This window comes from Uliginosibacterium silvisoli, assembly GCF_036017035.1.
Lineage (GTDB): Bacteria > Pseudomonadota > Gammaproteobacteria > Burkholderiales > Rhodocyclaceae > Viridibacterium > Viridibacterium silvisoli.
In genome coordinates this window covers 1686103-1743773 of sequence record NZ_JAYXHS010000001.1, presented here as the reverse complement: position 1 = coordinate 1743773, position 57671 = coordinate 1686103, and the positions used below count along the sequence as shown (strand labels likewise).

General features: G+C 59.2%; 49 protein-coding genes and 1 tRNA gene (1 of these 50 running past the window's edge). 24 read left to right on the top strand and 26 right to left on the bottom strand.

Annotated features, from left to right (window positions below):
• Nucleotides 1–533, top strand: the 3' portion of a protein-coding gene (locus VVD49_RS07900; protein WP_327598593.1) for an aminoglycoside phosphotransferase family protein. The gene continues 484 nt to the left of window position 1, outside the view; only the last 533 of its 1017 coding nucleotides appear in the window; the start codon falls outside the window, past its left edge; the stop codon is at nucleotides 531–533.
• Between the two features lie 170 nt (nucleotides 534–703).
• Complete coding sequence (locus tag VVD49_RS07895; protein WP_327598592.1) at nucleotides 704–1906, top strand: ammonium transporter; 1203 nt, start codon at nucleotides 704–706, stop codon at nucleotides 1904–1906.
• Between the two features lie 58 nt (nucleotides 1907–1964).
• Here VVD49_RS07895 and VVD49_RS07890 read toward each other — a convergent pair whose 3' ends face one another.
• The gene (locus VVD49_RS07890) at nucleotides 1965–2762 is read right to left on the bottom strand and encodes a DsbC family protein (RefSeq protein ID WP_327598591.1); all 798 of its coding nucleotides are present in this window, start codon (nucleotides 2760–2762) and stop codon (nucleotides 1965–1967) included.
• Nucleotides 2763–2823: 61 nt separating this feature from the next.
• Nucleotides 2824–3993, bottom strand: a complete 1170-nt coding sequence (locus VVD49_RS07885) for a UbiH/UbiF family hydroxylase (protein WP_327598590.1) — start codon at nucleotides 3991–3993, stop codon at nucleotides 2824–2826.
• 246 nt (nucleotides 3994–4239) lie between these two features.
• Between VVD49_RS07885 and VVD49_RS07880 the strand changes: the two genes are divergently transcribed.
• A complete protein-coding gene (locus VVD49_RS07880; RefSeq protein ID WP_327598589.1) occupies nucleotides 4240–5241 on the top strand; it encodes a collagen-binding domain-containing protein in 1002 nt (333 codons plus the stop codon).
• Nucleotides 5242–5302: 61 nt separating this feature from the next.
• Here the strand turns inward: VVD49_RS07880 and VVD49_RS07875 are convergent.
• A tRNA-Met gene (locus VVD49_RS07875) sits at nucleotides 5303–5379 on the bottom strand.
• Nucleotides 5380–5571: 192 nt separating this feature from the next.
• Between VVD49_RS07875 and VVD49_RS07870 the strand changes: the two genes are divergently transcribed.
• The 9 genes from VVD49_RS07870 to dacB all read left to right on the top strand — a co-directional run bounded on the left by VVD49_RS07870 (nucleotide 5572) and on the right by dacB (nucleotide 16999).
• Nucleotides 5572–5889 (top strand): hypothetical protein, encoded by a 318-nt coding sequence (locus tag VVD49_RS07870; RefSeq protein WP_327598588.1) that lies wholly within the window; start codon nucleotides 5572–5574, stop codon nucleotides 5887–5889.
• Between the two features lie 67 nt (nucleotides 5890–5956).
• On the top strand, nucleotides 5957–7327 hold the full coding sequence (gene miaB, locus VVD49_RS07865) for a tRNA (N6-isopentenyl adenosine(37)-C2)-methylthiotransferase MiaB (RefSeq protein WP_327598587.1): 1371 nt from the start codon (nucleotides 5957–5959) through the stop codon (nucleotides 7325–7327).
• Complete coding sequence (locus tag VVD49_RS07860) at nucleotides 7317–10127, top strand: zinc-dependent metalloprotease (RefSeq protein WP_327598586.1); 2811 nt, start codon at nucleotides 7317–7319, stop codon at nucleotides 10125–10127. The genes miaB and VVD49_RS07860 overlap by 11 nt, the downstream gene beginning before the upstream one ends.
• A 169-nt stretch (nucleotides 10128–10296) precedes the next feature.
• Nucleotides 10297–11247, top strand: coding sequence for a PhoH family protein (locus tag VVD49_RS07855; protein WP_327598585.1), 951 nt, complete (start codon nucleotides 10297–10299; stop codon nucleotides 11245–11247).
• A gap of 59 nt (nucleotides 11248–11306) precedes the next feature.
• Nucleotides 11307–12023, top strand: a complete 717-nt coding sequence (murU, locus tag VVD49_RS07850) for an N-acetylmuramate alpha-1-phosphate uridylyltransferase MurU (protein WP_327598955.1) — start codon at nucleotides 11307–11309, stop codon at nucleotides 12021–12023.
• A gap of 26 nt (nucleotides 12024–12049) precedes the next feature.
• Complete coding sequence (locus VVD49_RS07845; protein WP_327598584.1) at nucleotides 12050–13390, top strand: aminopeptidase P N-terminal domain-containing protein; 1341 nt, start codon at nucleotides 12050–12052, stop codon at nucleotides 13388–13390.
• Nucleotides 13387–14550, top strand: coding sequence for an FAD-dependent monooxygenase (locus VVD49_RS07840; RefSeq protein WP_327598583.1), 1164 nt, complete (start codon nucleotides 13387–13389; stop codon nucleotides 14548–14550). Before VVD49_RS07845 ends, VVD49_RS07840 begins: the two co-directional genes overlap by 4 nt.
• 92 nt (nucleotides 14551–14642) lie before the next feature.
• On the top strand, nucleotides 14643–15512 hold the full coding sequence (locus VVD49_RS07835) for a LysR family transcriptional regulator (protein ID WP_327598582.1): 870 nt from the start codon (nucleotides 14643–14645) through the stop codon (nucleotides 15510–15512).
• The gene (dacB, locus tag VVD49_RS07830; protein ID WP_327598581.1) at nucleotides 15509–16999 is read left to right on the top strand and encodes a D-alanyl-D-alanine carboxypeptidase/D-alanyl-D-alanine endopeptidase; all 1491 of its coding nucleotides are present in this window, start codon (nucleotides 15509–15511) and stop codon (nucleotides 16997–16999) included. Before VVD49_RS07835 ends, dacB begins: the two co-directional genes overlap by 4 nt.
• 11 nt (nucleotides 17000–17010) lie before the next feature.
• On the opposite strand, the gene ubiD is transcribed toward dacB, so the two are convergent.
• Together ubiD and mpl are read right to left on the bottom strand one after the other, a co-directional pair.
• On the bottom strand, nucleotides 17011–18495 hold the full coding sequence (ubiD, locus tag VVD49_RS07825) for a 4-hydroxy-3-polyprenylbenzoate decarboxylase (RefSeq protein WP_327598580.1): 1485 nt from the start codon (nucleotides 18493–18495) through the stop codon (nucleotides 17011–17013).
• Nucleotides 18496–18497: 2 nt separating this feature from the next.
• Entirely contained in the window at nucleotides 18498–19874 is a 1377-nt protein-coding gene (gene mpl, locus VVD49_RS07820) for a UDP-N-acetylmuramate:L-alanyl-gamma-D-glutamyl-meso-diaminopimelate ligase (RefSeq protein WP_327598579.1), read from the bottom strand.
• Nucleotides 19875–20008: 134 nt separating this feature from the next.
• Here mpl and VVD49_RS07815 point away from each other — a divergent pair, with 134 nt between their 5' ends.
• The 12 genes from VVD49_RS07815 (at nucleotide 20009) to VVD49_RS07760 (ending at nucleotide 29821) form a co-directional block, all read left to right on the top strand.
• A complete protein-coding gene (locus VVD49_RS07815) occupies nucleotides 20009–20617 on the top strand; it encodes a hypothetical protein (RefSeq protein WP_327598578.1) in 609 nt (202 codons plus the stop codon).
• Between the two features lie 21 nt (nucleotides 20618–20638).
• Nucleotides 20639–21160: a TlpA family protein disulfide reductase gene (locus VVD49_RS07810; protein ID WP_327598577.1), complete on the top strand. Its 522-nt coding sequence runs from the start codon at nucleotides 20639–20641 to the stop codon at nucleotides 21158–21160.
• Nucleotides 21161–21217: 57 nt separating this feature from the next.
• Nucleotides 21218–21742, top strand: coding sequence for a type II 3-dehydroquinate dehydratase (gene aroQ, locus VVD49_RS07805; protein WP_327598576.1), 525 nt, complete (start codon nucleotides 21218–21220; stop codon nucleotides 21740–21742).
• 110 nt (nucleotides 21743–21852) lie between these two features.
• On the top strand, nucleotides 21853–22314 hold the full coding sequence (gene accB / locus VVD49_RS07800) for an acetyl-CoA carboxylase biotin carboxyl carrier protein (protein WP_327598575.1): 462 nt from the start codon (nucleotides 21853–21855) through the stop codon (nucleotides 22312–22314).
• Nucleotides 22315–22382: 68 nt separating this feature from the next.
• Entirely contained in the window at nucleotides 22383–23729 is a 1347-nt protein-coding gene (gene accC / locus VVD49_RS07795) for an acetyl-CoA carboxylase biotin carboxylase subunit (protein WP_327598574.1), read from the top strand.
• A gap of 78 nt (nucleotides 23730–23807) precedes the next feature.
• Nucleotides 23808–24719, top strand: coding sequence for a 50S ribosomal protein L11 methyltransferase (prmA, locus tag VVD49_RS07790; protein WP_327598573.1), 912 nt, complete (start codon nucleotides 23808–23810; stop codon nucleotides 24717–24719).
• The gene (locus VVD49_RS07785) at nucleotides 24713–25906 is read left to right on the top strand and encodes a zinc-ribbon and DUF3426 domain-containing protein (RefSeq protein ID WP_327598572.1); all 1194 of its coding nucleotides are present in this window, start codon (nucleotides 24713–24715) and stop codon (nucleotides 25904–25906) included. Before prmA ends, VVD49_RS07785 begins: the two co-directional genes overlap by 7 nt.
• 101 nt (nucleotides 25907–26007) lie before the next feature.
• Nucleotides 26008–26508 (top strand): thiol peroxidase, encoded by a 501-nt coding sequence (gene tpx / locus VVD49_RS07780; RefSeq protein ID WP_327598571.1) that lies wholly within the window; start codon nucleotides 26008–26010, stop codon nucleotides 26506–26508.
• A gap of 98 nt (nucleotides 26509–26606) precedes the next feature.
• Nucleotides 26607–27542, top strand: a complete 936-nt coding sequence (locus VVD49_RS07775; protein WP_327598570.1) for a carbohydrate kinase family protein — start codon at nucleotides 26607–26609, stop codon at nucleotides 27540–27542.
• 32 nt (nucleotides 27543–27574) lie between these two features.
• Complete coding sequence (locus tag VVD49_RS07770; RefSeq protein ID WP_327598569.1) at nucleotides 27575–28036, top strand: outer membrane lipoprotein; 462 nt, start codon at nucleotides 27575–27577, stop codon at nucleotides 28034–28036.
• Nucleotides 28037–28197: 161 nt separating this feature from the next.
• Nucleotides 28198–28950, top strand: a complete 753-nt coding sequence (locus VVD49_RS07765; protein ID WP_327598568.1) for a GNAT family N-acetyltransferase — start codon at nucleotides 28198–28200, stop codon at nucleotides 28948–28950.
• A gap of 166 nt (nucleotides 28951–29116) precedes the next feature.
• Entirely contained in the window at nucleotides 29117–29821 is a 705-nt protein-coding gene (locus VVD49_RS07760) for a lysophospholipid acyltransferase family protein (RefSeq protein WP_327598567.1), read from the top strand.
• A gap of 25 nt (nucleotides 29822–29846) precedes the next feature.
• Here the strand turns inward: VVD49_RS07760 and VVD49_RS07755 are convergent, their stop codons facing one another.
• The 21 genes from VVD49_RS07755 to VVD49_RS07655 form a co-directional block, all read right to left on the bottom strand.
• Complete coding sequence (locus tag VVD49_RS07755) at nucleotides 29847–30677, bottom strand: symmetrical bis(5'-nucleosyl)-tetraphosphatase (RefSeq protein WP_327598566.1); 831 nt, start codon at nucleotides 30675–30677, stop codon at nucleotides 29847–29849.
• A 5-nt stretch (nucleotides 30678–30682) separates the two neighbouring features.
• Entirely contained in the window at nucleotides 30683–32551 is a 1869-nt protein-coding gene (locus VVD49_RS07750; RefSeq protein ID WP_327598565.1) for a polysaccharide biosynthesis protein, read from the bottom strand.
• Between the two features lie 270 nt (nucleotides 32552–32821).
• Nucleotides 32822–36250, bottom strand: coding sequence for a glycosyltransferase (locus VVD49_RS07745; RefSeq protein ID WP_327598564.1), 3429 nt, complete (start codon nucleotides 36248–36250; stop codon nucleotides 32822–32824).
• A gap of 59 nt (nucleotides 36251–36309) precedes the next feature.
• Nucleotides 36310–39393 carry an asparagine synthase (glutamine-hydrolyzing) gene (asnB, locus tag VVD49_RS07740; RefSeq protein WP_327598563.1) on the bottom strand — a complete coding sequence of 1028 codons (3084 nt, stop codon included), beginning with the start codon at nucleotides 39391–39393 and terminating at the stop codon, nucleotides 36310–36312.
• A gap of 27 nt (nucleotides 39394–39420) precedes the next feature.
• The gene (locus VVD49_RS07735; RefSeq protein ID WP_327598562.1) at nucleotides 39421–40629 is read right to left on the bottom strand and encodes a glycosyltransferase family protein; all 1209 of its coding nucleotides are present in this window, start codon (nucleotides 40627–40629) and stop codon (nucleotides 39421–39423) included.
• Nucleotides 40630–40851: 222 nt separating this feature from the next.
• Complete coding sequence (locus VVD49_RS07730) at nucleotides 40852–41598, bottom strand: class I SAM-dependent methyltransferase (RefSeq protein WP_327598561.1); 747 nt, start codon at nucleotides 41596–41598, stop codon at nucleotides 40852–40854.
• Complete coding sequence (locus tag VVD49_RS07725; RefSeq protein ID WP_327598560.1) at nucleotides 41595–42050, bottom strand: GNAT family N-acetyltransferase; 456 nt, start codon at nucleotides 42048–42050, stop codon at nucleotides 41595–41597. The genes VVD49_RS07730 and VVD49_RS07725 overlap by 4 nt, the downstream gene beginning before the upstream one ends.
• Nucleotides 42037–43008: a glycoside hydrolase family protein gene (locus VVD49_RS07720; RefSeq protein ID WP_327598559.1), complete on the bottom strand. Its 972-nt coding sequence runs from the start codon at nucleotides 43006–43008 to the stop codon at nucleotides 42037–42039. Before VVD49_RS07720 ends, VVD49_RS07725 begins: the two co-directional genes overlap by 14 nt.
• Nucleotides 43009–43011: 3 nt before the next feature.
• Nucleotides 43012–43974 (bottom strand): glycoside hydrolase family protein, encoded by a 963-nt coding sequence (locus VVD49_RS07715; RefSeq protein WP_327598558.1) that lies wholly within the window; start codon nucleotides 43972–43974, stop codon nucleotides 43012–43014.
• A 1-nt stretch (nucleotide 43975) separates the two neighbouring features.
• Nucleotides 43976–44674: a WbqC family protein gene (locus tag VVD49_RS07710; RefSeq protein WP_327598557.1), complete on the bottom strand. Its 699-nt coding sequence runs from the start codon at nucleotides 44672–44674 to the stop codon at nucleotides 43976–43978.
• A gap of 12 nt (nucleotides 44675–44686) precedes the next feature.
• Nucleotides 44687–45823: a DegT/DnrJ/EryC1/StrS family aminotransferase gene (locus VVD49_RS07705; protein ID WP_327598556.1), complete on the bottom strand. Its 1137-nt coding sequence runs from the start codon at nucleotides 45821–45823 to the stop codon at nucleotides 44687–44689.
• Nucleotides 45824–45879: 56 nt separating this feature from the next.
• Nucleotides 45880–47265, bottom strand: a complete 1386-nt coding sequence (locus VVD49_RS07700) for an ABC transporter ATP-binding protein (protein WP_327598555.1) — start codon at nucleotides 47263–47265, stop codon at nucleotides 45880–45882.
• 7 nt (nucleotides 47266–47272) lie between these two features.
• On the bottom strand, nucleotides 47273–48082 hold the full coding sequence (locus VVD49_RS07695; protein ID WP_327598554.1) for an ABC transporter permease: 810 nt from the start codon (nucleotides 48080–48082) through the stop codon (nucleotides 47273–47275).
• Nucleotides 48083–48664: 582 nt separating this feature from the next.
• Nucleotides 48665–49405: an SDR family NAD(P)-dependent oxidoreductase gene (locus VVD49_RS07690; RefSeq protein WP_327598553.1), complete on the bottom strand. Its 741-nt coding sequence runs from the start codon at nucleotides 49403–49405 to the stop codon at nucleotides 48665–48667.
• Nucleotides 49406–49409: 4 nt separating this feature from the next.
• Complete coding sequence (locus VVD49_RS07685; protein ID WP_327598552.1) at nucleotides 49410–50714, bottom strand: FAD-binding oxidoreductase; 1305 nt, start codon at nucleotides 50712–50714, stop codon at nucleotides 49410–49412.
• Complete coding sequence (locus VVD49_RS07680; protein ID WP_327598551.1) at nucleotides 50711–52147, bottom strand: UbiA family prenyltransferase; 1437 nt, start codon at nucleotides 52145–52147, stop codon at nucleotides 50711–50713. The genes VVD49_RS07685 and VVD49_RS07680 overlap by 4 nt, the downstream gene beginning before the upstream one ends.
• A 17-nt stretch (nucleotides 52148–52164) precedes the next feature.
• The gene (locus VVD49_RS07675; RefSeq protein WP_327598550.1) at nucleotides 52165–53118 is read right to left on the bottom strand and encodes a lysylphosphatidylglycerol synthase transmembrane domain-containing protein; all 954 of its coding nucleotides are present in this window, start codon (nucleotides 53116–53118) and stop codon (nucleotides 52165–52167) included.
• 25 nt (nucleotides 53119–53143) lie between these two features.
• Complete coding sequence (locus VVD49_RS07670) at nucleotides 53144–53539, bottom strand: GtrA family protein (RefSeq protein WP_327598549.1); 396 nt, start codon at nucleotides 53537–53539, stop codon at nucleotides 53144–53146.
• Nucleotides 53536–54846, bottom strand: a complete 1311-nt coding sequence (locus tag VVD49_RS07665; RefSeq protein WP_327598548.1) for an NAD(P)/FAD-dependent oxidoreductase — start codon at nucleotides 54844–54846, stop codon at nucleotides 53536–53538. The genes VVD49_RS07670 and VVD49_RS07665 overlap by 4 nt, the downstream gene beginning before the upstream one ends.
• A gap of 3 nt (nucleotides 54847–54849) precedes the next feature.
• Nucleotides 54850–55788 carry an NAD-dependent epimerase/dehydratase family protein gene (locus VVD49_RS07660; RefSeq protein WP_327598547.1) on the bottom strand — a complete coding sequence of 313 codons (939 nt, stop codon included), beginning with the start codon at nucleotides 55786–55788 and terminating at the stop codon, nucleotides 54850–54852.
• Between the two features lie 47 nt (nucleotides 55789–55835).
• The gene (locus tag VVD49_RS07655) at nucleotides 55836–57527 is read right to left on the bottom strand and encodes a hypothetical protein (RefSeq protein WP_327598546.1); all 1692 of its coding nucleotides are present in this window, start codon (nucleotides 57525–57527) and stop codon (nucleotides 55836–55838) included.
• Between the last annotated feature and the right edge of the window lie 144 nt (nucleotides 57528–57671).

The window sequence follows — 57671 nt, the reverse complement described above, 5'->3', positions numbered from 1 at the left end:
CCACCTTGAGCGAAGCCGAAACGGCGAGCCTTTACGAAGTCTTCGACCAGATCCTCGCAATCAATCTCGCGGAACCCAAGGTTTTCGTGCATCGCGACTTCCACTCCCGCAACCTGATGTTGTGCAGCCCCAATCCCGGCGTGATCGACTTCCAGGATGCCGTCTATGGCCCGATGACCTACGACCTCGCCTCGCTGTTCAAGGATGCCTACATCGAGTGGGAGGAAGAACGCACCATTGACTGGCTGGTGCGCTACTGGGAAACAGCACGCGACATCGGCCTGCCGGTGCGTGCTGATTTTGCAGACTTCCATCGCGACTATGAATTCATGGGTGCTCAGCGCCATATCAAGGTCCTCGGCATCTTTGCGCGCCTGTACCACCGCGATGGCAAGGAGGGCTACCTGAAGGACATTCCCCTCGTCTTCAAGTATCTGCTCAAGACCTGCCAGCGCTACCGCGAGTTGCATCCCCTCGCCCGCCTGCTAGACAAGCTGGAACCAGGCACAACACAAGTGGGCTACACCTTCTGATAGCACCAAATGCGTGCAAACAACTCAACGCGCCGCACCTCGCGTGAGCACAAAGGCGCGCCAGACTGGAGCACGAAAACACAAGCAATTGTTTTTAAAAGAATCCAAGTTGGTGCAAAACAGGTGCGTTTTGTGCTTCTTGCTCCGCCGTTGTGCAAACGGAGAAAGTAATGGAGCAAGTCAAAACAACAGCTGACGTCCTGTTCATCCTGCTGGGCGCCGTCATGGTGCTCGCCATGCATGCCGGATTCGCCTTTCTGGAACTGGGTACGGTCCGCAAGAAAAATCAGGTCAATGCGCTGGTGAAGATTCTCGTGGACTTCAGCGTATCGGCGCTGGCCTATTTCTTTGTCGGTTACGGCGTCGCTTATGGCGTGCATTTCGTCACCGACGCCAGCACCCTGGCGCAGAACAGCGGCTACGAACTGGTGAAGTTCTTCTTCCTGCTGACCTTTGCAGCTGCCATTCCGGCCATCGTCTCGGGCGGCATTGCCGAGCGTGCACGCTTTGCACCGCAAATGGCTGCTACGGCCATGCTGGTCGGTCTGGTCTATCCCTTTTTCGAGGGCATCGCCTGGCACGACAACCTGGGCATCCAGGCCTGGCTGGCTAGCAACTTCGGCGCAAAGTTTCACGACTTTGCCGGCAGCGTCGTTGTGCATGCCGTAGGCGGCTGGGTCGCGCTAGCGGCAGTACTGCTGCTTGGCGCGCGGCGCGGGCGCTATAACCGTGATGGCGGCCTGTCGGCGCATCCGCCTTCGAACATCCCATTCCTGGCCCTCGGCGCCTGGATCCTCATCGTTGGCTGGTTCGGCTTCAATGTCATGAGTGCGCAAAGGCTGGAGGCCATCACCGGCCTGGTCGCCTTGAACTCGCTCATGGCCATGGTTGGCGGCACGCTTGCGGCCCTCATTGCCGGCCGCAATGACCCGGGCTTCGTGCACAACGGCCCGCTCGCCGGACTCGTCGCCGTCTGTGCGGGCTCTGACGTCATGCACCCTCTCGGCGCGCTCGCAACCGGCGCCATTGCCGGAGCGCTGTTCGTGCGCCTGTTTACGCTGACCCAGAACCGCTGGAAGATCGATGACGTGCTCGGCGTATGGCCGCTACACGGCCTGTGTGGTGCCTGGGGCGGTATCGCAGCGGGCATTTTCGGCAGCCACGCCTTGGGAGGTCTCGGCGGCGTCAGCCTGATCAGTCAGCTGATCGGCACATTGGGCGGCATCTTCATCGCGCTGCTGGGTGGCGGCCTGATTTACGGCGTACTGCGCAGCACGGTTGGCATCCGCCTGTCTGCCGAAGAAGAATTCGAAGGCGCCGATCTGACAGTCCACAAAGTGAGTGCGACTGCCGAATACGAAACGCACTGGTAGCTTGCAGCAATAAAAAAGGGGCGCCGTGGCGCCCCTTTTTTATGTGCATTGATGTCTTTTACTTCTTCGCGCCCGCAGTTGCGTCATTGATGGCCTTGTCGAGTTCGGCAAGCGCAACATAACCCCCCAGGCGATTGCCATCGATCAGGAACATGGTCGGTGTGCCGCTTACGCGAAGCTTGTGCGCCAACTCGGCATTCTTGGCGATCGGATTCTCGCAGGAGCCAGAACCCGTGGGTGCCTTGCCCTCCACCATCCAGTCATTCCACGCTTTGGCGCGATCCTGCGCGCACCAGATGGCTTTCGACTTGTCTGCCGAGTCCGCGGCAAGAATCGGGATCATGAATGTATAGATCGTCGTGTCTTTGAGATTCACGACGTCTTTCGCCAGCTTCTTGCAGTAGCCGCAATTCGGGTCTTCGAAGGTCACCAGGACCCGCTTGCCATTGCCACGAACCTGCTTGACCGCGTTGGCCAGCGGCAAGTCGGAGAAGTCGATGCGCTGCAGCTCATTCACACGCGCGGCCGTCACGTTCTTCTTGGCCTTGATGTCGATGAGCGAACCGGAGATCAGGAAGGTGCCCGTCGGATCGACATAGACGATATCGCCATTGGAGAGTACCGCCTCGTAGAAACCGCCATAGCTGGTCTTGCGTACGCTATCAATGGCGCCCGGCTCCGTCACCACCTGCTCAACCACCTTGCGCATGTCTGCTTCCGCCGCGCTTTCATTCTTGGCAGCCTTGGCTGCAGGCTTCTGCGCCTTGGCCGCCGGCTCGCTCGCGTCTACAACTGCCAGCGACAGGGCCGCGACACACACACCTGCGAGCATCGCCCGCCACGTTTTCTTGCTCAAGTCAGTCTCCTGGTTATTCCACTTGCTGCGATGGTTGTTGCATTGTTCAGCGCTGCGTTTTTCAAATCAGGCCCGCAGCGTAGCGTGTCATCACGCCCCGTACAAAGGGCATTTTCCCGGTCATGCTCATTCCTGCATTGCGCAACCAGGCAAGTGGCGCCGCCTGCACGGCAAACAACTCGTGCAAGCCATGCGTCACCCCTTGCAGCAGCGCAACCTCTTCTGCGCGAGCCCGGCGGTATTTCTTCAGCACCGCCGCGTCACCACAATCGCGGAACGACGGCAATGCCAGCAATACATCGGCCAGTGCCGCGGCATCCTGGAAGCCCAGGTTAATGCCATGTCCCGACAGCGGGTGAATGGCATGCGCTGCATCGCCAATCAGCGCCAAACGCGACATCACCGTTTCTTTAACGCGCATCAGGCGCAAAGGAAACGCCGCTGCCGGCGCCAATAACTGCAAGGCACCCAACTCGTGGCTGCCAGCCGCTGCCACACGCTCGGCCAACGATTGCGCATCCAGCGCAAGCAGCGCATCTGCATGTTGCGAAGGGGTTGACCAGACAATCGAGAAATTGTTTCCGGGCAGTGGCAACCAGGCCAGCACACCATCCTCGCGGAACCATTGAAAAGCAGTGCCATCGTGCGGGCGCTCGCATGCAAAATTCGCAACAACGGCTTTGTCCGGGTACGGGTCAGACTGCGCGGCGATGCCTGCCTGCTCGCGTACCCAGGAGTTGGCCCCGTCCGCACCGATCACCAGCTTCGCGCTCAGCACGCGACCATCGGCCAAGGTCAGGCGCGCGGCATCCGCATCGATACTCAAGGCAGCTGGCATCGCCGGACTCACCACCGTGATGTTCGACTGGCGACTGGCGGTTTGCCACAGCTCCACGGCAAGTCGACTGCCTTCGACGATCCACGCCAAGGCATCGAGACCAGACTCGTATGCCGAGAAAGTCAGCGCCCCTCCCGCGTCACCAGCAATCGCCATGCGCTCGATGCGCTGCACCCGCTCCGGCGGCAAGTGATCCCAGGCGCCACAGCGCCGCAGGAAGTCGATGCACGCAGGCGCAATGGCATAGACGCGTGTATCCCAGCCCTCGCCGAGCCGTGGCGCAGTACGGTCGAGCAAGGCCACGCGATACCGACTACCGCGCAATGCGCAGGCGAGACTGGCGCCAGCGAGGCCCCCGCCCACGATCAGAACATCAAAATCTTCGTTTTTCATCGCTGCATTTCAAGTGAGCCCCGATTCTGCAGCAAGCCCGGCACAAGGTCACGATGCGTTGCACTGGCAGTCATTCGCCACTGTCAAAGTTTCTTACACTATCGAAACCGCAGAAACGATAAGTTCATCCAATCTTTTACGTATCATGGACTTACAAAAAACGGTTCAGTCCTTGCTCTAGCCGACACCAGGGCGGTACCGCAGAACGCGCGCCCAACAAGAATTCATGATTTCCGAAAGCCATAGATGTTCAAGCTGAGCCCTTCGCTGCACCTGACCACACGCATTCTCCACCGCACAGCTTTCGCCCTGACCCTCATCGTCGCTGCAAGCAGCGCGCAGGCCTCAAGCGCTTACAACCTCGGTGTCGCAGGCAATTTCAGCGCCTTCGTATTCGGCGACATGACCGTGACCGGCTCGACCGATGCCGAGCACTCCGTCGCGGTGCAGGGCAACTTCAAGGCCAGCACCTGGACTGCAGCCCAAGGCGGCGCCACCTACTCCACAGGCGGCAAGGACTGGGCGGTAGTCGTCGGCGGCAATATCAACTGGAGCGACGGGTCGGCCAAAAGTGGCGGCACCTACGTTGGCGGCACATTGACCGTCAGCGGCGCAAACAACCCCACGCTGGGCGCCGTGCAACAGGGCGGTGCCTCACCAGTGGATTTTGCTGCGGCGAAAAGCCAGCTGACGGCCGAGTCCGCGCGTCTGATGAACATGACAGCCACGGGCACTACGCTTTACGGCACGCAGAAAAGCGGCGGCTGGACGAATGGCATCTATCTGCAAGGCAGCAACAAGAGCGTCGAATACTTCACCCTCGACAGCAGCAAGCTCGCGGCAGGCAATACCTTCCAGCAGCTGAGTCTGGATAGCGGCTTCGCGGCAGGTTCGACCATCGTCATCAATATTGTCGGCACCGCGACCGAAATTGCGCTGGCCAATCTGAACAGCCTGCTCGGCTTCAGCGGCCACGAAACCCTGCTTAACTTCGCCAGCAACATCAGCAAGATCACGCTCGGCAGCCTTAACGCCGATGCATCGGTACTGGCCCTCAATGCCAGCGTGGTCGCCAATGGCGGCAACATCAATGGCAGCGTAATCGCCAAGTCCTACACCGGCAGCGCGCAGCTCAATGGCGGACACGCCTCGTCCTCTGCCAGCAGCGTGCCGGAACCTGGGTCGCTGGCACTCGTCGCCCTGGGCCTCGTCGGGCTGGCCACACATCGCCTGCGCAAGCGCGCCTGACGCTGAAAGCCAGGCCAGAATGCAAAACGGCCCTCATCGCTGAGGGCCGTTTTCTTTTAACTGGTGGTGATGGGCGGAGTCGAACCGCCGACCTATGGGTTATGAATCCATCGCTCTAACCATCTGAGCTACATCACCTGAAACGTCGGGTCAAAAACCCGAGCCCGCAATTCTAATTGCCATGGTGCATCGCGGTCAAGGCTTGAAAACGTATTTCTCTCGGCAAATTCCATGCAATTCATGGGCTTGACAGGCCTTTGATTGACTTCGCCGGAGCGATGTCCGACCATTGCCGACCGCCTGTTGACGGGCGTTTTGTGTGAGGCCGAGATGAAAAGAACGATTCGTGCGGTTTGTGCAGGACTGGCGCTGGCAGGCGCAGCTACGCTGGGTGCTCAGGCATTTGCGCAGCAACCCGGCCAACCGATTCCCGCTGAGGCCAAGAAAGCCACCCTCGCATTTTCCAGCGACGGGCAGGTAGGGCTCAACGGCAAACTCAGCAGCCTCGCCGTTGCAGCACAGATCCGCGATGCCAACACCAACCTCATCGTGTTACCGCAAGCCTTGCGCGGCAACTATCAGGCGCGTGTCATCCTCGACAACAACGGCGCCATTTATCGCGCCTGGGTCATCCCCGACAACAAGTAAGACTGTCACGGCGGCGCCCCCCGTGGCAGGCAGCACCCGCAGCACCTTTTCCTCCGGCATTTGAAACATGAAGAAGCTTTACATCCGTACCTTTGGCTGTCAGATGAACGAGTACGACTCGGACAAGATGGTCGACATCCTTGGCGCCAACGAAGAGCTGGTCAAGACCGACACCCCCGAGGACGCCGACGTCATCCTGTTCAACACCTGCTCGGTTCGCGAGAAGGCGCAGGAAAAGGTCTTCCATGACCTGGGGCGCGTCAAACACCTCAAGCAAGCCAATCCGGATCTGATCATCGGCGTCGGCGGTTGTGTCGCTTCGCAGGAAGGTGCGGCCATCGTATCGCGCGCACCTTATGTCGATGTCGTATTCGGCCCGCAAACCCTGCACCGCCTGCCGGCACTGATCGACAAGCGCCGCACAAGCGGCCGTTCGCAGGTCGACATCAGCTTCCCCGAGATCGAGAAGTTCGACAACATGCCGCCGGCACGCGTTGAAGGCGCGACGGCCTTTGTCTCCATCATGGAAGGCTGCTCGAAGTACTGCAGCTTTTGCGTCGTGCCCTACACACGCGGCGAAGAAGTATCGCGCCCGCTCGACGACATCCTCACGGAAATTGCGGGCCTGGCCGCGCAGAACGTCCGTGAGGTAACCCTGCTCGGCCAGAACGTGAATGCCTGGCGCGCACCGATTGCGCGTGGCGAACATGCTGCCGGCACGGAAATTTACGATTTCGCCTTCCTGCTCGAATGCGTGCATGACATTCCCGACATCGAACGCATCCGCTACACGACTTCGCACCCGCGCGAGATGTCGGCCCGCATCGTAGAGGCCTATGCCAAGTTACCCAAGCTGGTGTCGAACCTGCATCTGCCGGTACAGGCGGGTTCTGATCGTGTTCTGGCAGCGATGAAACGCGGCTACACCACGTTGGAGTACAAGGCGCTGATCCGAAAGCTGCGCGTGGCGCGCCCGGACCTGACCGTCTCATCGGACTTCATCGTCGGCTTCCCGGGCGAAACGGAAGCGGACTTCGAAGCGACGATGAAACTGATCGAGGACGTCGGGTTCGACAACTCCTACAGCTTCATCTACAGCGCACGTCCGGGCACGCCTGCCGCCGATCTGGTCGATGACACGCCACAAGCACTCAAGCTCGAACGTCTAGCACGCCTGCAGAAGCGCATTGACGAACAGGCTACGGTCATCAGCGAGTCCATGGTCGGTTCGCAACAACGCGTCCTGGTAGAAGGACCATCGAAGAAGAACCCTGAGGAACTGGCAGGGCGTACCGATAACAATCGTGTGGTGAACTTTGTGGGTGATTTGCACACCAACCCGCAGAGGACCTCGCGCCTCATCGGCAGCTTTGTTAACGTAAAGATTACCGCAGTGATGTCGCACTCACTGCGCGGAGAACTTGTTCTTGCAGACTGATTCCGCTCGCACCTCCTCCTCTCGCTGCGGCTTTTCTCTAGCCCGCCTGGCGCCAGGCCTCATCAGCGCAGTCCTCGTCGCCTGTACTGCCGCTACGGTCGTCACACCCGCAACACCGCCCACCTCCCCTCTGAACGCCGCGCCGCCGCGGCCCGCGGCTCTCTCCAGCGCCCCCGTTGCGGCCCCCCTGTCAGCGTCGGCACCTGTGGCCCAGCCGGGAGCACCTGCACAGGCCGCCAGTGGCAGCGCATCGAGTTTTGCCAGCAATCCGAATCTGCGTCCGTTCAACGACGTCATCAAAGACTTCAAGAAGACCGAGGGCTTCCTGACCCTGTGGCAGAAGGATGATCGCTACTTCGTCGAGCTCCGCGAATCCGACCTCAATCGCCCGTTCTACTTCGCCATCCACCGCACACAAGGCCTCGGGGAGAAACGCCTGTTCTCCGGTGAGATGCTCGGCGCCAACATCGGCTTCTTCCGCCGCGCGTCTGGCGATCGCGTGCAATGGGTCGAGCGCAACACGACCTACTTCGCCGACGGCAACAAGCCGATGGAGCGCAACATCTCCCAGGCCTTTCCGGACAGCCTGCTGGGCGTTGCGCCCATCGTCAGCCAGCCACACGCGGGCACCAAGGCCATCCTGATCGACATCACGGCCATCGTCCTCAGTGACATTCCTGCAGGCGGCAGCTCACTGGAAGCCGCCTACCGCCTTGGCTACGGTTTCGATCGTGCCAATAGCCAGATCGTCCACGCTCGCAGCACGCCTGAGGAAACCAGCTTCGAGGTTCAGCTGCACTATGGCGTTGCGCGCATCCCGCAATTGCAACCGAATCAACCTGCATTCGCGCTGCCGCGCAATGTGCCTGACGCACGCAGCGTGCAGATGCGCTTCCATTACAGCTTCTCGGCTTTGCCAGAGCCGATGGCACCGCGCCTCGCCGACCCACGCGTGGGCTACTTCTTCGAGACACGCTGGGATTTCCGCAGCGATACAGCCCCCAGCCCGCGCACCCACTACATCAAGCGCTGGCGGCTGGAAAAGAAAGATGAATCAGCCGAGCTTTCCGAGCCCAAGCAACCCATCGTCTATTGGATCGACAGCAACGTACCCGAGCGTTATCGCGATGCGGTACGCGAAGGCATCCTGATGTGGAACGCTGCTTTCGAGCGCATCGGCTACAAGAACGCCATCGTCGTCAAACAACAAAGCGACACCGACGACTTCGACACCGCTGACCGGCACCACGCCTCGGTGCGCTGGTTCATCGGCACCGATACCGTGCTGGCCGTCGGGCCGTCCAACGCCGACCCGCGCAGCGGAGAGATTCTCGATGCCGACATCATCGTGGCCGACAACTGGACGCGCACGTCACGCCGCGAAATCACGCGCGACCTGCCTGCCGCAAACGCCTTGCTGATGCCGCATCAGCATGCCCGGACCGGCAAACAGGACGAGCAATGCGACTTCGGCGAAGAAGCGGCAGCCTACATGCAGGACACCCTGGATACGCTGATCGCACGTGGCGACATCGCACCCGACAGCCCGGAGGCAGACGCCTACGTGAAGGACACCATCCGCATCACCGTCGCGCACGAAATCGGCCATACGCTGGGCCTGTCGCATAACTTCCTCGCGACGCGCGCCTACACGCCCGCACAACTGCGTGACGCGAACTTCGTCGCCAACAACGGCATCTCCGCGTCGGTGATGGACTACGTACCGCCCAATATCAATCTGCGCGGCGAGAAGCCGGCCGACTACCTGCAGAAGGTGCTCGGGCCGTATGACATCTGGGCAATCGAATACGGCTACAAATCCATTCCCGCTGACAACGAGGCGCACGAGCTCAAGCAGATCGCGCAACGCGGCCAGAGCAATCCCCTGCTGGCATACGGAAATGACATCGACGCCGGCGGTGAAGGCCAGAATGCCGGCATCGACCCCGACACCAACCGTTTCGATCTCGGTTCAGACACCCGCAACTGGTTCCTGCGTCGCCTGCAGTTTGCGCAGGAAGGCTGGGACGCGATGGCCAAGCGCCCCCCCATCGACGACCCCTACTATGGACAGGCGCGCCTGTCGGTCGACCGCAGCATCTCGCTGCTGACCAATAGCGCGCAGACCCTCGCCAAGAAGATCGGCGGCATCCGCATCATTCGCCAGACAAGTGCTTCGGCTCGCTCTACCTTCCTGCCCATCCCCGAGGCCGAGCAGCGGGAAGCGCTCAACACGCTGACCCACAGCCTGTTCTCGCCGGAGAGCTTCCGCATCGATCCGGCCCTGCTGCAACGCCTGCCGCTTGACCACCTCGATCGTTTTGACGGCACCTACAGCGGCTCGACAGCGCAGGAGCCGAATCTGCAACTGGTCAGTCGCGTGCTTGGCACACAGGTCAGCGTGCTCGACCAACTGCTATCGGACCGCACCACCATCCGCCTGCTCGAATCGGAGATGCTGCGCACGCGCAGCAACGGCTCGCTGCCCTTGTCAGAGCTGCTGGCCACGCTGCAGACCTCCATATGGCAGGAACTCGATGGCAGCCGTGACATTCCCCTGCTCCGCCGCAATCTGCAGCGTGCCTGGCTGACGCGCACCAGCGCCATCATCACCGGCGTACGCCCCACTGCGCCAGACGTGCGCAGCCTCGCCCGCAGCGATGCTCAAAGCCTGCGTGGCAAGTTGCAGCATGCCCTGCAACACAAGGGGTATTCTGCGGAAACGCGTGCTCACCTCGAAGACAGCCTGACAGTGCTCAACGAGTCACTCGCCGCCAGGATGATCCGCTCGCCGACCTGATCGGCCCTGCAGCTTGCTCAAGGGCTGTCCCGCGAGGCGGTCAGCGGACTCTGGTGCTCAGGTGTAAGTACGGAGCCGGAATGCATGGAAATGCATGAGGAATCCCGCCAGCGCATGTCCCGCGATCGCGGCCTCGCAGTAAGATCATGAATAACTTGCGCACCGACACATGAAGCCCCCTATTGAACTCACGCTTGCGCCGCTGGACAACCAGCGCCTCGCCAATCTTTGCGGCGCGCTGGACGAGAACATCCGCCAGATCGAAGCAGCTTTCGATATCGCCATCGCCCGGCGTGGCGAGCACTTCAAGCTACGCGGCGACACCGCCCAGGCACAACGAGCGGCACAAGCACTGCGCCGCTTCTACGAACAGGCCAGCGAGCCGCTGGAGGTCGCCAAGATCCAGCTCGGCCTGATCGAGCAGAGCAATCTCGACCGCAACGTCCAGCCGGTCACGGGCCTGCTGACGCGCAAGGGCGATCTGCATGGCCGCACGCCGCGTCAGGTCGAATACATCCGCAACGTCCAGTCGCACGACATCACCTTCGGCATTGGTCCCGCCGGCACCGGCAAGACCTATCTCGCCGTGGCTTGCGCCGTGGATGCGTTCGAACGTCAGCAGGTCGAGCGCATCATCCTCACCCGCCCCGCCGTCGAAGCCGGCGAGCGCCTCGGCTTCCTGCCCGGCGATCTGTCGCAGAAAGTCGATCCCTACCTGCGTCCGCTCTATGACGCCCTGTATGAGTTGATGGGCTTCGACCGCGTCGCGAAACTGTTCGAGCGCCAATGCATCGAGATCGCGCCATTGGCTTTCATGCGGGGCCGCACCCTCAGCAATGCCTTCATCATTCTCGACGAAGCGCAGAACACCACGCCGGAACAGATGAAGATGTTCCTCACACGCGTCGGCATCGGCTCGCGTTCCGTCGTCACCGGCGACCTGACGCAGATCGACCTGCCGCGCGGCCACAAGAGCGGCCTGCTCGAGGCGGTGCGCATTCTCGGTGATGTGCGCGGCATTGCCTTCACGCGCTTCCTGAAAGAAGACGTGGTGCGTCATCCGCTGGTTGCGCGTATTGTCGAGGCTTACGAAAAAGCCTCGGCCCACGACGCCGACTGATCCGATCGACGTCCTCCCGGAACATCGCGAAGCATGAAAGTCCTGACCTCATGAAAGCCATGATCCTCGCCGCAGGTCGCGGCGAACGCATGCGCCCACTCACCGACCACGCGCCCAAACCCCTTCTGCCGGTCGGCGGCAAACCCCTCATCGTCTGGCATATCGAACGCCTGGCAGCGGCGGGCTTCAACGAGATCGTCATCAACCATGCGCATCTCGGCCACATGCTGGAAGAGACGCTCGGCAACGGCCGCATGTGGAATATCAACCTCCGCTATTCGCCCGAAGGCGAAGCGCTGGAGACCGCAGGCGGTATTGCCAAGGCCTTGCCCCTGCTCGGTCCAGCCCCCTTCCTCGTGGTCAATGGCGACGTCTGGTGTGACATCGATTTCGAGCGCTTCGTGGCGCGCGGCATCGTCGGCATTACCCAGGGGGCGCACGTGCATGTCGCATTGGTGAGCAACCCCGCCCATCACCCGGCAGGTGATTTCAATTTCCTGCCGCCACAGCCGCCATCCAGCATTGGCCAGCTCAGCGCCGAACCTGGTGGTACCCGCCTGACCTTCTCCGGCATCGGCGTGTATCGTGCAGAGTTCTTCAACGGCATCACGCCCGGTGAAAAAGCCCGGCTTGCGCCCCTGCTGCAGACCGCAATTACCGGCAAACATGTGACCGGCGAGCATTTCAACGGCCGCTGGATTGACGTCGGCACACCCGAGCGCCTTGCCGAGCTGGATACGCAACTGAAAGCCATGACGGCATTGCAGCCACGCTGAATTCATCAGACTCAAAAGAGCCCACCATGCCAGCCCCTACCGCCAGCACCCTTGCCGCCATCAGCGCCCGCCGCGCCCGTCTTGCCGAACGCATTGCTGCCGCGGGCGGTGGTGTCGCCATCGTGCCGACCGCGCCGGAGCGCCCGCGTAATCGCGATACCGAATACGCCTATCGCTTCGACAGCTACTTCCACTATCTAACAGGCTTTACCGAACCGCAAAGCCTGCTGGTGATGATCATTCCTGCCGGCGCAGCGAGCGCCGCACGCAGTGTGCTGTTCTGCCGCGAGAAGAACGAAGAGCGCGAGATCTGGGATGGCTTCCGCTATGGCCCCGCCGCCGCGCGTGAGGTCTTCGGTTTCGACGAAGCCTTCGCCATCGATGTACTGGGCAGCAAGCTGCCCGAACTGATCGGTAACCAGCCGGCGCTGTGGTACGCCCTCGGCTACGACGCCGGGCACGACGCACGCATTTTCGACGCCCTCAATGGCGTACGTGCCCAAGGCCGCGCCGGCGTCACCGCCCCTGCCGACATCCGCGATGTGCGCACCCTGCTCGACGAAATGCGCCTGATCAAGGACGCCGTCGAAATCGAACGCATGCGCGCCGCCGCCGTCATCAGCGGTCGCGCCCACGAACGCGCCATGCGTACCACCCGGCCGGGCTCTTTCGAATATGAAATCGAAGCCGAGCTGCTGCACGAATTCCGCCGCTCGGGCAGCCAGTCTGTCGCCTACAACTCCATCGTCGCAGGCGGTGCCAATGCCTGCGTACTGCATTACGTCAGCAACGATACGCAGTTGAAGGATGGCGACCTGCTGCTCATCGACGCTGGCTGCGAACTCGACGGTTATGCCTCCGACATCACGCGCACCTTCCCGGTTAACGGACGCTTCACCGGGCCGCAGAAAGACATCTACGAACTGGTGCTAGCCTCGCAGTACGCCGCGCTGGAACACGCCCGCCCCGGCCAGCCCTACAACGCCACGCATGACGCCGCGGTGAAGGTGCTGGCGCAAGGCATGATTGATCTCGGCCTGCTGGAAGGCAGCCTCGACGGCGCGCTCGAATCCGGCAGCTATCGCCGCTTCTACATGCACCGCACTGGCCACTGGCTGGGTCTCGACGTGCATGACGCCGGCGAGTACAAACTCAAAGGCGAATGGCGTCCGCTCGAAGCCGGCATGGTCATCACCATCGAACCCGGCTGCTATGTGCGGCCCGGCGAGGGCGTGCCGGAAGCCTTCTGGAACATTGGCGTGCGCATCGAAGACGATGTGCTCATCACGCCCGCTGGCCACGACATCCTCACCATAGCCACGCCCAAGACGGTGAGCGAGATCGAAGCGCTCATGCCCGGTCGATGAACGCCGCTGACGACAAGGCGATCCTCATCGTCGGCGCCGGGCCCATCGGGCTCGCTGCCGCGCTGCGTCTATCCGCCCAAGGGAATGCGGTGCGCATATTCGATGCGCGCCCGGCCGACCCCGTGCGCCGCGACACGCGCGTCCTCGCCCTGTCGCACGGCAGTCGCCAGTTGCTCGAGACACTGGGCGCCTGGCCTGCGGGTGCGGCGACTCCTATCGAGACCATCCACGTCTCGCAACGTGGCGCGCTCGGCCGTACCGAACTACGTCATGCCGAATACGGCCTGCCCGCGCTGGGCTACGTGCTGCCTGCCAGCGCCCTGCTGACGACGCTGAGCGAACGTCTGGCCGCGCAGAACCTGCACATCGAATTCGATGCGCATGTCGACAGCTTCAGCGCTACGCCCGATCACATCACGCTCGGCCTGCGCAGTGCCAGCGGTGAAACACGCAAGGTCAGTGGCAGCCTCGCCGTGTGCTGCGAAGGCGGTATCCAGGATAGCGACGAAGACCACAAGCTTGTATCGCGCGACTACGATCAGCACGCCTTGCTGTTGCGCGCGACGCCGGTCGGCGGCCATCACAACCTCGCCCGCGAACGCTTTACGCCGGACGGCCCGATCGCCCTGCTGCCACTCGGCCGCGACTACGCCGTGGTGTGGACCGTCGATCCGGCACAGCTGGCTGCGCTGAAAGCCCTCGACGATGCGAGCCTCCTGACACGTCTGCACGCCGCCTTCGGCGGCACAGTGCGTCTCGCAGATGTACGCGAGCGCAGCAGCTACCCACTGAGCATGCGCCTGCGCCGTAACACGGTCGGCGAGCGCACCGTATGGCTCGGCAATGCCGCACAGACCCTGCACCCGGTCGCAGGGCAAGGCTTCAACCTGGGCTTGCGCGACGTGTGGGAGCTTGCCGAAACCCTGCGTGGTGCAGCGGATGCCGGCTCAGCCGACGTACTTTCCCGCCACGCCCGCCGCCGCCGCGCAGACCGTTGGGGTACGGCCGGCTTCACCGACAGCCTCGTGCGCCTCTTCTCCAACGACAACACCCTGCTCGGCCACGCGCGCGGCGCCGGCCTGTTGGCGCTCGATATGCTGCCCCCCCTGCGCCACTTCGTCGCCAAGCGCATGATCTTCGGCGCCCGCGCCTGGCCTTGAGATGCGGAGAGAAGTTGTGAGCGAGGCGTGAGGAGTAAACTGACCGCCATAGCCCGTATCCAGCCCCTCACTCATAACGCCTCACTCCTCACATGAATCTGCACCTCCTGCGCATGTTCGCCACCGTCGTCGAGAACCAGAGTTTCTCGCGTGCTGCGGAGGCGCTTGAAGTCAGCCAGCCCGCCGTCTCCAAGGCCGTGCGCGAGCTCGAATCCCAACTCGATGTAGTGCTGCTGGATCGTGGCGGACGCCAGTTCCAGCTCTCCGAGCCCGGCAAGGTCTTGTATGCCTATGCGAAGGACATCTTCGCGCTGGAGCATGCGGCTGTCGATGCGGTGCAGGCTTTCTATGCGATGGATCGCGGCACTCTGGTCATCGGCGCCAGCACGACGATTGCTGCTTACTGGTTGCCCCCGCTGGTGGCTGCTTTCGTGCGGGATCACTCCGGCGTCACCGTGCGCGTGCAGTCCGGCAATACGCAGGCGGTCGCGCAATGGTTGCTCGACACCGAAGTCGACGTTGCACTCGTGGAAGGGCCGGTTGATGACGAGCGCCTCGAGCAACGCCCGTGGCGCGAGGAGCGCATGGTCATCGTGGCGCCACGCGATAGCCAGCAGGGCAGCAAGCCTCTCGACGCAGCCAAGCTCAACCACCGCACCTGGATCCTGCGTGAGCAAGGCTCTGGCAGCCGCGAAGTGGTCGAGCGAGAGCTATCCCGATTGGGTATTTCCGTCGGCCGCGTGCAGGAAGTCGGCAGCAATGAAGCCATCGTACAGAGCGTCGTCGCCGGCCTCGGGCTGGGCATGGTGCCGCGCATCTGCGCCGAGGACCAGATTGCGCTCGGCAAGGTTGCCGAACTCAAGCTCGCCAGTGGAGAGCTGACGCGCGAGCTTTACCGCCTGCGCCTGCCACGCCGCCCCATCAGTCAGGCTGCACTGGCGTTCGAGGCGCTGATCGCATGATGCGCTGCGCACTGGACCGCGTTGCCCGTGCAAGCAGCGTGCTCGCACTATGCTGTGTCAGCCTGGGCGCTCAGGCGGCACTGCCGGATGCTGTCGCCGCAGCCCTGAAGACCGCAGGCATTCCCGCCAGTCACGTCGCCCTGTGGATGGCGCCCGCCAGTGGCGGCGCACCGACGCTGCAACACAACATTACGGACGCGTTCAACCCGGCCTCCGTCATGAAGCTTGTGACCAGCAGCGCCGCGCTCGAAGTGCTGGGCCCAAGCTTCACGTGGAGCACCGATGCCTTCGTGCAGGGCGAGCTGCGCGATGGCGTACTCAACGGCAATCTCGTGCTGCGCGGCGGAGGCGACCCGGCCCTGACCTGGGATCGCTTCGGCAACTTCCTGCGTGAGTTGCGCAGCCGTGGCCTGCGCGATATCCGCGGTGATCTGGTAATCGACCGCAGCCTGTTCGCGCCGACGGGTAACGAGGATTTCGATGACGAACCGACACGCGCCTACAACGCCGGCCCTGATGCCCTGCTGGTCAACTTCAAGGCCATCAGCATACGGCTGACCCCCACGGCCATCGGCGCATCACTGCAAGCCGTCAACCTCGTGCCGATGACGCTTGGCATCGACAACAAGCTGATTGCCACGACGGGGCCCTGCCCGAACTGGCGCGGCAGCATCCGCAGCGAAGTCGTCACTCTGGGCGACAGTCAGAGACTGCGACTGAGCGGCAGCATGCCCGCAAGTTGTGGCGAGAAAGTCCTCAACCTTGCCATGCATGATGGCTTGCGCTTGGCCGGCAACATCTTCCGCGCACTGTGGGCCGAGATGGGAGGCAGCCTGAACGGTACCGTGCGCGAAGGAAATGCGCCTTCCGACCTCGCACCATTCGCCAGCTGGCGCTCGCCCGCGCTGACCGAAGTGCTGCGCGACATGAACAAGTATTCGAACAACGTGATGGCGCGCCACGTGCTGCTCACACTGGGCACGGCCACCATGCCGACAGCATCGCCCGCCATCCCCCGCCAGCCGCTCACCCCCGCACAGGGTGCGCAACGCGTGCGCGAGTGGCTGAGCCTGCGCCAGATCGACCAGGCCGGGCTGGTGCTCGAGAACGGCTCGGGGCTGTCGCGACGGGAACGCATCAGCGCGGCAAGTCTCGGCAACATGCTGCAGATGATGTGGCTCAGCCCGCGCATGCCCGACCTTGTCGCCTCGCTGCCCATCGCCGGAGAGGACGGCACGGCACGCCGGCGCTTTGGCGCGCAAGCGGTATCAGGACGTGCCTACCTGAAAACCGGCTCGCTCAACGATGTCATGAGCACGGCAGGCTTTGTGCAGGACGTGGCCGGGCAGTGGCAGGTGTTCGTGCTGATGATCAACGACCCGCGTGCGGAGATGGCCGAGGCCGCGACGATTGCCGCTGTGGGTTTTGCGCAGCAGGGCGAAATGCGCCCGGTGCTGGCAAAAGGCAAAGCTGACGGGAAGAACTAACTCCCCTCAGACTATTCCAGGCCGAGCGAGGCCCACATCTCGTCAACGCGCGTCTTGACGGACTCATCCATGACAATGGCCGTACCCCACTCGCGCTGCGTCTCGCCCGGCCATTTGTTGGTGGCGTCGATGCCCATCTTGCTACCCAGCCCGGCGACCGGCGAAGCGAAATCGAGATAGTCGATCGGCGTGTTGTCGGCCAGGGTCGTGTCGCGCGTCGCGTCGACACGCGTCGTCAGCGCCCAGATGACTTCCTTCCAGTCACGCACGTCAATGTCATCGTCCACGACGATGATGAACTTGGTGTACATGAACTGGCGCAGGAAGCTCCAGATACCGAACATGACGCGCTTGGCGTGGCCCGGGTAGGCCTTCTTCATGCTCACCACGGCGATGCGGTATGAGCAACCTTCCGGCGGAAGGTAGAAGTCGCGGATCTCCGGAAACTGCTTCTGCAGCAGCGGCACGAACACTTCATTGAGCGCGAGGCCCAGCATTGCGGGCTCGTCCGGCGGCTTGCCGGTGTAGGTGCTGTGATAGATCGGATCACGGCGCATGGTGATGCGCTCGATGGTGAACACGGGAAACTCGGCCTGCTCGTTGTAGTAGCCGGTGTGGTCGCCATAAGGGCCTTCCAGCGCCATCTCGCCGGGATGGATCACGCCTTCGAGCACGATTTCGGCCGAAGCGGGCACCTGCAGGTCGGAGCCGATACAGGTCACGAGCTCGGTCTTCGATCCGCGCAGGAGGCCGGCAAACTGATATTCCGAAAGACTATCCGGCACCGGCGTCACCGCACCTAGAATCGTTGCAGGGTCGCAACCGAGTACGACAGCAACCGGGAAGGGCTGGCCCGGATGCGCTTGTTGATAATCGCGGAAATCCAGCGCACCGCCGCGATGAGCGAGCCAGCGCATGATGACCTTGTTCTTGCCCAAGACTTGCTGACGATAAATACCAAGGTTCTGACGCGTTTTCTCGGGGCCGCGCGTGACGACCAGACCCCAGGTGATCAACGGCGCCACATCGCCCGGCCAGCAATGCTGGATGGGCAAGCGTGCGAGATCGACCTCGTCGCCCTCCCACACTACCTCTTGGCAAGGGCCGCTGCGCAGCTCCTTCGGCGACATGTTCATCACCTGCTTGAGAACGGGCCATTTCTCCCAGGCGTCCTTTAAACCCTTGGGCGGCTCAGGCTCCTTGAGGAAGGCCAGCAGCTTGCCAACTTCACGCAGGGCTGTCTGCCAGTCACCCTCCTCGCCCATGCCATATGCGACACGCTGCGGCGTACCGAAGAGATTGGCCAGAACGGGCATGCTGTGCGCCACGCCCTGCGTATGCGGCCTCTCGAACAACAAGGCCGGGCCACCCGCGCGCAATACGCGGTCGGCGATCTCGGTCATTTCCAGATGCGTATCGACCGGCACGCTGATGCGTTTGAGTTCGCCGCGCGCTTCCAGTTGCGCGATGAATTCGCGCAGATCACGACTTTTCATGATCAGGACTTGCGCGCCAGCGCTTCGAGCAGACGGTCGTGAATGCCGCCAAAACCGCCATTGCTCATGACGAGAATCTGGTCGCCATAGCGCGCCTCGGCCGCGATTGCGTCAACCAGCGAACCCAGGTTGTCACTGACGTGCGCCTTGTCGCCCATCGGGCCGAATACTTCATTGGCATCCCAGCCGAGATTGCCGGCATAGCAAAAGACCTTGTCGGCTTGCACCAGGCTGGCGGGCAGCTGGCTCTTCATCGCGCCGAGTTTCATGGTATTGGAACGCGGTTCCAGCACTGCAAGGATGCGCCGCTCGCCGACGCGCTGGCGCAAGCCGGCAACGGTGGTGGCGATGGCCGTCGGGTGATGCGCGAAGTCGTCATACACGGTGACACCGCGCACCGTGCCGCGCGGCTCCAGTCGACGCTTGACGCCTTCGAAGCGCTCCAGCGCCTCGGCTGCATGCATCGGCGTCACGCCCACGTGGCGCGCCGCCGCCATCGCCGCCAAGGCATTGGCGCGGTTGTGAGCACCAGCCAGCGGCAAGCGGCTCACCGCCTGCTCCTTGCCGTTGAGCATGAAGGCGATCGAGTCGCCGCGCTCGTCCATCTCCTCATACTGCCAGGAGGTCTTGCCCGCCACCTGCTCAGCTTGCCCGCCGAACCACTCCAGCTCGCTCCAGCAACCACGTTCGACGACGCGCTTGAGGCTGTCTTCAGCGTCGTTGACGATGATGCGGCCGATCTTCGGCACGGTGCGCACGAGGTGATGAAACTGCGTTTCGATGGCGGCCAGATCGGGGAAGATGTCGGCGTGGTCGTATTCGAGATTGTTGAGCACGACAGTACGCGGACGGTAGTGGACGAACTTCGAACGTTTGTCGCAGAAAGCAGTGTCGTACTCGTCCGCTTCGATCACGAAGAACGGCGTATCGGTCAGGCGGGCGGAGATGGCGAAGTTGCCGGGCACACCGCCAATCAGGAAGCCGGGATTGAGGCCCGCGTCTTCGAGAATCCAGGCGAGTAGCGAAGACGTCGTCGTCTTGCCATGCGTGCCCGCCACCGCCAGCACCCACTTGCCTTGCAATACATTGTCGGCGAGCCATTGCGGGCCGGAGACATACGGCAGGCCGCGATCGAGAATCGCCTCGAGCAGCGGATTGCCGCGTGATACCGCATTGCCGATCACGAACAGGTCCGGCGACATGGCCAGCTGGTCGGGCGAATAACCTTCGATCAGCGCGATACCTTGCTCTTCGAGTTGCGTGCTCATCGGCGGATACACACCTGCGTCGCAGCCGGTGACGGTGAAACCCGCCGAGCGCGCCAGCAACGCCACACCGCCCATGAAAGTGCCGCAAATACCGAGAATGTGAATATGCATGAAACGACTGCTCCCATTGGTGGTCGACAACTGAGTCGCCCAACCGGTGTGTAACAATAGGCCGGGATTCTATCCCGTCGCGCCCGGCACAAGAGCCCGATCAGAGACAAAGCCAGAGCCTTTCAGGATTTCATATGACGACCCGAGCGCACGCCCTGCCACGCCAGAACAATCTGCGGCGCGCCATCGCCGCGGCTGCCGCGCGACTGATCGCCGAGGAAGGCGTCGAGGACTACGCCTTTGCCAAGCGCAAGGCAGCGCGCCAGATGGGTCTCACCGAGGCAGAGTCGCTGCCGACCAATGCCGAGGTCGAAGAAGCGTTGCAGGAACACCTCGCCATCTACCAGGACGACGACCACCACGAACGCTTGTTCGCGCTGCGCACGGCCGCCGCCGAAGTCATGCACATCCTCGAGCCGTTCAAGCCTTACCTGACAGGAACGGTACTGAACGGCACGGCAGGCGCCTATTCCAGCGTGGAGCTGGAGATCTACACCGATAGCGCCAAGGACGTGGAGATCTTCCTGCTCGGCACCACGCTGCGCTACGAACACAAGGAAGTGCGCCGCGGCGGCCATGACGTGCCCGAAGCCATTCTCGAGTTCGACTACGACGGTGCGCCGATGCGCCTGTCGATCTTCGACCGCATCGCCGAACGCAATCCGCGCAAGCCGGGCCCGGGGGGCACCAGCGAGCGCGCACGCATCGAGGCCGTCGAAGCTTTGCTGAGCGGAGACATCTGAGTGCTCAGAAGCAGGCTGTTGATGGCGGCCGCACTGCTGGCGGCCGCGCTGGCAGGCGCCGGCGCCTGGGTGCTGGTCGGCCATCTGCTCGCCCCCAACCACGGCCCGGCCATTGAAAAGCTCCTGCAACTCAAATTGCCCGACAGTGACGGCAAGATCGTCGAATTTGCGCAATGGCGCGGCAAACCGCTGGTGGTGAACTTCTGGGCGACCTGGTGCCCGCCCTGCCGCGAGGAGATGCCGTTGCTCGACCAAAGCGCCAAAGCTACCCCGGACGTGCAGTTTGTCGGCATCAGCGTGGATGACGCAGCGCATGTCGCTGCATTTCGCCGCACGAACGCGACAAGTTACCCGCTGCCGATCACCGGCATGGAGATCTCGGCACTCGGTGCAGAACTCGGCAACAAAGCCATGGCTTTGCCCTTCACAGCCTTTATCCGCGCGGATGGCAGCCTGCAATCGGTCAAGCTCGGCGCCCTCAAGGAAGCCGAACTGGCACACGAGTTACAACAACTTTCGGCTTCGATCAAGTCTCAAAGATAGCCACCAAAACGCCGAAATAATGGACAGATAGCAGCCATTTGCGGCAAACTCCGCCCCATGACGAGTGCGAGCAGCAAGCCCAAGGCGAAGAAAAGCAGCAGCGGCGGCACCTCTGCCAAACAAGCAGCCGGTACCGCGCGCCCGCGCATTCTGGTCCTGCACGGCCCCAACCTGAACCTTCTCGGCACACGCGAGCCGGAGATCTACGGCCGCACCACGCTGGCCGACATCCACGCCGACATGGAAGCCCAGGCGCGGGCGCTCAATGTGCAGCTCGAGTCCTTCCAGAGCAACCACGAAGGCGGCCTGATCGACCGCGTGCAAGCCGCACGCGATGAAGGCGTGAACTTCATCATCATCAATCCCGGTGGCTACACCCACACCAGCGTGGCCCTGCGGGACGCCTTCGCGGCCGTGCAGATCCCCTTCATCGAAGTGCATCTCTCGAACGTGCATGCGCGTGAGGCCTTCCGCAAGCACTCGTATTTTTCCGACATTGCCGTGGGCGTGATCTGTGGCCTCGGCGCCAGCGGCTATCGCCTGGCGCTCGACTACGCCCTGAACCGCCTGCTGTCACGCTAAACCGCGCCGCACCGAATTCGCCGTCGGGCAGATGGCTAGCGCATTGACTACAACGTAAAACCGAGATTTTCTCCGGGCATTCACACGCCCGCCAGCAATTGGAGCAATACATGGATCTGCGAAAACTCAAGAAGCTCATCGACCTCGTCCAGGAATCAGGCATTTCCGAACTGGAAGTCACCGAGGGCGAAGAAAAGGTACGGATCGCCAAGCACCTGGCTGCACCGGCACCGCAAGTCAGCTACATGGCAGCCCCCGCTCCCGTGGCCGCCGCGGCAGCGCCCGCGCCTGTTGCTGCTGCAGCCCCTGCTGCCGATGCTCCAGCGGCTCTGCCTGCAGGTCACGTCATCAAGTCGCCAATGGTCGGCACCTTCTACCGCTCCGCTTCGCCGGGCGCAGAAGCCTTCGTCAAGGAAGGCCAGGCTGTCACGGAAGGTCAGCCACTGTGTCTGATCGAAGCCATGAAACTGATGAACGAGATCGAGTCCGAAGTTGCGGGCACGATCAAGGCCATACTGGTCGAGAACGGCCAACCGGTCGAGTTCGGCCAACCGCTGTTTGTGATTGGCTGAGGAGAAGCAGGCGGGAACAACGGGGCCATTCATGCAAATGAACCCCGCGGTTTGAGCCTCTAAAAACCATGTTCGAAAAAGTTCTCATCGCCAATCGTGGAGAGATCGCGCTGCGCATCCTGCGCGCCTGCCGCGAACTCGGTATCCGCACGGTCGCCGTGCATTCGGAAGCTGACACCGAAGCCAAGTACGTGAAGCTGGCGGACGAGTCGGTGTGCATCGGCCCTGCCGCCTCCGCCCAGTCCTACCTCAACGTGCCGCGCATCATCGCCGCGGCGGAAGTGACCGACGCCGAAGCGATTCACCCGGGCTACGGTTTCCTCTCCGAAAACGCCGATTTCGCCGAGCGCGTCGAGTCGTCGGGCTTCGTCTTCATTGGCCCACGCCCTGAAACGATCCGCATGATGGGCGACAAGGTCAGCGCCAAGCAGGCCATGATCGACGCTGGCGTGCCGTGCGTGCCCGGTTTCGTCGGCGCGCTGCCGGATGACCCGAAAGAGATCGTCAAGATCGCGCGCTCGATAGGCTACCCCATCATCATCAAGGCCGCTGGCGGCGGTGGCGGTCGCGGCATGCGCGTCGTACACACCGAAGGCGCGCTGCTCACGGCCGTCACGACGACGCGTACGGAAGCTGGCGCAGCATTCGGCAACCCGACGGTGTACATGGAGAAATTCCTGGAAAACCCACGCCATGTGGAGATCCAGGTTCTGGCCGACCAGCACGGCAATGCCATCTATCTCGGCGAACGCGACTGCTCGATGCAGCGCCGCCACCAGAAGGTCATCGAAGAAGCGCCTGCACCCGGCATCGACCGCAAGCTCATCGCCAAGGTCGGCGAGTCCTGCGTGAACGCCTGCAAACGCATCGGCTATCGCGGCGCCGGCACCTTCGAGTTCCTCTACGAGAACGGCCAGTTCTTCTTCATCGAGATGAACACGCGTGTGCAGGTCGAACACCCTGTGACCGAACTGATCACCGGCATCGACATCGTGCAGGAACAGATCCGCGTGGCCGCCAACGAGACCCTGCGCTACAAGCAGAAGGAAGTCGTGCTCAAGGGTCACGCCATCGAGTGCCGTATCAACGCCGAAGACCCGTTCAAATTCACGCCATCGCCCGGCAAGATTCTCAGCTGGCATACGCCAGGTGGCCCGGGCATCCGCGTGGACTCGCACGTGTACGCCGGTTATTCGGTGCCCCCGCACTACGACTCGATGATCGGCAAGGTGATCGCTTACGGCGACACCCGCGAGCAAGCCATCCGTCGTCTGCGCATCGCCCTGTCGGAAATGGTCGTCGAAGGCATCAAGACCAATATCCCGCTGCATCAGGAATTGCTGCACGACACGAACTTCATGCATGGCGGCACCAACATCCATTACCTCGAGCACAAGCTCGCGGGCAAGGACTGATTCTGCAGCACTCATGCAGGAGCCGGCGTCAGCCGGCTTTTGCCTTTCCTGGATTGAATATTGTCGGACCCGGATCTCATGTGGCTTTCCGTAACCCTCGCCGCCGAAGCAGTCCGCGCTGAAGCCCTCTCCGAAGCCTTGATGGAAGCCGGCGCGCTGTCCGTCAGCATCGAAGACGCCGACGCTGGCACGCCGGAGGAAAAGCCGCAGTTCGGTGAACCCGGCCACATCAATGACCGCCTGTGGGACCACAGCAAGGTCATCGCGCTGTTCGACAAGCAGATCGATCTGGCTGCAGCGCTGGCCAAGGCAGCTGGTGCTGTCGGACTCGATGCCGTCCCCGAGTTCACCATCGAGGAAATCAAAGAGCAAAACTGGGTTCAGCTGACCCAGTCGCAGTTCGAGCCGATCCACATCGACGATCGCCTGTGGATCGTCCCGTCGTGGCACGACGCGCCGAACCAGGACGCCATCAATATCGAGATGGACCCCGGCATGGCCTTTGGCACCGGCTCGCATCCAACCACGCGTCTGTGCCTCCAATGGCTGCTGGATGCAATCACCCCCGGCGCCACCGTGCTCGACTATGGCTGCGGCTCCGGCATCCTCGGCATCGCCGCTGCGAAGCTCGGTGCCGGCAAGGTGCTGGGCGTGGATATCGACGAACATGCCGTCACCGCCAGCCGTGCCAACGCCGAGCGCAACGGCATTGCCGCCAATCGCACGGAGTGGCTATCGAGTGCGCAACAGCTTGCAGGGCAGTATGATCTGGTGGTGGCGAACATCCTCACCAATCCCTTGTGTGTACTGGCTCCCGGCATTGCGGCACATGTCGCCCCCGGTGGCCGGCTGGCCCTCTCCGGCGTGCTCGCCGAGCAGGCCGAACAGGTAATTGCGGCGTATGCGCCGTGGATCGCCCTGCGCGTGGGCGCTGAGCATGAAGGCTGGATCCGCTTGGAAGGCGCGATGCAGGGGAGCACGGCTTGCTGATCACGCGCTGCCCGCATTGCGAGACGACGTTCCGCGTCCGCATGGAACAGCTCAACCTGCGCGGCGGTCGCGTCCGCTGCGGGCATTGCCATGTCCCTTTTTCAGCGCTCGAGTCCCTTGAGGAGCTGCCGGAAGACACGCCGCTCCAAGCGCCAACACCCGCGCAACCTACACCGCCTGCGGCGCCCGCTCCGGTTGCATCGCCAGCACCTGCGCCTGCGCCTGATACGGAATTCACGTCGACCTGGGCGGCGGCCGAAAATCTCGGCTCCGAAAATACGACAGCCGACGACGCAGCAGATCCGATCGCTGCAATCGACCTGCCACCGACACCTCTGGCCCTGCATCGCAACGAGCCTCATGAGGCAAGTCATGCCCAGGCCGAGATCACCCAGATCGATCCACCCGCCCAGCAGAATGATGCCGCCGACCTCGCGTTCGACCTCGACGGGCTTGATGCGAAAGAAGCGGGCGGCGACAGTAAAGAGGCCCCTGCTCCTGAGCCAGAGTTCATCGAGATGGGGAGCGCGGCAGATGACGCCGAAGGCGACGCCGCTGCCACTGCCAGCCAGGACGACGCGCTTGAAGGCGACACGGTCATTCCTGCAGGCGAAGAGGGTGATGAGGTGCCGCAGCTGCACACAGTCTTCCTCGACGAGGAAGACATCCAGCCGGCCGTGGGGATGGACCCAGCCCTCGCCGCTGCACACAGCAAGACGCGCCTCAAGCTGATCTTCGGCAACGCACTGCTGCTGGTCACGGGCCTGCTGCTCGCCACCTACGTCCTGCGCGTCGAGCTGACGCGTTACTACCCGGGTCTGCGTGCGTCGCTGGAGCAAGCCTGCCAGTACCTGTCGTGCGACGTGCCCTACCCGAAGGATGCCGACGAGGTATTGCTGGTCGGCTCGGACCTGACGCAGGCGACTGACCCCAAGGGTGGCTACCACCTGGCCGTCACGGTACGCAATCATGCGCATTACCCCGTGGCCTGGCCGCAGCTGGAGATCACACTCACCGACCGTTTCGAACGTGCGCTGACGCGTCGCGTGCTGGAGCCGAAGGATTGGTTGCCTACGAATATCACGCAAACTGCTGCCTTCGAGGCGCAAGGCGAGCTGACAGCGCAGATCACTTTGACCAGCGATGCGCAGGTGATGGGCTACCGGCTGGGCGTGTTCTACCGCTAGTTGCCTGGCCTGCCGTCGCCGCCCTCGCTTACCACCCTATTTGTTTCCCCCAGAACCAGCCGGATCACTCCGACCCGTCCCATCAAACCAAGGAGTATCAAATGAGCACAGTCACACTCGGCGGCAACCCGATCGAAGTCGGCGGCCACTTCCCGCAAGCTGGCGAAACCGCACCTGCTTTCAGCCTGGTTGCAGCCGATCTGTCTGACGTTGCACTGGCCAGCTTCGGCGGCAAGCGCAAGGTTCTCAACATCGTGCCTAGCCTCGATACCGCCGTCTGCGCCACCTCGACCCGCAAATTCAACGAGAAGGCCGGCAGCCTCGACAACACCGTCGTGCTGGTGATCTCCGCTGACCTGCCATTCGCCGCCAAGCGCTTCTGCGAAGTGGAAGGCCTGAAGAACGTGCAGACGCTGTCCACCCTGCGTGGCCGCGAGTTCATCAGCAACTACGGCGTCGACCTGAAGACCGGCCCGCTGGCAGGCGTGACGGCACGTGCCGTCGTCGTGCTGGATGCAGACAACAGGGTGCTGCACTCGGAGCTGGTGTCCGAGATCAAGAACGAGCCGAACTACGACGCAGCACTCGCCGCCCTGGCCTAAGCTGAAAGCGGCCAGCAGTTGCGCCTATCGGGCGCCTGCTGGCCGTTCGTACGTCTACCTGCGCCCACTTTCATTGTCTTTTGTCAGAGCACACGCCCATGTCCATTCTCGTTTGCGGCTCCATGGCCTTCGACACCATCATGGTGTTCCAGGACCAGTTCAAGCGCCACATCCTGCCCGACCAGATCCACATCCTGAACGTCTCCTTCTTCGTGCCGGAGATGCGCCGCGAGTTCGGTGGCTGCGCGGGCAATATCGCCTACAACATCAGCCTGCTGGGCGGCGATGCACGCATCATGGCAACGGTGGGTGACGACGTCGGCCCGTACCGCGAACGCCTGACGAAACTCAAGATCGACCAGCGCTTCCTGAAGACGATCGAAGGCACTTTCACGGCGCAGGCCTTCATCACGACCGACCAGGACAACAACCAGATCACGGCCTTCCACCCGGGCGCGATGATGCAGTCGCATCTGAACAATGTTCAGGACGCCGCCGAGGGCGTGAAGATCGGCCTCGTCGGGCCGGACGGCCTGGAAGGCATGCTGACGCATTGCCGCAACTTCGCTGCGGCGAAAGTGCCCTTCATCTTCGACCCGGGCCAGGGCCTGCCATTGCTGTCCGGCGAAGACCTCCTCCGCTGCATCGACCTCGCCAGCTACTGCACGGTCAACGATTACGAAGCCAAACTCGTTTGTGACAAGACCGGCATGTCGATCGAAGCCCTGGCGGAACGCGTGAAGGGTCTGATTGTCACACTCGGTGAGCACGGCTCGCGCATCTACGAAGACGGCAAGGTCGTAGAAGTGGCGTGTGCGCGCGCTGCAGCTGTGGTCGATCCGACCGGCTGTGGCGATGCATACCGCGGCGGCCTGCTGCACGGCCTGTCACAGGGCTGGACGCTGACCAAGTCGGCCAAGCTCGCTTCGCTGATGGGTGCGATCAAGATCGCGCATCGCGGCGGACAGAATCATCAACCTTCGCGTTCGGAAATTGCCGAGCGCTTTACTGCTGATTTCGGCGAAACACTCTGAGCCGGAAACAGTTGCAGAAACGGAGAAACAGCATGCCTTCCAGACTCCTCCCGACCATTTGCGCACTATCACTGGTGTTGGGTGCGGCAGGCTGTGTCTCCAGCAAGGCCGGCGATGTCTACTCGCGCGACGAAGCCCGCCGCGTCATGACCTTCCGCGAAGGCGTCCTTGTCGGCATCAAGGAAGTCCGGCTGGAAGGCACGAAATCTGCCGTCGGTGCAGGTGCGGGCGCCGTTGTCGGCGGTGTGGCAGGTAGCGCGGTTGGACAAGGTAAAGGCTCGGTTGTCGCCGCAGTGCTTGGCGCCGTCGCTGGCGGCGTAGCAGGTGCCGCAGCGGAAGAGGGCCTGACGCGTGAGAAAGCGCTGGAGCTCACCGTGCGTCTGGATAACGGAGAGAGCCTGATCATCGTGCAAGGCATCGGCGACGACAAGTTCAAGGAAGGCGAACGTGTACGGGTAGTCAACAGCAGCGGCACGATGCGCGTGACGCACTGAATGAACACCACGCTCCCCGGAACGGCCCTCCTTGCGGAGGGCTTTTTCATTCATGCTGCATGGCTCACAGCAGTCCAGCGCCGTAACCATTCCGCAATGTTCACGTAACGCGAGCGCAACTGACGCCACCTAGAGTGGGTTCTCCTAGAAGGAGAATCTGCATGCTACGTGCCGAATCACAAGTACTGCTGCGCAAACAGCACCGTCTTCACGTCGGGCTGGCCACCAGCGAATCCGAAATTCTTGAAGCGCAGAAGCTGCGCTACCGTGTGTTCGCCGAAGAAATGGGCGCACGCATCCCGTGTCGCATCCCCGGCGTCGATCGCGATCATTTCGATGCCTACTGCCAGCACCTCATCGTGCGCGATGAGGCGGCAGGCAAGATCGTCGGCACTTACCGCATCCTCACGCCGGACGCCGCCAACCGCGTCGGCTCGTACTATTCAGAAACCGAATTCGACATCACGCGTTTCCATCACCTGCGCAGCAATCTGGTGGAAATCGGCCGCTCCTGCATCGATGCGGACTACCGCACCGGTTCGGTCATCACGCTGTTGTGGGCAGGCCTCGCGCGCTTCATGAGCGAGAATGGTTTCGAATACCTGATGGGCTGCGCCAGCATCGGCATGGCCGACGGTGGTCACAACGCCGCCAATATCTACAACTCGCTGCGCGAGACCCACATGGCTGGGCCGGAGTACCACGTCTTCCCGCGCAATCCCCTGCCGGTGGAGCAACTCGCGACGGAGACACCGGCCGAGTTGCCCGCTCTGCTCAAGGGCTACATCCGCGCGGGTACGCGTGTCTGTGGCGCCCCCGCCTGGGATCCGGACTTCAACACGGCAGACCTGCTGTTGCTGATGCCGATGTCGCGCCTCGACCCGCGCTACGCACGCCACTTCCTCGATCGCTGAGCGCTCAGGATTGACGATCTCCCGGGATGCCGCTCGGCACCCGGGCGTTGCACGGGCTGCAAACAGAGCAGCTATACTCGCCCGCACCTCAATTGCCAGGTCCCCTGCGGCCCCCTGCCTCACCGTGTCTGTTCGCCCCCTCGTGGAAATCCGCGCCGCCTGGCGCATGAGCCGCCTTTTCCTGCACCTCTTGAAAGGCCTGGCCATCATGCGCTTTCTGGCACCACGCATGAGCACAGCGCGCCTTGGCACATTCAAGCAACGATGGTCAGAGCAGATGCTGAGGATGCTCGGGGTGCGCTTGCTCACCCCGCGCCTGGATTTGCCCGCACGCGCACTGATCGTCAGCAATCACATCTCGTGGCTGGATATTTTCGTCATCAACGCCGTGACGCAGACTCACTTCGTCTGCAAGGACGACATCCGCAAATGGCCCTGGATCGGCTGGCTGGTAGCTTCGACAGGCACCATCTTCATCGCGCGCAGCAATCGCAAGGATGCGGCTCGCACTGCCCGCGCGCTCAGCGACAGGTTGTTGCAGGACGAGCGTGTGACCTTCTTCCCGGAAGGCACGACCACCAATGGCAGCGAACTGCTGCCCTTCACGGCGGCCTTGTTCGACGCCGCCAGCCCGGCGCAGGCCGATGTGGTGCCGATGAGTCTGCGCTATCTGGACGAACAAGGTCAGCGCAGCCTGGCGCCTGCCTACGATGGCGATGTGAGCTTCATGGAATGTCTGCGCGCCATCGTCAAGGCGCCGGGCGTCTGGGCTGAACTGCGCGCGCTCACGCCCTTGCCCGCAGGCCTGAATCGACGCGAATACGCGGCCATGACACGCGAACAGATCGCTCGCGACCTGGGCATGCCGTAAGCATTACGGCCCGCCCAGCGCCAGCTCAGTCACTCCCGCCGGGTAGCGAACAAGCCGGACAGTCCACCTGGAAGACGCTGCGATCCTCGAGGCGCAGCATGCTCAGTTTGCCGCCCCACACGCAGCCCGAATCCAGAGCGACGACGTGCCCCATGTCCCGCAAGCCTAAGGCAGACCAATGCCCGCACAGGATCGTATGGGTGCGCCACGCCGCGTTGGCTGCCGAATACCAGGGAATCAAACCTTCCGGCGCATTCTCCGGCGGGCCTTTGGGCTTGAGCTCCAAAACCCCCTCAGGCGTGATGAAGCGCATACGGGTCATGGCGTTGATGACGATGCGATAGCGATCCCAACCGCTCAACGATTCGCCCCACTGGGTCGGCTTATTACCGAACAACTCCAGCAGGAAGCCGCGCCAGTTGTCGCCACGCAAGTTCTCCGCCACCTCCTCCGCCAGGCCGAGCGCCTGCGGCACACTCCATTGCGGCAACAAGCCTGCATGCACCATCGCCCACGCCCCCTCTGCATGCATGAGGGGCAATCCGCGCAACCAGTCCATCAACACGTCCCGATCCGGGGCATCCAGCACCGGCTGTATCGTGTCGCCAAGTTTGTCTTTGGGGGGCAGGCCTGCGGCCAGTGCGAGCAGATAAAGATCGTGATTGCCCAATACGGCAGTCACGGCAAAGCCCAAGGAACGCAGGAAGCGCAGTACGTCGACCGACTGTGGCCCGCGATTGACGAGATCGCCTACAACCCACAGGCGGTCTCCTTCGACGGAAAAACCCGCCTTTTCGAGCAGCGCTGTGAGCGGATCCAGACAGCCCTGCAAGTCGCCGACGACGTAGGTAGCCATTGATGCTAACTGCCGATGGCTCGCGAAGACTCCACTGGCCCGGTATTGGGAACCGGCTGGAGGAGCGGCCGCTGAAACGGCGCATATTCGGGCACCCAGCGACGCAGTTCGCGCTTGATCTCCGTCGGCGAAGGCACGCGCGAAGCACGAAGCCAGTCAATGATCTCGGCAACGACCTGAGGATCTCCTGCGCGAGCCTGCGCCATACGCAGCTTCTCGTGGTGCGTCGGCAAGCTGTGCTCGGTATCCGCCAGCAATTCCTCGTACAGCTTCTCGCCAGGACGCAAACCGGTGAACTCGACCTGTATGTTCTCGGCCCCGGACAGCCGAATCATGTCACGAGCAAGGTTGGCAATCTTCACCGGCTCTCCCATATCCAGCACGAAGATCTCGCCGCCGGTGCCCATGCTGGCTGCCTGCAAAACGAGCTGCGACGCCTCGGGAATGGACATGAAATAACGGGTGATCTCCGGGTGCGTTACCGTGACCGGCCCCCCCGCCGCGATCTGCTCCTGGAATTTGGGAACGACGCTACCCGCACTACCGAGCACATTGCCGAAACGTACGCTGCAGAATGCGGTTGCCGGACTCTCGCCCTGAACGACTTGGCAAACCATCTCTGCCAGACGCTTGCTTGCGCCCATGACATTTGTCGGATTGACCGCCTTGTCAGTAGAAATCATGACGAACTTGGGCACACGATGCGTCGCGGCAGCTTTTGCAACCCGCCAGGTTCCCAATACATTGTTGGTTATGGCTTGCCAGGCATTGTCGTCCTCCATCAACGGCACATGCTTGTAGGCGGCGGCATGAAACACCAAGGCCGGCGTATGGCGAGCGAATGTCTCGTCCAGCCACAGCGCATCGCGCACATCCCCTGCAACGGGCACGAGCGGCACCTCCGGAAAGCGCCTGCCGAACTCCTCCACTAGACGATACAAGGCATACTCGTTGGCTTCGTATGCAATGATCTGACCGGGGTGAAAAAGCGCGATCTGCCTGCACAATTCGGAACCAATCGAACCGCCAGCCCCCGTCACCAGTACAGTACGCCCACCCAGCATGCTGTCTATGTTGGGGCAGTCAATCGCCACGGGGTCGCGCCCCAGCAGGTCCTCCATATTGACCTCCCGGAAGGTCTGCGTGTCGCCGCCAAGACGGCGATCCGAGCTCATCATCTCGGCAAGCGTCGGAACCATCAGCGCATGGACCCCCGCTTTCAGGCACTTGCCCAAGATGCGCTTGCGCACCTCTGCAGAAGCAGAAGGCATCGCCACAATGGCATGCTGTGCCTTCAGCTCGCGCGCCCAGTGTTCGAGTTCGTCGATCGAACCGTGAATGCGCAAACCCATCATCTCGCGCCCATGTTTGCCAGGGTTGTCGTCTAACACCCCCACCAGACGCCACTCGGGGGAGCGTTGCAACTGGCGCATCACACTGACACCGGCCTCACCAGCGCCAATCAGCAAAGCGGGCCTGCCCGCGGCGGCCAGGGCGCCATACAAATAGTATTCGCGCCAGGCGCGGTACATCGCCCGTGCTCCGCCCATCACGACCAATAGAAACACAGGAAATGCCACGAGGACCGAGCGTGGAATCGGAACACTCGCGCGAACGAAGCCCGCCACGACAATCACCACAATGGCAGCCGTGCCCACTGCTTTCACAATGCGCGAAAGATCGGGCAGGCTGGCGAATACCCACATGCCCTTGTACAACCCGAAGCCCCGGAACATGAAAGCATGCACCGGCAGGATCCACGCGAGGTTGAACAGACCGGTACGCATGAAATCCGGCGGTACTGAGAAATTGAATCGCAGCAGATACGCGCCGCACCAGCACGCAGCAACGGCGACGAGGTCGAAACAGGACACGAGTACGCTGCGTGAAACGCCACGACCGATCAATCTGTTCAATAGACTCAGCATCTCGACTTCCCAAGCATTCCAGATTTCAACTGCTAACTATCTCAGCCGACAGTCGGCGCCACAATGGTACGCGCATCGCAACTCCTTACGAACGATCACTCTTCCTCTGGCCGCTCCAGTAATTGGGCCGAAGCTCCACGTATGGCGCAAGATTTATCTGAGGTCGGTGTAACGTAAGCGAACACATGCCAACGCCGAATACACCGCCTCTTGTGTTTAGCTCACTGAGCTTAGAAGCGCGGCCCAGTCTGCCAAATATCTGTCGTAGTTGAAAACGGTCATCCCTGTCTTACGAGCTTCTGCTCCAATTTTCCTCGTTGCCTCCGGATTTCTCATCAAATAGAGAAGCTGCTCCCGTAACTCTGCCGGCTCATTGGAATAAAACCCATTTACTCCATTCTTGATGAACAGATCGACATCATGGTTATTGGCATTGACTGTTACGACACCACACATCATCGGCTCACATCGGGCACGCGGCATCGGTGAGCGGAGCGTGGGGTTGAAATAGACGCTGTACTGGCGGATCTGGTTGACGTAGTTCTTGTATTTGGCAACAGCAAATACGTTATTTACATAGTCAATATCGGGATCTGCAACCATCAATGTTTCAGGCCGGAATTCGTCCGGAAAATCCGAGAAAACCTGTTGATAAACATAATATCCACGATAGTGCGGACGCGAAACAACCAATGGCCCGAGCGGCGACAGTATTCCCTTGCCATACGTAGACGGCAGAAACTCCACAGGATCAAATCCGTGCCATATCACCCGTGACTTGTGAAAACCCCATTCGCGCTTGGCTTGATACGAGTTACAGACAATTTCTATGTCCTTGACGTACTCCACCAAGGCAACCCGGGCAGGCTCAATTACATTCATCAAGTCGGGTTTGTCATACCCCGGCGTGTATTGGCCATGAAATTGCGGCGTTCCGTGGCAGATCGCCACCTTGGGCAATTTGATGTTGTCGACGAACCAGCGGAATGTCGCCCCCCACTCGGGGCCAATCTTGTCGTTGGTGTTTTCGTACGCAAGGACGTTCTCATCGAAATGCAGCAGGGCAAGATCGAACTCCGATTCCTGGACAGCATCGTGGTCGATGAACTGCGCATTCAAAGGAAGTGGTCGATGACCATACTCCCATTGATCACACATGGCTGTACCTGCACCGCGGACGAGGAAGAAATCATGACCACTCTTATACAGCTCATACTGGTGCGGCACATGCCAACGGTATGTCAAGATCCGCAATTTCCGCCCCGAGACAGCCACGTTAAGCGGGCGCGGCGCATCCGAAAAAAGGCTGTTGAGCTCGATCAGATCTTGATTCTCGGCGTGAGCGGGGTCCACCTTTGAGGACCACTCGCTCAGGGTATCGAGTGTTCTCGTCGCCCAGCGGCGTGCAAGATCACGTAACTCGGGGTGCTTGACGAACAGCTTACGGAAATTGCGAATGGATTTTTTCGGCTTTTCGGACTCCGGCACAGATGAGGTGTGAGAGATGTGCACGGAGAAGGCATCGTCGGTGAACTTGATGCCTAGCGCTCGCTTGTACAAGCGATAGCCCATCTCCACGTCTTCCCAGCCGAAACCTGATTTCGGTGAAAGTGAATAGGAAAAGTCCAGATCGAAAAGATCTTCGACAATCGCCGTTTTCTTGATGGAGAAGTTCCGGGTAATGCAGTTCAGGAAACCGTCAAGAAAAACCCGATCCTGCAGATCTGACTCGGATAGTGCCTGTGTGGGGTTCTGCTCCAGCTCACTCAGCTTGATTGCTGGTGGTACGCCGTTCGTCTCGATGTTATGAGGGCCAATGACGACTTCACAATCCAGGTAGGAGTGCGCGTCGACATGCGCTGCCACAAAACCCTTATTCAGCATGCAATCGGAATCAATGATTACAACGATGTCTCCGCTGGCGGCAGCTACTCCTCGATTGCGAGAGGCGCAGTTACCTAGATTCTGATCATTCCGCAGCGTCCGGTAGCCAAGCCTGGGAACGTGAGGCTGGTCTTCATTGCGTGCAAACTCCTCCGCAACGACTGTTTCCGCATCGCCAAAACAATCGTTGACGTAGATGATTTCGATTTCGCCCGCGTACGTTTGATCGAAGTAGGACTTGATAACCCATCTGAGTTGCTCTGCCTTACCGCTCAGAATGGTCACAATACTGACCTTGGGCAGCTGGCGTCTTTGGTATGTGTTCAATACCTCCCCGAGCGGGTGGTACAACTCGCCGCCGAGAATGCCTTGAGGAAGCCGGGTGTTGGCTTGTGGTTTTACGCAGAGCAGGCCATCGGCATAACCGGGAAGGGCGTCCAGCGTCTTCCGCTGCAGCGGCTGCTCGTCAGTCGACACAGCGATAAGCGGCATTTTTTTCTGGCGAGCAAACCTCCCCAGGATTTTTCCTTCTGCGGCATCCAGCTCTGCCGGAAACAACAAAGCCTGGCAGCTGGGGAATGGCTCCAGTCTTGCCAGATCAAGAGGAAGAAGCCGTAGCCGGTCATCACGATTCAATGCCTCTAAAGACTGGCGTTGAATATCGTCAAACCCAACCATGGCATACATGCCTGGCAGGGCTTGAGCGCCGGTGGCGGGGCCAATAGGCTCCCGCAGATAACTGCGAGATGACTGGCCGCTACCGTGGTGCGCAAGTTCAGTGATGAGCGCGACGCCAGGATGTTCGCTCCCGCCCGCCGTCAACGGCGTTATATCTGCGATGGCCTCGCCCCATCTCGGCACTTCGCGTAGGCAGGAAGTACTTTCAGCCCTTGTCCAGACAGCTACAAAATTGGTTTCTGTAGCGTCCGGCGAAGCGATGGCAAGATACAGCTCGCCCCTGTAAACAAAATCCGTTGGCAGTCTCAGCGAATAGCGGGCGTTGTCACCAAGCACTGTTGCTGACACTGTCTCGTGATGCAATAACCCGAAGTCTTTTGAGAAAAGTCGCAAATCCACATGACAATCATTTTGGCGACCGAAGGTCCCAAAAAGAATCGACAGCCGGCCAATTTCGAATGGCCGCGTGTCAAGGGATTGCAGCAAAACGTTTTTTTCTGACACGACAATCGGCGAACCTGCAGATACGGCTTGCAGGCCGGCGACTTTCAAATCATCTGATTCAGCAACGAGCGCAATACCCGGGTATTCACTTCCCCCGGGAGTTGACGGCGTGATATCTGTAATAGCCTTGCGCTGCCTCGGCACCTCGCGCAGACAAGAGGTGATGTCAGCTTTTGTCCAGATGGCTACGCAATTGGTCTCCGTCGCATCTGGAGATGCGATGGCAAGACAAAGCTCATCTCTATACACAAAATCTGCAGGCAGTTTCAGCGAATAGTAGGTGTTGTCATCGAGCTGTGTGGCCGACACTGTTTCATGGTGCAACAACTCGAAATTTTTTGAAAAAAGTCGCACATCCACATTGCAATCATTTTTGCGACCGAATGTCCCAAAAAGAATCGAAATCCGGGCAGTCTTGAAACGTCGCGCGCCGAGGGTTTGCAGCAGCACGGTCTTTCCCGACACGATGATCGGCGAGCCTGCCGATATGACTTGCAGATCGCCAGCGGTCGCGTCACTTGATAGAGTCAGTGCGTGTTTGGTCAGCGACTTGAGTCGCTGCAACGATTTTTTCAACATATTCCAGGAATGCAGAGGCAACTCGCGGATAGCGAGCGGGAGGCAAGTGCCTTATTGTATCAATGCTGAGTCAGACTTCCTGCTTCGCGCAGCCTGGACATGTAGCGATGTGCCGTATCCCCAAGTGCAACGATCCGTCGAGGCGATAGCATGCGGAGATAGCCCAAGAGCGTTGCTGCCTCTTTGCCATACTCATTCCAGGCTGGCCATAGATCTGAGCGGTAGCTCTCCGCGTCGGGCACATAGCGGAGCCATTTGTCGATCCCGCATCGATAGAGGCAGAGATGCTGCACCCTTTCAGGCAAGCCACTCACCGCTTCACGAGAGAGAGGTACGGCTGTTATCAAATGCATAGGCTCATCGCCTAGACAATGCGTTTGCACCAGCTGCGTCAAAGAGGCAAGGTCATCCGGAAGCAACGCGCCTGTGAAGACGACCAGGCCATTCTTGCCCCGCAGGTCAATGACCGACTGAGCAACGACACCTTGCTCGGCATTCATCAAGCGCCGCGTTGCTCCACCATCCGTCACCGGGGCGGGAATTTCCTCGGCATGAAACTCATCCAGCGATGGGTCCGCAGGCGAGATAGTCAGCGTCCGGGGGCCTTGCATTGTCTTGGGCAGCGAGAGCGCGACCCCGTTGCCGAAGATATGGTAACGGCCATCACCCAGAATGTTCAGCGCGTCGTCCCGACGCGGCAAAGGCGGCAACTGGACGCCATCGATGCGAACAGCGTAGCTTGCGAATAAATTGCCCCCATGGGTTGTCAACTTCTTCGCCCGGCTGGACTGGATAACCAAGCGAAGGCTCTTGCCATCTGCAGGCGAGTCATGAAGAGCCTGCCGCATGAGTCTTGTGCGCATGAGCCTGTAGCGCTTCAACCAACCAACCAGCCCTGTGCCCTTCTGTCGAATTGCGATGCGTATTACCTGCCCGTCCGAACGATAGGGGTCGAGGCCGAGCATTTCCGTGACCCCTTGAGTTTGCAGAACATTGAACTCAGTGGCGGCCAGCTTGGGGAGGTCTGCCTGATTGATGAAAAGAAGACTGGCGTTTTTCAGCCAACTGAGGGACGTCTCATCAGGAGTCAAGGGAAGACTCTTGACGACGGTGTCTGATTCCAAAGCGTTTGCTTTTGGAAGGCGTTTTTGAGTCAAGGCAAGACAGAGAATTTCACTCTGATGCAGTGCGCTCTCCAGGTCTGCAACAGCCTTCTTCTCATCAGCTGCCGAAAGAACCGTAGCCGCATAGCAATCGGGCGCAATCTGGCGCGCAAATAGCGTCGCCGCTCCGGCAGTGCGATCCGCTTGCGTCTGGCGGATGGTTGGCGGGAGTTTCGGCAAGGTGACCTTGTGGCTTCGGCACCACGATTCCAGCATTACCAGTCCCCAGACCCGGTACACCGATGAACCGTTGAATTGAGCTTCGTTGCCGACGAAAGATTCAAGGCGGGCTGGTCCAAACACATCCAGAAGGCGGGAGTCTTCGCTGAAAAGCATACGGCGCGTGACCGACCATAGTTCCGCGGGTGCCCACTGGTTGGTCGGAATGGCGAATCCGCGCTTCGGCATGTTTATCAGTTCGGCGGGGAGATAGCGGCAGGCGACACGACGCAGCAACTGCTTGCCGACGCCGTTTGCATACAGGGCTCGCTCACCAAGCCGTTCTGCAAAACGGGCAAGCTCCCGATTCAAGAACGGAGTTCTTACTTCCAGAGAATGACGCATGCTCATGCGATCCATCTTGGGCAGCACGGCACCCGGCATGTAGTTCTCGAGATCGGTTTTGCGCAGACGTGCATGCAACGGCTGCGAAGATGCGTCGAGACCGCTGCGCAATGCGCTCAAATGTGCGGCCAAACCCGATGGGACCTCACTGAAGAGACGGACGATATGCGCACCGGGCGCCACCAGAATGCGATCGGAATAATAAGCCTCGCCCGTACTTCGCGAAGCATTTTCGTTGGCGCCGTCAAACTCCTGGATCGTCGACATGAAGCGGCCATATCCAGCAAACAATTCATCCCCGCCATCGCCCGAGATGGCGACAGTGACATGCTTGCGCGCGAACTCTGACAAGAGGTAGGTTGGCAAGCAGGAGCTATCACCGTTAGGCTCATCCAGAATTTCGCCGATTGTCTGCAGGAACGCGCTGGAGTCGGGCGTGAGGATTTTCTCGTAGTGTTCGGTACCCAGATGCGCAGAGAAAATACGCGCGATCTCGTGCTCGCTTTCCCCCGACCCTTCGAAGCCCATGGAGAAGGTCTTGAGTGGCTCGCCGAGTCGACGTCGGACCAGGGCACACACAGTGGATGAATCGACTCCACCCGAGAGGAAAGCCCCCAAGGGCACATCGGAAATGAGCCGACGCCGCAGACTGGTGACCAACAACTCCTCCAATTCGTCAGCCAACTCATCGTCGTTTCTGTCGAATGCCGCCTCCGGAGACGGATTGAAGCTGAAATGAGTGCCGAAAGTCTTTCCCTCCCGGGAAAGCTTCATCCATTGGCCCGGCAACAGCTTATGAACATTCCGGTAAATTGAACGGGGGCTGCCGATGTACTGGAACATGAGCACTTCGGCCATCGCATCGAGGCTGACTTCGTCGTCAAACCCGGGCAATACCTCCAGCGCCTGCAACTCCGAGGCAAACGCGATGGCGCCGCCAGCCAGCTCGGTGTAATAAAGCGGCTTTTCCCCAAAAGCGTCGCGAGCAAGCAGCAACTCACCAGTTACGGTATCGAAAGCCGCAAAGGCAAACATGCCATCTAGCCAGGACAAAAAATCCGTCCCCCACTGCTGTATGCCGAGAACGAGAATTTCCGTATCGGTACGGCCGCGTGGATGCACGCCAACCGCCGCAAGACGCTCTCTCAGCTCCAGAAAATTGTAGATTTCACCGTTGAAACTAATCCACCAGCGCTGATCTGCTGAGGCCATCGGCTGGCGGCCTGCATCCGAGGTATCGATGATGCTGAGGCGTCGATGTCCAAGCGCACAACGATTCCCGCGATCGGCCCAGATGCCGTCAGCATCGGGCCCGCGATGCACTATCGTCGAAAGCATAGTGCGCACATGGTTGAGTGCGGGCTCCGTGCCGCCTAGCAGGGCACCGTGGTTGTAGAGGCCAGCAATTCCGCACATAGGTCAATCCGTTAACAATTTCGTGAGTTACATCAGCTTGAGACCAAGACGCTCAAGGAGTTGTCGAGCGCAAGCATCGGGGGAAAAGCTCGCTCGCATGTAGTCCCCTGCCCGCTGCCCGATCATTGTGCGTTTCGAAGGCTCCGAATACAGCGCCCATAACGCATCGCATATCTCTTCCGGCGTTGCCGCGTCCAGAAAGGGGCGCGGTTCCGGGTAATAGGTACCCAAACATTCCAGCCGAAAGTTCGCGAGTACGACTCGCCCTAAAGTCAGCGCATCAATGGTTACCATGCCAGGCATGGATGTTCCAAACTGATCGCAGACAACGTCGGCATTGACTATCTCCTCATAAAAACCCACATGGGAGAGTTCATCGAGCCATACGACATCGGCAGCAATATCAAGCTCGGCAATCAGTTGCCTCGTGCGCTCCACGTCGTAACCTTTATTGACCAAGCGCAGTTGTCCTTCCCCGCCTTTCGACCGAAAAGCGGCAAAGCCCTTGATAAGCAAGTCGGTTCCTTTGTGATCAAGGTCCGAAAAGCCGGGCGGCAGCGGTCTATGCCAAATAATGCGGGCTCCGTTCAGTATCCGCATACGACGTCTCGGGGAGAAAGGGCGACTCTTGAGATCATCGGTGTCTGCTATGCGCAAGGCAAAACGCCTGGAGTCCTCAAGGCCGACCCCCAGAGACCTGAGCATTGCATCTCCCTGCGGAACGACACCCGGGGGCATGAAATTAATGGCGTCAGCTCGTCGTATTCCTTCGCGCTGAGCATCGATTGCGTGACGAATACGCTCGACGATTTTTTGGCCCGCGGGTGTATCAAACCATTCGGCCGGCCAGCCAGAGGTAGCCTCGTTGAGAGCCTCATCGGAGGCGTGATAAAGCAGATCAGAGCCGGTGAGCATCGCCAGCACCGGGCAGTCGAAGCGCCCGTCATTGAGCGCCAGACCAACGTCATTCAAAATGACTGCGTCCAGGCCATCGCCAAGAAAACGCATTACTTCTGGTATCAACGGGCTTTCCGTTACGAGGTAGCTTGAAGTCAGTGCCGCGAAGTCTGCTATCCAAGCGGGGTAGCCTTTTTCGAGCTCGCGGTCTTTCGACTCCGGTCGATGTAGCGCTTCTGGCCGATTAACCACCAAGCGGATTTCGCATCCAAGCCGTTTCAGCGCCTTGGCCAGCATAAAAGGCGAATTATTGGTGTTCCCGAAAATACCGATCTTCACAACAAAGCTACCATCGTATGTTAACTTGAACCACGTTATCTAACGCAATTGACAGCGCACCGCCTCCTACACAAAAGCCCGAAGGTTAGCTAATTCGACATTAATGCACGGGCAGAGAGCCGCAGCACATCCCCGCAAGGCTCCCCCTGAGCTCTCGGCCCATGTGTGCTCACTACGCTCCGGGCGCATATGGCATTAGGCTGGAGCCCCACCAAGTCAGCCTCACGGCCGCCCCTTTTCACACAGCAGAAAAATACTCGAGCAGAGGTCCGGATACTGCTGGCCAAGAGCGTAACAACCGTCCAGATATTCTGGAGAAATGATGTCGGTCTTAAGCAGGCGATCCCACTGGAAATTGGCCAGAGCCTTGAAGAAGATGCCTGAGCGATACACGACCCGAAGACCCGCCGCTACGGCATCACGCTCCAAAGTGTCCAGCGAATAAGTAATGCGATGCCCGTGTTCGGCTTCAGCGGGCGTCACTGCAGCATTGTGCGAAATCAGTCCCATCTTCACGGCAATCTGCCGCGACGGTGCATTGGCGTTCGGGCATACAAGGAAGAAACGTCCTCCGTCAGCCAACCATTCGTCGTTGACGCGCTTCAGAACTCGAACTGGATCATCGAGATGTTCCAAGACGTGGGTCATCACGATATTGTCGTATTTGCTCGACAGCTTTACCTCTTCGAATAAAGCGTTAAAGTAGTGCAAGCCACGTCCCAGTGTTTGCCTCGCTTCGGACATGGCTTCGCTAGATGCCTCAACGCACGTTACATCGTCAAAGTATTGCAAAAAACGACGAGTAAACTGCCCCCGATAACTCCCTAGCTCCAGCAACTTTCCAGGCCGAAAGAAAGGCTGGAAAGAGCGAATCATATACGGGTGCATTACGTCGAGATCGAAACCGTAGGCATATTGATGGCCCGCAGCGTCACGTATCTCCGCGTTATAGTCACGTTTCTGACTCATTCTTGCCCCCTAAGATCCAACGTCATATTCAACATACCGTCCGCTTTGCGAGCAGTAACAAATTGATATTTTTCATACAAAATTACGGCGACCACATTGCGCTCCGAGACGACTAAATTGAGGCGTGAAAACCCCAAATTTTTTACGTGTGTTATGCACTGATTTAGCAGTCTCGAGGCAATCCCTTCACCTTGCCATGCTGATAGCACACTAACATTTGAAACAAATGCAATTTCTTTGTCTGGCGAGTTGCAATAGGCGGCAGCCAACCCGATGAGCTCACCATCACCCCATGCCTCGAAACATAGTGCATTTATTGCAATCTTCTCTGCGTAACTGGAGATATCCACTCTTTCATTGAGCGCCGGAAAGAACGCCGCGTTACAAGCAAACAAATGCTTGCCGATTTGTGCCGCACTGGCTTTGCCTTGCGCGAATTTAATTTGACCCATGCCCTTCAAGCTTCGCCAAGCCAAAACCGTAGCGACCAAACTCGTTACCGTTGTAAAGCAAGTAGATGTCGCCATCACACTCAAAAACATTTGGGTAACACTGCATGTCACTGTCCCAAGAGTTGTCGGTGCCCTCTAGGCCAGGATCGTCATCATCGCGCGTCCAATTTTTCAAGTCGTCAGACCACGCATGGCCGATGCGATAGCCTCGCCCTTTAACCGTTCGAAAATCGAACGACTCACGGTAGCAAAAGAACATATGATAGCGATTGCCAATCCGAACAACACTCGGCAGCGCTTGGCTTTCGCTATCTCCCAATCGGTCAGCGATAATTTGGCGCGCTTCTTCCTTTTGCCACCCTATCCCGTCTTCCGAGACGGCATGGCCAATCTTGTAAGTACGATCCGGCGCAGAGTCCGTGGCATATCTTTGCCATCCAGTGCCGAAGATGTACCACATGTGATAGACGCCATCGATAATTTTGACAAAACCATCACCAACCAGGCAGGGCTCGTGAAGCGATGCAGTGAGAACCGGGCCGTCGCCCATGCGTTGAAAAGTTTGACCGTTATCCCTGCTTATTGCCAAACCAATGGCCGTATCAACCGATACCGATACCCGTCTAGTCCAGCCTGTAGTGTAGGCTCGGATATATTCACCATCTCGAACCACGTTGATTGGAAAAACACCGTGTTCGTCAAAACAGCCTAGACCGCCAAGTGGCAGCACGGTCTGTTCGGCGACGTTGATGACATCGCGTAGATTCTTAGCCATGTCAACGTAAGCAACATGGCTGAGGTATTTCCCGTTCGTGTGATCTACCGCGCGAGTGGAGAAATAAACCCGCACAAAATTATCAAACACCAGTGCTTGAGGCGACTGTGCGAATAGCTGACAGTTGTTTGGCAGGATGTGTTCGCTGGGATTAAAAATTTGTCCAAGCTTATGCCATTTCATAAGCTACTCCAGGCGACCATTGAGTTCCGCCAAGCCGAAACCATAGCGTCCGACCTGATCACCGAGGTAAGCCATATAAGTCTTTCCATCCAATTCGAACACGTGGGGGTAACTGACCATTTCTGCATCCCACCCTTCTTCTGAAACGTCGATTCCAGCCTTGGTGTCGTCGCGCGTCCACGTGATCGAATCCGCGCTGGAAGCATAGCCGATACGATAACCATTTTGCTTTCCCCGATAATGACTGCTGCGGCGGTAACAGAAGAACATGTGGTACTTTCCGTTAGCGTAAATCACATCTGGACTAGCTTGCGCCTCATCTTCCTCGATACGACTGGGAATCAGATCCTGGTTATGTTTGTGCCAGACCAGACCGTCCGGTGACGTCGCCAGACGTATTTTGTAAACAGGCTCGGCCCGCCCATCGACCATTTTCCATTTTCTCCCCGCAATATAGAACAGCTGCCACTGGTCATTGAATCGACGTATTTTTGGCCCACTAATGACAAATGGTTCATCGAGTGTGTGGCCCAGCACAGGCCCATTGCCTTGCTTTTCGAAAGTACAACCACCATCGCGACTCAAAGCGACACCTATAGCCACGTTGAAAGGCACTGATTCACATCGAGTCCAGCCCGCGTAGTACGCCCTGACAAGGCCTTTGTCGCGCGTCACTGAAACAGGATACGTTCCAAACTCGTCAAACTCACCCACTTTTCCGAGGGGAAGAATGGGGCTTTCGGACACCCTTTTTATCTTAAAAAGATCAGTACGATCCAAATCAACCCAGGCCGAGTAGCTAACATACTGTCCATTGGCATCCGCCTGAGGGCGGCACGAAAAATATATCCGCACCGCATCATCCATTATCAGCGTAGCGGGAGCTTGCGCGAATTCGCTGAGCCAGGGACGGCCCGTTATTTCCTGTGGAACAAATACTTTTCCGAGTTTTTTCCAGTAAAACATTTCAGATCAGATCGTAATTTCCCGAGATATATGCAGCCACGGTCTCGATTGGATTGAACATGAGCACATCCACAATTGATAGCCAAGGCACAAATGGCGCACCAAATTGAGAATAAACAAAGGGCTTTGGACGGAGAAAGTTCAACGCTATTCCTTGCGTACGAAACACTGACGGGGAATACAACTCGATTCCGCCTATTGAGTTGATATAAGTATCCGCACCACGCGCTAGACATAGCGCAAGCACCTTATCTTGTGCCTTGAGGTCATGATCGACGGGGATTTCCGACGAAATGCAAATGCGCGTCTTTAGGCCCAGATGTTTGCAAGTCTCCAGTATCGAGTGCTGAATGTAGCAAAAAAGATTGCGCTCCTCGCAACGCACAACTCGCTCTAGAAACGCAAAATTTTGCGCGAAGTACGGAGCACTGGCATAGGCGCCCCGAAACTGATTAAGCAATTTCTCGCGGTTAAAACTCACGGCAAGCTCTCGTTGCACCACGTCCAGAGTGTCCGAGTCATTCTTTAGCGGCAGAGAGAAGGTGGCATCCGACCCGTTCAACAGGAAACGATTGCGATTGATCCACCCTTTCTTCGTATACTTGATGTTGTCATATACAACAAACTCATCCACCGCCCCTATCAATTGAAAGTAGCCAATGTAGGGCAGGAAGTAGGGTTGCATGATGGCAAGCTTCATGACCTTTACGCCTCAGGGATGCGCGATGATCTTGGCGACTTCCTTGACGCACTCCAATTCGAGCGCCGGGTAGATCGGCAGGCAAAGGATTTGCTCAGCTGCTCTGACGGCCATGGGAAGATTGTCGTGGCGGGCGGAAGGAAGCCCACGATACATGGGGAAGTCGGAAATCAGTGGATAGAAATATCGACGTGGATGAATGTCAACCTCTTTCAGGCGGTGATACAGGCCATCGCGACTGAGTTGGTAGTCAGCGCCAACCAGGATGGGGAAATAAGCATAGTTTCCCTCCTTCCCGTGCGCACCCTGCAGACACCGGATTCCCGGAACGCCACTGAGCAACTCGCGGTAAGTGGTATCGATCGCCTTACGACGAGCGATGATTTCACGGAATGTTTTAAGCTGTACCAGCCCCATGGCGGCATTGATCTCAGCCATCTTCCCGTTAATGCCAGGCGCATCAACAGTCGTTTCATCGACAAAACCAAAATTCTTCAATTGATCAATGCGGTGCTTGGTCGACGCGTCCGGGCAGATGATGGCGCCACCCTCGAAGGTGTTGAACACTTTGGTAGCATGGAAGCTCAATACGGACAGGTCCCCATGGCGCAGCAGACTGCCTCCCTCGTCACTCACGCCAAAAGCATGGGCAGCATCGTAAATAACCTTGAGGTTGTAGTTATCTGCAATCGACTGGATTGCATCGACGTCGCATGGGTGACCATAGCAATGAACGGGCAGGATTGCGGTCGTCTGTGGTGTTATGGCCGCCTCGATTTTTTCTGGATCAAGATTCAGGGTATCCGGATCGATATCAACGAATACCGGCTTGATTCCGTTCCACAATAGCGAGTGTGAGGTGGCGACGAACGAGTAGGGAGTGGTGATGACTTCACCGGTGACGCGTAGGGATTGCAGCGCAGTAACCAAAGCGATCGTGCCATTGGTAAACAGCGATAGGTGCTTGACACCGAGAAACTCACATAGAGCTTCTTCAAGCTGGTTATGGAATGCCCCACAGTTCGTGAGCACCTTGCTATCCCATATCTGCTTCAGGTATGGAATAAACTCTTCCAGGGGAGGAAGGTAGGGCTCGGTAACATTTACTCTTTTTTTCATCGGACCAAAATCGATATTGCAATTGGCCATCCGTGACATGGCTGGGGAATGAGGGCTACGCCCGTTCCATCTTCGCTGCGAAACGCCTAAGCTGTCAGTGCCGAATCAGCTAGAACGGTGATACTAAGGTCGGCAGGTAACGCGACAAAACCGTCAATCATACCCTCCCGCCTGGGGGCAACCTTGAATTCATAGGCATGGGGCACCAGATCGATGGAGACCCAGTCGTCCCCTGGGTTCAAGGGCGGGTGATTCAGGCCAACGAGCAAGCCGTATTGCGTGTGCAATAGCGGCATGCGAACTGACCATTCGAAACAGTAGGTTTGCCCAGCAAGATACTCGCGATTCATTTGGTTTTGCAGGCGGGTATCCATAAAAACAACGTCCGAGCCCTGCACGGTTCTGAACGTCATACCCTGATTCACATTGCGCAGAGTTGTATTGAAGCGTACGTAGACCCGGATAGTGGCCAGCTCGTCAAAATTGAAGTCGACAGTGTGTGCTCCGTTCCGGAGCATCTGAACATTGATTATCTCAGCCGTTCCGTTACCAACCCGATTGTTTTCGGCGCGCTCTCGAAATGACCCTATCCCGAACGCCATGTCATTGCCGACGTCGGCACTCGACAGGGGTTGGGCTGGTACTGGCTCGGAAGCGGGGCAGGAAGGGGGCGCTGCATTGCGAGTCTGGGCGACGCGATTCCGTTCTTCCAGCTGGATCTTCACGTATTGATCGGACACTTTCGCCGCCAGGCCATTGGCGATGAGTTGACCTTTCTCGATCAATACGGCGCGCGAGCACAATTGGCGCACGGAACCAATATCGTGGCTCACGTAAAGCAGGGTGACGCCCTGACTTACAAGCTGGTTGATACGGGTCATGCACTTTGCCTGAAAGAACATGTCACCCACGGAAAGCGCCTCATCCACGATGAGAATTTTGGGCTCGATCGAGGTTTGGACGGCAAAGGCAAGCCGCATGATCATGCCGGAACTGTATGTCTTGGCGGGCTGGTCGAGAAAGTCTCCGATATCCGCAAAGCTCGCTATTTCGTCAAACTTGTTTTCAGCCTCTGTCCGGGACAGGCCAAGGATTTGAGCGTTATGGAACACGTTCTCCCGCCCGGTAAATTCGGGATTGAATCCACTACCGAGCTCCAGCAAGGCAGTGATCCGCCCACTGATCGACACCTCGCCACTGCTGGGAGTCAGCGTGCCGGCAATGATTTGAAGCAAAGTGCTTTTGCCTGCCCCATTCCGTCCCAGGACCCCCACTGCTTCACCAGGATTGATCTCGAGGTTAATGTCATGGAGCGCCCAGTGCTCCCGGAACAACGCGGGATGATTCTGCTTTCCCAGCCAAGGGCCCAAGCGCTCCCGCAGAGCCTGCTTGAAGCGATCCTTTGGATTGTCATAGATCCGGTAGCACTTGTTGATTGCTTCCAGTCGGATCACGGAATTGCTTGAAGTCATTTTTACCCTATACGACATCGGCAAAGGCCGGCCGGGTTTTTTCGAACACACTTAGCCCCATCAGCGCCACGCCGGTCCCAATCAGCAGACTCAGTAGCCACGGCTCCAAGCTGGGAAGCTGCCCCAGCACCACTACTTTGCGTATATCTTCGATCGGCAAGGTAATGGGGTTCAGCATCAGTAAGTGTTGGGCAAATTGAGGGGCAGATTCAGTGGAGTAAAACACTGGGCTGAGGAAAAGCAGCATCGACATGAGGATTCCGATGAATTGCTCGATGTCGCGGAAAAACACGCCTAGCGCGGCTACCAGCCAGGCACAGCCGATTGCAAACAGCACAAGCGGAAGCAGCACCAGGGGCAAGAGGACGATGGTCCAATGCACGCTGTGTTTAAAGACCAATACCATCAGCAGCAATAGCGCAAAGCTGACTGTTGCGTTGAACAAAGCCACGAACAAACTGCTGACCGGCAATAGTTCGAGCGGAAAGACTACCTTCTTGACGTAGTTGGGGTTGTTGACAATCAAGAACGGTGCCTTGCTGACCGTCTCGGCAAAGATCGCGTGGACTATCAGACCGCAATAAAGCATGGGCACGAAGTCCGTGAGGTCGCCTTTGCCTCCCCAGCGAGAGCTGAAGACCCCTCCAAAAACAAAGGTGTAGACGCCCAGCATCATCATTGGATAGAGCACGATCCACAACTTGCCCAGCATGGATGCGCGGTACTTCACTTCGATATCGCGCCTGGTAAGTGAGCGCAACAAGTCTCTGTGCTGATAGACAGAGCGTAATGCAAAACCAATGGAGTAATTTGTCATGCGTGACTCATATAGCTTTTGAAGCAATCCATCCACCGAGAAATGCCCTCCGGCAAACGAAGGGTTTTCGGTTCGAAGCCCACACCCTGCGTCAATGCCTCTGCATCGGCGTACATGCAGCTACGCCCCTCTTCATGGGGCAGGACGTCCGTGGCACTTACCACCAGCGGCCTCGATGGCGCCGACGAAAGTCATCAGCCTCAAGGCGCGTGATTGCCAATGTTGTATTGGGTCGGGGTCTGGCTTCCAGCCGGGTCAGGCTCAGCATTGTACCCGGGAGAGGGCCTGGCCTCCCTCGGTTTCGTTCTTCCCTGGGACGATCTTCCTGCTACCTGTTCTTGGCTCTCCTGCAGGCAGACCCAGTCGTTAACGGAGCGGGATCCCGTCATCGAAGGTCGAGTGCGTTCGCTTGCAGTTGTAGAAGACTTCAATGCATTCAAGGCAGCCAAACCCGTCGACCTTTGAGAGTCACGAATATTGGCTCAAGCGCTCTGGTAGCCATCCCGTGGCTACTTCACGAGCAATCTGGCCGCTCTCATCAAGCCTCGATCCATGACAGAGGGCTGGGACATGAACGAGCGCTTAGATATTCAGGCGATTGAAGATCACCGTGGGCAGCGCGCGGATCACCGCCATGATGATCCGCCACTTGAACGGGGCGTAGATGACCGGCTTGCCCGCTTCGACCCCGCTCACTATGGCTGCCGCGACATCCTCGGGCGCTGCCAATTTCACGCCACCCTTCAGATGGGCAGTCATGGGCGTGTCGGTGGGGCCGGGCTTGATGGTGATGACGCGAACGCCAGTCCCGGCGAATCTGTGGCGCATGCCTTCCAGGTAGCGATCGACCAGCGATTTGGCCGCGCCATAGACGTAGTTGGAGCGCCGCCCACGGTCACCTGCCACTGAGCCGATGACCGCTATGGTGCCCTGGCCCTTTTCAGCCATGCGCCTTGCGAAAGCTTCGGCAAAGAGAACCGGAGACAAGCCATTCACTGCCAAGGCCTCGCGTGCGACGACGAGGTCTTGTTCGCAGGCCTTCTGATCTGGCAGAGTCCCGTGCGCAATCAACACCAGATCCTGTGCGCCGCCCTCTGCATCGAGATCATCGACAAAGGACGCAATCGCGCGGGCATCGGCAAAGTCGGTGACCTTGCAGACGATGCTGGATTGCGGGCTCCGCACTCGCAGGTCAGCGGCAATCCGCTCCAGCCGGCTCAACTCGCGACCGACAAGGGTCAAGGCCACAGCTTCTCTCACCCAGAGCCGCGCGCTCTGCTCGGCGATGAGCGAAGTTGCCCCAATAATCGCGATACGTTTCACCTTGTCAGCTCCCCATCAGTCTGCGTGACAGCGCGGAACTGATCCCGGCATCACGAAATTTTGAAAACTCTTCCAGCCCCGGATAACCCGCCTGGAACATGGCCTGCGGCATGCGCGCATCCTTGGCGGGATAGAGCCGGCCCTTCGCTTCCATTACGATCGCATCCAGTTGCGCGAACAACTTGTGGGTGGGCTCTCCCTTGTTGGGAAAATCCAGTGCCAGCGTGGCCCCCGGTCGCGGGAAACTGAGAAGGCCGGGTGACTCCCTGTCACCAAAGGTTTTCAACACAGCCAGGAAAGAGCCACTTCCCGAACGGGAAACGACCTCAAGCATCGCTTGCACGGCGTCGCGCGCCACATCACGCGGCACAACGCTCTGATACTGGAAGAAGCCCTTCGGACCGTACATGCGATTCCAGTTGGGCACGTTGTCGAGCGGATAGAAGAAGGGCTCGTAGTGCGCCTGTTGCCGCCCGGCACGATGCTTCTTCAGGTTAAAATACAGCGTGTTGAATGCGCGCAACGAGGGGCCATTCACGAGTGACACCGGGGGTACGACAGGCATGCCTGCCCCAACCTTCGCGGGCGCGGGAATGTCCGTTCTCGTCGCGGGATTCCCGCGCATGAAAACCCCCCTGCCGCTTCGATCCAGACAATCGATCCACGAGACCGTGTGCTCCCACCCGCTCTCCGAGCCATCTGCGAGCGTGAAAAACTCATCCAGACCGGCATACGGTATGGTCTCGGTATCCAGCCATGGGCCACTCGTCCGCCGTAGCTGGATCTGCACTTCCGTCATGACGCCGGTCAACCCCAGCCCCCCGACCGTTGCGGCAAACCACTCCGCATGCTCCGACGGGCCGCAGTCGATGATCGATCCGTCAGTTCGCACAAGACGTATGCGTTTGACATGATCACCGAAGGAACCGAGCACGTGGTGATTCTTGCCATGCACGTCGTTGGCAATCGCGCCTCCGACAGTAATCAGTTGCGTGCCAGGTGTCACGGGCAGGATCCAGCCACGCGGAATGACCAACCTCTGGATGTCACGCACCAAAGCCCCGGCTTCACACACCAGAAGCCCGCTCTGCTCGTCAAAACTGACGAAACGATCGAGACCGGTGGTCTTCCAGAGCGTGCCGCCATCATTCAGACAGACGTCGCCGTAACTGCGCCCCATGCCGAAGGCAAGACCAGCTCCTTGTCCCGTTCGCAGCAGATCCGGCACCGCAGTTGCGTCGCGCAACGCGACTATGTGATGCAAAGGCTGTGCAAGACGGCCCCAGGAAGACACTGGCATCGTTGTCATGCAACGACTCCCAGCACTAACGACGCAATGAAAATGCCCCCCACGCAGAGACTGGTCCGATCCTTTATGGCAAAGACCACCGGATCATCATGCATCTCCCCTCGATGCGTCTTCAGCCACACCCAGCTGATCCAGAACATCACTGCAGGCACGGCCCCCCACATCCATTCAGGAGCTTGGTAAAGCGCTCGCATGGCGTCGCTGTTCAGGTAGAGCGCCAAGACGACCACGGCCGCATAACCTGATGCCAGCCCCAGAGTCTGAACAAGCGGCGCATCGGCGACCTCATAACCTCGTCCGTGAGCCTTTTCGCGTCCGCGCTCCTTCATGAGATCCAGTTCGGCATAGCGCTTGACGAAGGCCAGCGAGAGGAACAGGAATACCGAAAAGGCCAGCAACCAGAAGGAAACCTCATGCCGGACTGCGGCAGCACCGGCCACGATACGCAGAGTGTACAGCGCAGCGAGCGTGAACCCATCCACCAGCACAAGCTTCTTCAGCCCGAGAGAATATGCCAGCGTCACAGCAAAATAGACTCCCAGCCATAACAGGAAATGCGAGCCGACCAGCGTCCCGACAGCGACGCTGGCTGCCAGTAGCAGCGGCGTAGCTGCACAACCAACCCAGATCGGAATGCGTGCCGCCGCAAACGGGCGCAACCGCTTGCGCGGGTGCTGTCGGTCACTCTCCAGATCAAGCAAGTCGTTCGAAATATAGACAGACGAAGCGCAGAGACTGAAAGCGATGACGCCCAGCAACACCTGTGCAAACAGAGCGAAGGACAACTGGTGAGCCGCCAGCATGGGGACGAACAGTAGCCCGTTCTTCAACCATTGATGCACCCGCAGCATGCGCCGCCAGTCATGGAAATTCGGCTTGACCGCTGCAAATTCGCGCTCGACTGTCGTGGCCTGCTGCGCCGCCTTCGACACACGGGCACTGGCCGACACCACAACCCCCCGGCGCGCCGAGCCCCATACCGTCAGGTCTGGCGTTGCATTTCCGGCGTAGTCAAACCGGCCCTTGCCAAAACGCTGCTCCAATGCGGCAGCCTTATGGCGCCCCGCCATATTGATCGAGCCGTCGCTCGCCACCACTTCATCGAAGAGACCGAGATGCTCATTGATCGAGTGCGCGAAGCGTTCGTCGCTGGCTGTTGCCAGCACCAAGCGACGCCCCGCGCTACGTTCGCTTCGCAGCCATGCAATCAAAGGCTCGTTGTACGGCAGGCTGCGTGGATCCATCTGTACGCGAGAGGCTATCTTGCGCTTCAACGCAGCCTTGCCCGCCAGCAACCAGAACGGCAGCCGCAAGACGTTCAACGGATTGTCAGCAAGCAGGACCATCACGGATTCGTGCAGCATGTCCGTGTGGATGAGCGTGCCATCAAGGTCGACACACAACGGCACGCCTGGATCAAATTCTTGATTCATGGAATCGTTCATTTCAATTAAACGCGTACCGGTTTGCCGGATACGCGAAGCAAAGCGATCAGGCCAGCAAGGACACCGCACCACAGCGTCACGATCCGCGTGGCAATGGCCACGGACACCGATACGCCAGCCCCCGGTGTCGCACCGTCGAGCTGAAACACAAGCGCAGCCTCCATCGCCCCCAAGCCTCCCGGCAACATGCTGGCCGCACCAAACAAAGTCGCGTTGGCAAACATTGAAATAGCCGAAGCAACACTGATATCTATGCCCGCAAGGCGTGCAAACCCCCAGAAAACCAGAGCCTGAACGCCGTATGCTGCAGCCGCAATCAAGGCATAGACCGGTACCCGTGAGGGCCGCCACAACACCGCCCAAGCATCGACGACACGCACGAGCAACTGCAGCGGGCGTCGCTGCCCACGGGCGCTTAGCCAGTTCCAGACGCTCTCCCCTAGCCGCAACATGAGCATGCGAAACAGCGTCGCCGACAGCCAGGCCCCCACCAGCAAGTACTCGAGGATCGGCAGCGGTTGCCCCGCCAGTCTCGCCGCAATGACTCCCAGCATGGTAATGCCCAACACATCAGACATGCGGTCTACGAGAAACGCCGCCAGACTCTGCTCCACTGTCACGCCCCACGGCAACAGCAGGGCTGAGCGCAAGGTTTCTCCGAGCTTGCCCGGCGAAGGTGTCAGCGCCAGCCCTGCAACGTACACAGCAAAATGATGCAAATCCGGGATCGCATGGCCGAATCGCCGTAGCAGTGAGCGCCAACGCAGAAATCGCAAGACGTAAGATAGTGACGCGAGCAACGCACCGCCAAGCATCGCGGGCAGGCCGATGCGTTGCAGCGACGCGAGCGCGGTATCGAACCCTGCCCAGACCGTTGCTGCGAGATACAGGCCCGCTCCGCAAGCCACGAATATGGCAATTGCACGCAACCCAGAAGGAGCGACAAGCTTTTGAATCACTGTCGGCGCCTTACGGGTGCTGACATTACTTGAAAGTCGCCAGGCGATGCCCGGCATAGCTGGTTACCACGGGCACCAACACGCCTATCAGATGAGCAAGCGCTTCGACATGTTGTGTGACGCCCAGCGCCGGCAAGCCCCACCTGGCCAGCACAATACTTATGAGCAGCGTCTGCAGGACGGCAAGGATATTGACCGCGATGAATTTCAGAACTTGGGGTGCCAACTTGCCGGTACGCGCATCGAATACGTACGCGCGCATCAGCAGGAATGCCACAGTCATCCCCACCAGATACGCCAGAACGATCGCCACCTCGTAGCTGCACCACAGACTGAACGCAAAACGCGATCCGTAGTTCGCGGCAGCTGCCACGCCCCCTGCAAACAGGAAGCGGACAAACTGACTCGTCAATACACTCATCCCGCCGCCTGAGCCATTGCGGCCAACTTGGCCCCAAGCGCCATGCTTTCGCAGATCGACCGGTCTTCCGGGTAATAGTGCGAGGTGTCCGCCATGAACAAGCCCTTGACCGTGCTCTGCATGGGCGGCAGTTGGTCGAAAAAGCCAGGTGTGCAGACTGTCTGTGCGAACTCGTAGCGATGCGCCGAACTTGCAATGACATCATCCGCCGAGAAATCCGGCTCAATCAGTTTCATGTACGCAATCGTCTCATCGATGAAAGCCTGGGGGTCCCGCGCATATTTGGGATGCGTCTGAGGCATGTAGTACGGGGCGTAAACGATCGATGCCTTGCCATCCAGCGGATTCAGGTTGGTGTATTCGATCAGCCCCGGAATCTCGATGCGCTCGTCATTGATGTTCATCCAGAAATTGCGCGAAAACGGCTTGCGCAGCTTCAGCAACACACAGACCACACCGACATTCCGGATTGCCGCCACCTTGGCACGCTCCTCCTCAGGCAAGCCAGGCATCAAGCGCACCAGATAGGGCAAAGGAATCGTCGAAACGACCTGATCAAACGCCTGGAATGCGCCGCCCACGGTCAGACCGCTGAGACTTAGCGCGGCTTCGGTGCCGGCAGTCTCGACCTTCTCGACTGCCGCGCTCAACACGATCTGCCCACCCATCTGACGGATGCGCTCAGCGACGACATCGAGGAGACGCTCCGAACCACCTTCGAGGTAGCCCATGCGTTCCTCGAACAGACTCTTGCGCGACAGGGCCACACGCTTGATCCGGGTTCCAAGCCAGGCCGCTGACAAGCTGTCCTGGAACTCGTAAAACTTGAAATGGAATAGCGGCTTCCACAAGACATCGTAAGCAGCTTTACCGATCCCCTTCTGCAGCCAAGCCGTAGAGGAGATCGCATCCAGCGGACGCCAGTCCGTCACATTCTTGACCCCCATGACCTGCAAGCCATAGCGGATCTTCTGCCACAGGGAAAGCCCGGGAAACTTGAGCAAGGCCAACGGGTGACCCCAGTCGTAGAGCTTGCCATCGAAATAGAAGCCCATCTTCGTCGACACCCACTTGAGCAGATGCTCCTGCTTAAACTCGCGCAAGTAGGCAAACAGCGCCTCATCGGGTCCACAGACGAAATGGTAATAGCGCTCGATGCGCGTTCCCGCGAAATCGAAAGCCGCGGACATGCCGCCGATCCGATCGTCTCTCTCGAAAATCGTGACTTCCTTACCTGCCTTCAACAATTCGTATGCGACGGTCAGACCCATCGGGCCCGCCCCCACCACTGCGACACGTTGCTTCATTACTTAGAACTCCATCACGATATGGCCATATCGCGGATCGTTGAAGGTTTCGTCAATAGCCTCCCGGAAAGGCGTAGAACGCACGCCGAAGATTCCCGGCCAGTCGATGACTTCGAATTCGTCTTTGGCACTCAAGGCCGACAATTGCTGAGTGGTAAATGGCGGGTTCTTGTCAAACAGCCCCCATACCCACAGCAAGGAATAGAACAATGCAAACGGAATGCGAAGTACGACCGCGCTCGCCTTTGTTGCCCTTTTTATTTCCCGGATGATGTCGATGTAATCGACCTTCTCATGCCCCGAGATATTGAAGACCCCGACACGCGGGCTCTCGATGCAGCTGATGATGACGTTGCAGAAGTCTCCGACATAGAGCGGCTGGCGCATGTAGCGCCCATGTCCCGGAATCGGGAATACCGGAACCTTCTTCATGAACCGGGAAAGCCAACCGAGATGTTTGCGATCAAACCAACCGAACATGAGGGTGGGGCGCAATACCGGGCAGGAGATGCCGCTGTCGAGCACCATCCGCTCCTGATCCTTCTTGGTGTTCGTATAGAAGTCGTCGGCCACCGACTCGACCACCGACGAGCTGATGTGTACAAGGGACGGTACGTTATGGGCTTTGACGGCATCGAGCAGCAGGCGCGTCGAATCGATATTGTTGCGCACGAACTCCTGGTAGTCATTGCCACCGATCTGCGCCTGCAACATGACGACAACATCTGCGCCAGCAATGCGGCCCAGCCAATCACCGGGTTCGGCCAGGTCCGCGTACTCGATGGTGATTTCAGGCTGGATCTGCCTGAGCATCGCCAGATTGGCACGATGCTTGTCGAGAACGACAATATTGGTATAGCCACGCGCCATGAGGCGGGCAATGAGGTTCTGGCCTACGAGGCCTGCACCTCCCGGCAAGACTATCTTCTTGTCTTTCATCATGCTGCCTATGCAATTTTCTTGAAATCAATCTTCTGGGCTTGCTGTCATCAATCTTTCGGCGAGGTCACGAGAGCAGCTTTCAATTGGCACTGCAGGTTTGGCCCCAGGATGTACACCGGTTTGTCCAAGCTCGCAGAACGCAAATAGCCCTTGAACCCCGATTCGAGCGCGCGTGCGCCCATCACACGCACGACGTCGGGTCGCCGCTGCCCGCCATACAGGAAGCCGACCACACTCATGCCTTCATCCACAACTGTCAGAACCCCCGGCTTAGCTTCACTCGTGCCGTCGGAAACCCATCCCCGCAATTGCGCGAACCCCGGATCTTCCTTGATTTCATGAACTTCATCCACATGCCCCAGACAAGCAGTCGCTGGCAACTCTTCCATTCCTGAAGATGCCCCCAAGCGCTCGCGCAGATCCGCAAGTGGCGACATTCCGAAGATTGACAGATTACGCTCTACAGGAACCTCGGCAACGGACAATGCCCATTCAGCACTTGGAAAGACGTGGGTGATCTGAGCCTGATCCTTGATCCCCAACTCGATTGCCAACGCCGCAACATCTCTTTCGAACAATCCGTCATGCTTCGGCTCCAGCGTCTTAAGTTGCTGTGGCAGGAGTGCGACCAACAGAATCAATAGCAACGCGTCTGCCAATCGTCGAGCACGCGCCTGCATCGGGGGCACGGCAAGCACCATAAGCGCCGCCCAAGCAGCCAGAGAGGGGGTCATGTAGCGGCTGGAAAGAGCGTGTTCGATGCCAAAACTCAGCCGCCCTCCTGCAGTCCCTAGCGCAGTACCGCCGACGTAAAGAATAAACAGAAGCATTGCAAGCTGCAGCGTCGATTGTTTTGGTTTTCTTAGGGCATTCCAAGCAAAGCCTATAGCCGCAAAGGTCAAACACACTCCAGCAATTTGCGCAATAAGAAGCGCTTTCGCGCTGCCAGAAAACAGGTAGCCGAAGGGGCCTCCTACATAAGTGATTGCGAACAACAGAAGGCCTGTCGGATGCGCCAAGAAAGCTTGACGCAATGAGCCATGATCTTCTGGTGAGAAGTAGCCGTGAAAATAGAGAAGAATGCCAAGCACGGACAATACAGCGAGAGCACCGCAGCGACGCCAACCACTCCGGGTCAAAAGAGCAAAAAGAGTCATCAACGGAAGGGCAATAACCCCGTTTGCCATGCTGCCGATGGCGAGCAGTCCACAAACGCTCGCCATTAAGAAATATCGTGATGAGCGCCTTACATCAGACACTCCTCTATGAAGGAGATAGAACGCCAAAAGCGGTAGCAGCAGCGCCAGCATGAACTGACTCTGAAACCCCCATGTCAAGTTGCTCTCTTGCGACCAAGAAAATAACCAAGCCGCCAAAAAAAGCCCTGCCCCCCCCCCCGATCGCTCGCGCCATATCACGACGAACACAGCACAAATTGCCCCCAACAGGACAAAATTCATAAGAACAAGAAAGGCTCCTGTCCCGCGAAACAAAACAAAATCAATCCAGAACAGCAGTCTTGCAAGAAATATGCGGTGTTCGTTATGCTGAGCCCACCACACGGAAAAATCACCCGAGCTTGCTTTGACATAAAACTCTAGATAACCATTCCACATGTCCCAGTAGGGAACAGGCGAATACGCAGAGACTGCTCCCGCTATAGCTAGACCTATAAAAACGAGAGTAAGCCCAAGAAGGACCAGTTCAATTGCATTTCGGCGAATCACGGGTGACAACATCAAAATACAGTACTTTTTTAAGAGGCACACCCCCACCTCCGAGCAATTCAGCTCGGAACTGACAAAGCATTCCAACCTCATATTGCAAACAGCCTAATAAAGGCACTTGGTACGAGACATTTTCGGGGGTTTGGAGTGCAAAGT

Coding starts and splice junctions, on each gene's coding strand:
- VVD49_RS07895 (WP_327598592.1), top strand. CDS start 704: ATGGAGCAAGTCAAAACAACAGCTGACGTCCTGTTCATCCTGCTGGGC.
- VVD49_RS07885 (WP_327598590.1), bottom strand. CDS start 3,993: ATGAAAAACGAAGATTTTGATGTTCTGATCGTGGGCGGGGGCCTCGCT.
- VVD49_RS07880 (WP_327598589.1), top strand. CDS start 4,240: ATGTTCAAGCTGAGCCCTTCGCTGCACCTGACCACACGCATTCTCCAC.
- VVD49_RS07870 (WP_327598588.1), top strand. CDS start 5,572: ATGAAAAGAACGATTCGTGCGGTTTGTGCAGGACTGGCGCTGGCAGGC.
- miaB (WP_327598587.1), top strand. CDS start 5,957: ATGAAGAAGCTTTACATCCGTACCTTTGGCTGTCAGATGAACGAGTAC.
- VVD49_RS07855 (WP_327598585.1), top strand. CDS start 10,297: ATGAAGCCCCCTATTGAACTCACGCTTGCGCCGCTGGACAACCAGCGC.
- murU (WP_327598955.1), top strand. CDS start 11,307: ATGATCCTCGCCGCAGGTCGCGGCGAACGCATGCGCCCACTCACCGAC.
- VVD49_RS07845 (WP_327598584.1), top strand. CDS start 12,050: ATGCCAGCCCCTACCGCCAGCACCCTTGCCGCCATCAGCGCCCGCCGC.
- VVD49_RS07840 (WP_327598583.1), top strand. CDS start 13,387: ATGAACGCCGCTGACGACAAGGCGATCCTCATCGTCGGCGCCGGGCCC.
- VVD49_RS07835 (WP_327598582.1), top strand. CDS start 14,643: ATGAATCTGCACCTCCTGCGCATGTTCGCCACCGTCGTCGAGAACCAG.
- dacB (WP_327598581.1), top strand. CDS start 15,509: ATGATGCGCTGCGCACTGGACCGCGTTGCCCGTGCAAGCAGCGTGCTC.
- ubiD (WP_327598580.1), bottom strand. CDS start 18,495: ATGAAAAGTCGTGATCTGCGCGAATTCATCGCGCAACTGGAAGCGCGC.
- mpl (WP_327598579.1), bottom strand. CDS start 19,874: ATGCATATTCACATTCTCGGTATTTGCGGCACTTTCATGGGCGGTGTG.
- VVD49_RS07815 (WP_327598578.1), top strand. CDS start 20,009: ATGACGACCCGAGCGCACGCCCTGCCACGCCAGAACAATCTGCGGCGC.
- VVD49_RS07810 (WP_327598577.1), top strand. CDS start 20,639: ATGGCGGCCGCACTGCTGGCGGCCGCGCTGGCAGGCGCCGGCGCCTGG.
- aroQ (WP_327598576.1), top strand. CDS start 21,218: ATGACGAGTGCGAGCAGCAAGCCCAAGGCGAAGAAAAGCAGCAGCGGC.
- accB (WP_327598575.1), top strand. CDS start 21,853: ATGGATCTGCGAAAACTCAAGAAGCTCATCGACCTCGTCCAGGAATCA.
- accC (WP_327598574.1), top strand. CDS start 22,383: ATGTTCGAAAAAGTTCTCATCGCCAATCGTGGAGAGATCGCGCTGCGC.
- prmA (WP_327598573.1), top strand. CDS start 23,808: ATGTGGCTTTCCGTAACCCTCGCCGCCGAAGCAGTCCGCGCTGAAGCC.
- tpx (WP_327598571.1), top strand. CDS start 26,008: ATGAGCACAGTCACACTCGGCGGCAACCCGATCGAAGTCGGCGGCCAC.
- VVD49_RS07775 (WP_327598570.1), top strand. CDS start 26,607: ATGTCCATTCTCGTTTGCGGCTCCATGGCCTTCGACACCATCATGGTG.
- VVD49_RS07770 (WP_327598569.1), top strand. CDS start 27,575: ATGCCTTCCAGACTCCTCCCGACCATTTGCGCACTATCACTGGTGTTG.
- VVD49_RS07765 (WP_327598568.1), top strand. CDS start 28,198: ATGCTACGTGCCGAATCACAAGTACTGCTGCGCAAACAGCACCGTCTT.
- VVD49_RS07760 (WP_327598567.1), top strand. CDS start 29,117: ATGAGCCGCCTTTTCCTGCACCTCTTGAAAGGCCTGGCCATCATGCGC.
- VVD49_RS07755 (WP_327598566.1), bottom strand. CDS start 30,677: ATGGCTACCTACGTCGTCGGCGACTTGCAGGGCTGTCTGGATCCGCTC.
- VVD49_RS07745 (WP_327598564.1), bottom strand. CDS start 36,250: ATGTTGAAAAAATCGTTGCAGCGACTCAAGTCGCTGACCAAACACGCA.
- asnB (WP_327598563.1), bottom strand. CDS start 39,393: ATGTGCGGAATTGCTGGCCTCTACAACCACGGTGCCCTGCTAGGCGGC.
- VVD49_RS07730 (WP_327598561.1), bottom strand. CDS start 41,598: ATGAGTCAGAAACGTGACTATAACGCGGAGATACGTGACGCTGCGGGC.
- VVD49_RS07725 (WP_327598560.1), bottom strand. CDS start 42,050: ATGGGTCAAATTAAATTCGCGCAAGGCAAAGCCAGTGCGGCACAAATC.
- VVD49_RS07720 (WP_327598559.1), bottom strand. CDS start 43,008: ATGAAATGGCATAAGCTTGGACAAATTTTTAATCCCAGCGAACACATC.
- VVD49_RS07715 (WP_327598558.1), bottom strand. CDS start 43,974: ATGTTTTACTGGAAAAAACTCGGAAAAGTATTTGTTCCACAGGAAATA.
- VVD49_RS07710 (WP_327598557.1), bottom strand. CDS start 44,674: ATGAAGCTTGCCATCATGCAACCCTACTTCCTGCCCTACATTGGCTAC.
- VVD49_RS07705 (WP_327598556.1), bottom strand. CDS start 45,823: ATGGCCAATTGCAATATCGATTTTGGTCCGATGAAAAAAAGAGTAAAT.
- VVD49_RS07700 (WP_327598555.1), bottom strand. CDS start 47,265: ATGACTTCAAGCAATTCCGTGATCCGACTGGAAGCAATCAACAAGTGC.
- VVD49_RS07695 (WP_327598554.1), bottom strand. CDS start 48,082: ATGACAAATTACTCCATTGGTTTTGCATTACGCTCTGTCTATCAGCAC.
- VVD49_RS07685 (WP_327598552.1), bottom strand. CDS start 50,714: ATGACAACGATGCCAGTGTCTTCCTGGGGCCGTCTTGCACAGCCTTTG.
- VVD49_RS07680 (WP_327598551.1), bottom strand. CDS start 52,147: ATGAATCAAGAATTTGATCCAGGCGTGCCGTTGTGTGTCGACCTTGAT.
- VVD49_RS07670 (WP_327598549.1), bottom strand. CDS start 53,539: ATGAGTGTATTGACGAGTCAGTTTGTCCGCTTCCTGTTTGCAGGGGGC.
- VVD49_RS07665 (WP_327598548.1), bottom strand. CDS start 54,846: ATGAAGCAACGTGTCGCAGTGGTGGGGGCGGGCCCGATGGGTCTGACC.
- VVD49_RS07660 (WP_327598547.1), bottom strand. CDS start 55,788: ATGATGAAAGACAAGAAGATAGTCTTGCCGGGAGGTGCAGGCCTCGTA.
- VVD49_RS07655 (WP_327598546.1), bottom strand. CDS start 57,527: ATGTTGTCACCCGTGATTCGCCGAAATGCAATTGAACTGGTCCTTCTT.